54 protein-coding genes (2 of these 54 only partly in view) are annotated in these 56,980 nt (G+C 59.0%); 19 read left to right on the forward strand and 35 right to left on the reverse strand.

Features of this window, described 5'->3' with window-relative positions:
* The 9 genes from AB1E34_RS10185 to AB1E34_RS10225 all read right to left on the reverse strand — a co-directional run.
* Positions 1-111, reverse strand: partial view of a S8 family serine peptidase gene (locus AB1E34_RS10185; protein ID WP_372572234.1) — the start only. 1,263 nt of this gene lie to the left of the window's left edge; the window shows 111 of its 1,374 coding nt (coding positions 1-111); its start codon is at positions 109-111; its stop codon lies beyond the left edge, outside the window.
* Positions 112-583: 472 nt separating this feature from the next.
* Positions 584-1,633 carry a TRAP transporter substrate-binding protein gene (locus AB1E34_RS10190; RefSeq protein ID WP_372572235.1) on the reverse strand — a complete coding sequence of 350 codons (1,050 nt, stop codon included), beginning with the start codon at positions 1,631-1,633 and terminating at the stop codon, positions 584-586.
* Between the two features lie 30 nt (positions 1,634-1,663).
* Entirely contained in the window at positions 1,664-2,962 is a 1,299-nt protein-coding gene (locus tag AB1E34_RS10195; RefSeq protein WP_372572236.1) for a TRAP transporter large permease, read from the reverse strand.
* 1 nt (position 2,963) lies between these two features.
* Positions 2,964-3,476: a TRAP transporter small permease subunit gene (locus AB1E34_RS10200; protein WP_372572237.1), complete on the reverse strand. Its 513-nt coding sequence runs from the start codon at positions 3,474-3,476 to the stop codon at positions 2,964-2,966.
* A complete protein-coding gene (locus tag AB1E34_RS10205; protein WP_372572238.1) occupies positions 3,476-4,504 on the reverse strand; it encodes a phosphotransferase family protein in 1,029 nt (342 codons plus the stop codon). The genes AB1E34_RS10200 and AB1E34_RS10205 overlap by 1 nt, the downstream gene beginning before the upstream one ends.
* Positions 4,491-6,074: an AMP-binding protein gene (locus AB1E34_RS10210; RefSeq protein ID WP_372572239.1), complete on the reverse strand. Its 1,584-nt coding sequence runs from the start codon at positions 6,072-6,074 to the stop codon at positions 4,491-4,493. The genes AB1E34_RS10205 and AB1E34_RS10210 overlap by 14 nt, the downstream gene beginning before the upstream one ends.
* A 30-nt stretch (positions 6,075-6,104) precedes the next feature.
* Positions 6,105-7,310: an acyl-CoA dehydrogenase family protein gene (locus AB1E34_RS10215; protein WP_372572240.1), complete on the reverse strand. Its 1,206-nt coding sequence runs from the start codon at positions 7,308-7,310 to the stop codon at positions 6,105-6,107.
* 12 nt (positions 7,311-7,322) lie between these two features.
* On the reverse strand, positions 7,323-8,102 hold the full coding sequence (locus AB1E34_RS10220) for an SDR family NAD(P)-dependent oxidoreductase (RefSeq protein WP_372572241.1): 780 nt from the start codon (positions 8,100-8,102) through the stop codon (positions 7,323-7,325).
* 489 nt (positions 8,103-8,591) lie between these two features.
* Entirely contained in the window at positions 8,592-8,837 is a 246-nt protein-coding gene (locus AB1E34_RS10225) for a hypothetical protein (RefSeq protein WP_372572242.1), read from the reverse strand.
* Between the two features lie 16 nt (positions 8,838-8,853).
* Here AB1E34_RS10225 and AB1E34_RS10230 point away from each other — a divergent pair, with 16 nt between their 5' ends.
* The 3 genes from AB1E34_RS10230 to AB1E34_RS10240 all read left to right on the forward strand — a co-directional run bounded on the left by AB1E34_RS10230 (position 8,854) and on the right by AB1E34_RS10240 (position 12,053).
* Positions 8,854-9,777 carry a transporter substrate-binding domain-containing protein gene (locus AB1E34_RS10230; RefSeq protein ID WP_372572243.1) on the forward strand — a complete coding sequence of 308 codons (924 nt, stop codon included), beginning with the start codon at positions 8,854-8,856 and terminating at the stop codon, positions 9,775-9,777.
* Between the two features lie 73 nt (positions 9,778-9,850).
* A complete protein-coding gene (locus AB1E34_RS10235) occupies positions 9,851-10,984 on the forward strand; it encodes an ABC transporter permease subunit (RefSeq protein ID WP_372572244.1) in 1,134 nt (377 codons plus the stop codon).
* A 1-nt stretch (position 10,985) separates the two neighbouring features.
* Positions 10,986-12,053: an amino acid ABC transporter permease gene (locus tag AB1E34_RS10240; protein WP_372572245.1), complete on the forward strand. Its 1,068-nt coding sequence runs from the start codon at positions 10,986-10,988 to the stop codon at positions 12,051-12,053.
* A gap of 107 nt (positions 12,054-12,160) precedes the next feature.
* On the opposite strand, the gene AB1E34_RS10245 is transcribed toward AB1E34_RS10240, so the two are convergent.
* Genes AB1E34_RS10245 through metC form a run of 3 tightly spaced genes read right to left on the reverse strand, consistent with a single transcriptional unit; the run spans position 12,161 to position 14,906 of the window.
* Entirely contained in the window at positions 12,161-13,045 is an 885-nt protein-coding gene (locus tag AB1E34_RS10245; RefSeq protein WP_372572246.1) for an MBL fold metallo-hydrolase, read from the reverse strand.
* A 16-nt stretch (positions 13,046-13,061) separates the two neighbouring features.
* Positions 13,062-13,697 carry a VOC family protein gene (locus AB1E34_RS10250; RefSeq protein WP_372572247.1) on the reverse strand — a complete coding sequence of 212 codons (636 nt, stop codon included), beginning with the start codon at positions 13,695-13,697 and terminating at the stop codon, positions 13,062-13,064.
* A 9-nt stretch (positions 13,698-13,706) separates the two neighbouring features.
* On the reverse strand, positions 13,707-14,906 hold the full coding sequence (gene metC, locus AB1E34_RS10255; RefSeq protein WP_372572248.1) for a cystathionine beta-lyase: 1,200 nt from the start codon (positions 14,904-14,906) through the stop codon (positions 13,707-13,709).
* A gap of 68 nt (positions 14,907-14,974) precedes the next feature.
* Here metC and AB1E34_RS10260 point away from each other — a divergent pair, with 68 nt between their 5' ends.
* Both AB1E34_RS10260 and AB1E34_RS10265 read left to right on the forward strand, forming a co-directional pair.
* Positions 14,975-17,263 carry a molybdopterin-dependent oxidoreductase gene (locus tag AB1E34_RS10260; protein WP_372572249.1) on the forward strand — a complete coding sequence of 763 codons (2,289 nt, stop codon included), beginning with the start codon at positions 14,975-14,977 and terminating at the stop codon, positions 17,261-17,263.
* Positions 17,264-17,304: 41 nt separating this feature from the next.
* Positions 17,305-18,072 carry an IclR family transcriptional regulator gene (locus AB1E34_RS10265; protein WP_372572250.1) on the forward strand — a complete coding sequence of 256 codons (768 nt, stop codon included), beginning with the start codon at positions 17,305-17,307 and terminating at the stop codon, positions 18,070-18,072.
* 24 nt (positions 18,073-18,096) lie between these two features.
* Here AB1E34_RS10265 and AB1E34_RS10270 read toward each other — a convergent pair whose 3' ends face one another.
* The gene (locus AB1E34_RS10270; RefSeq protein ID WP_372572251.1) at positions 18,097-18,501 is read right to left on the reverse strand and encodes a rhodanese-like domain-containing protein; all 405 of its coding nucleotides are present in this window, start codon (positions 18,499-18,501) and stop codon (positions 18,097-18,099) included.
* A 193-nt stretch (positions 18,502-18,694) separates the two neighbouring features.
* On the opposite strand from AB1E34_RS10270, the gene AB1E34_RS10275 reads away from it, so the two are divergent.
* Genes AB1E34_RS10275 through AB1E34_RS10305 form a run of 7 tightly spaced genes read left to right on the forward strand, consistent with a single transcriptional unit; the run spans position 18,695 to position 27,375 of the window.
* Positions 18,695-19,903, forward strand: coding sequence for an NAD(P)/FAD-dependent oxidoreductase (locus AB1E34_RS10275; protein ID WP_372572252.1), 1,209 nt, complete (start codon positions 18,695-18,697; stop codon positions 19,901-19,903).
* A gap of 6 nt (positions 19,904-19,909) precedes the next feature.
* Positions 19,910-21,976 carry a hydantoinase/oxoprolinase family protein gene (locus tag AB1E34_RS10280; protein WP_372572253.1) on the forward strand — a complete coding sequence of 689 codons (2,067 nt, stop codon included), beginning with the start codon at positions 19,910-19,912 and terminating at the stop codon, positions 21,974-21,976.
* Between the two features lie 3 nt (positions 21,977-21,979).
* The gene (locus AB1E34_RS10285; protein ID WP_372572254.1) at positions 21,980-23,626 is read left to right on the forward strand and encodes a hydantoinase B/oxoprolinase family protein; all 1,647 of its coding nucleotides are present in this window, start codon (positions 21,980-21,982) and stop codon (positions 23,624-23,626) included.
* 6 nt (positions 23,627-23,632) lie between these two features.
* Positions 23,633-24,379, forward strand: coding sequence for an SDR family NAD(P)-dependent oxidoreductase (locus AB1E34_RS10290; RefSeq protein ID WP_372572255.1), 747 nt, complete (start codon positions 23,633-23,635; stop codon positions 24,377-24,379).
* On the forward strand, positions 24,376-26,277 hold the full coding sequence (locus AB1E34_RS10295) for a propionyl-CoA synthetase (protein WP_372572256.1): 1,902 nt from the start codon (positions 24,376-24,378) through the stop codon (positions 26,275-26,277). Before AB1E34_RS10290 ends, AB1E34_RS10295 begins: the two co-directional genes overlap by 4 nt.
* The gene (locus tag AB1E34_RS10300; protein WP_372572257.1) at positions 26,274-26,618 is read left to right on the forward strand and encodes a RidA family protein; all 345 of its coding nucleotides are present in this window, start codon (positions 26,274-26,276) and stop codon (positions 26,616-26,618) included. Before AB1E34_RS10295 ends, AB1E34_RS10300 begins: the two co-directional genes overlap by 4 nt.
* Positions 26,619-26,631: 13 nt before the next feature.
* On the forward strand, positions 26,632-27,375 hold the full coding sequence (locus AB1E34_RS10305; protein ID WP_372572258.1) for an amino acid ABC transporter ATP-binding protein: 744 nt from the start codon (positions 26,632-26,634) through the stop codon (positions 27,373-27,375).
* Between the two features lie 79 nt (positions 27,376-27,454).
* Here AB1E34_RS10305 and AB1E34_RS10310 read toward each other — a convergent pair whose 3' ends face one another.
* From AB1E34_RS10310 to AB1E34_RS10335, 6 genes are all read right to left on the reverse strand, one after another.
* Positions 27,455-28,879, reverse strand: a complete 1,425-nt coding sequence (locus AB1E34_RS10310; protein ID WP_372572259.1) for a sulfatase-like hydrolase/transferase — start codon at positions 28,877-28,879, stop codon at positions 27,455-27,457.
* A gap of 108 nt (positions 28,880-28,987) precedes the next feature.
* Positions 28,988-30,064, reverse strand: a complete 1,077-nt coding sequence (locus AB1E34_RS10315) for an ABC transporter ATP-binding protein (protein ID WP_372572260.1) — start codon at positions 30,062-30,064, stop codon at positions 28,988-28,990.
* Positions 30,065-30,093: 29 nt separating this feature from the next.
* Entirely contained in the window at positions 30,094-30,990 is an 897-nt protein-coding gene (locus AB1E34_RS10320) for a carbohydrate ABC transporter permease (protein ID WP_372572261.1), read from the reverse strand.
* Between the two features lie 7 nt (positions 30,991-30,997).
* Complete coding sequence (locus AB1E34_RS10325; protein WP_372572262.1) at positions 30,998-31,870, reverse strand: carbohydrate ABC transporter permease; 873 nt, start codon at positions 31,868-31,870, stop codon at positions 30,998-31,000.
* A gap of 161 nt (positions 31,871-32,031) precedes the next feature.
* Entirely contained in the window at positions 32,032-32,841 is an 810-nt protein-coding gene (locus tag AB1E34_RS10330) for an ABC transporter substrate-binding protein (RefSeq protein WP_372572383.1), read from the reverse strand.
* 9 nt (positions 32,842-32,850) lie between these two features.
* A complete protein-coding gene (locus AB1E34_RS10335; protein WP_372572263.1) occupies positions 32,851-33,027 on the reverse strand; it encodes a hypothetical protein in 177 nt (58 codons plus the stop codon).
* Positions 33,028-33,564: 537 nt separating this feature from the next.
* Between AB1E34_RS10335 and AB1E34_RS10340 the strand changes: the two genes are divergently transcribed.
* Together AB1E34_RS10340 and AB1E34_RS10345 are read left to right on the forward strand one after the other, a co-directional pair.
* On the forward strand, positions 33,565-34,230 hold the full coding sequence (locus AB1E34_RS10340) for a beta-L-arabinofuranosidase domain-containing protein (RefSeq protein ID WP_372572264.1): 666 nt from the start codon (positions 33,565-33,567) through the stop codon (positions 34,228-34,230).
* Positions 34,231-34,234: 4 nt separating this feature from the next.
* On the forward strand, positions 34,235-35,242 hold the full coding sequence (locus AB1E34_RS10345; RefSeq protein WP_372572265.1) for a glycoside hydrolase family 127 protein: 1,008 nt from the start codon (positions 34,235-34,237) through the stop codon (positions 35,240-35,242).
* Between the two features lie 60 nt (positions 35,243-35,302).
* Here the strand turns inward: AB1E34_RS10345 and AB1E34_RS10350 are convergent, their stop codons facing one another.
* The 11 genes from AB1E34_RS10350 to AB1E34_RS10400 form a co-directional block, all read right to left on the reverse strand.
* Positions 35,303-36,736, reverse strand: coding sequence for a sulfatase family protein (locus AB1E34_RS10350; protein ID WP_372572266.1), 1,434 nt, complete (start codon positions 36,734-36,736; stop codon positions 35,303-35,305).
* Positions 36,737-36,749: 13 nt separating this feature from the next.
* Positions 36,750-37,469 carry a FadR/GntR family transcriptional regulator gene (locus AB1E34_RS10355; RefSeq protein ID WP_372572267.1) on the reverse strand — a complete coding sequence of 240 codons (720 nt, stop codon included), beginning with the start codon at positions 37,467-37,469 and terminating at the stop codon, positions 36,750-36,752.
* 181 nt (positions 37,470-37,650) lie between these two features.
* Entirely contained in the window at positions 37,651-38,601 is a 951-nt protein-coding gene (locus tag AB1E34_RS10360; RefSeq protein WP_372572268.1) for a 2-dehydro-3-deoxygalactonokinase, read from the reverse strand.
* 38 nt (positions 38,602-38,639) lie between these two features.
* Positions 38,640-39,809 carry a mandelate racemase/muconate lactonizing enzyme family protein gene (locus AB1E34_RS10365; protein ID WP_372572269.1) on the reverse strand — a complete coding sequence of 390 codons (1,170 nt, stop codon included), beginning with the start codon at positions 39,807-39,809 and terminating at the stop codon, positions 38,640-38,642.
* The gene (locus tag AB1E34_RS10370; RefSeq protein ID WP_372572270.1) at positions 39,806-41,266 is read right to left on the reverse strand and encodes an aldehyde dehydrogenase family protein; all 1,461 of its coding nucleotides are present in this window, start codon (positions 41,264-41,266) and stop codon (positions 39,806-39,808) included. The genes AB1E34_RS10365 and AB1E34_RS10370 overlap by 4 nt, the downstream gene beginning before the upstream one ends.
* A gap of 8 nt (positions 41,267-41,274) precedes the next feature.
* Positions 41,275-42,894 carry a GMC family oxidoreductase gene (locus tag AB1E34_RS10375; protein WP_372572271.1) on the reverse strand — a complete coding sequence of 540 codons (1,620 nt, stop codon included), beginning with the start codon at positions 42,892-42,894 and terminating at the stop codon, positions 41,275-41,277.
* Positions 42,884-43,354, reverse strand: a complete 471-nt coding sequence (locus AB1E34_RS10380) for a gluconate 2-dehydrogenase subunit 3 family protein (RefSeq protein WP_372572272.1) — start codon at positions 43,352-43,354, stop codon at positions 42,884-42,886. The genes AB1E34_RS10375 and AB1E34_RS10380 overlap by 11 nt, the downstream gene beginning before the upstream one ends.
* 12 nt (positions 43,355-43,366) lie before the next feature.
* Complete coding sequence (locus tag AB1E34_RS10385; RefSeq protein WP_372572273.1) at positions 43,367-44,584, reverse strand: sugar ABC transporter permease; 1,218 nt, start codon at positions 44,582-44,584, stop codon at positions 43,367-43,369.
* The gene (locus tag AB1E34_RS10390) at positions 44,574-45,389 is read right to left on the reverse strand and encodes an ATP-binding cassette domain-containing protein (protein ID WP_372572274.1); all 816 of its coding nucleotides are present in this window, start codon (positions 45,387-45,389) and stop codon (positions 44,574-44,576) included. Before AB1E34_RS10390 ends, AB1E34_RS10385 begins: the two co-directional genes overlap by 11 nt.
* Positions 45,390-45,400: 11 nt before the next feature.
* Positions 45,401-46,453 (reverse strand): ABC transporter substrate-binding protein, encoded by a 1,053-nt coding sequence (locus tag AB1E34_RS10395; protein ID WP_372572275.1) that lies wholly within the window; start codon positions 46,451-46,453, stop codon positions 45,401-45,403.
* Positions 46,454-46,612: 159 nt separating this feature from the next.
* A complete protein-coding gene (locus AB1E34_RS10400; protein ID WP_372572276.1) occupies positions 46,613-47,377 on the reverse strand; it encodes a FadR/GntR family transcriptional regulator in 765 nt (254 codons plus the stop codon).
* A 455-nt stretch (positions 47,378-47,832) separates the two neighbouring features.
* On the opposite strand from AB1E34_RS10400, the gene AB1E34_RS10405 reads away from it, so the two are divergent.
* A complete protein-coding gene (locus AB1E34_RS10405) occupies positions 47,833-48,678 on the forward strand; it encodes a formylglycine-generating enzyme family protein (RefSeq protein WP_372572277.1) in 846 nt (281 codons plus the stop codon).
* A gap of 66 nt (positions 48,679-48,744) precedes the next feature.
* Here AB1E34_RS10405 and AB1E34_RS10410 read toward each other — a convergent pair whose 3' ends face one another.
* Positions 48,745-49,209 (reverse strand): winged helix-turn-helix transcriptional regulator, encoded by a 465-nt coding sequence (locus tag AB1E34_RS10410; protein WP_372572278.1) that lies wholly within the window; start codon positions 49,207-49,209, stop codon positions 48,745-48,747.
* Between the two features lie 130 nt (positions 49,210-49,339).
* Between AB1E34_RS10410 and AB1E34_RS10415 the strand changes: the two genes are divergently transcribed.
* The 3 genes from AB1E34_RS10415 (at position 49,340) to AB1E34_RS10425 (ending at position 51,508) form a co-directional block, all read left to right on the forward strand.
* Positions 49,340-50,491 (forward strand): MBL fold metallo-hydrolase, encoded by a 1,152-nt coding sequence (locus AB1E34_RS10415; protein ID WP_372572279.1) that lies wholly within the window; start codon positions 49,340-49,342, stop codon positions 50,489-50,491.
* A 75-nt stretch (positions 50,492-50,566) separates the two neighbouring features.
* A complete protein-coding gene (locus tag AB1E34_RS10420; protein WP_372572280.1) occupies positions 50,567-51,010 on the forward strand; it encodes a hypothetical protein in 444 nt (147 codons plus the stop codon).
* A gap of 108 nt (positions 51,011-51,118) precedes the next feature.
* Positions 51,119-51,508 (forward strand): hypothetical protein, encoded by a 390-nt coding sequence (locus AB1E34_RS10425; protein ID WP_372572281.1) that lies wholly within the window; start codon positions 51,119-51,121, stop codon positions 51,506-51,508.
* A gap of 22 nt (positions 51,509-51,530) precedes the next feature.
* On the opposite strand, the gene AB1E34_RS10430 is transcribed toward AB1E34_RS10425, so the two are convergent.
* From AB1E34_RS10430 to AB1E34_RS10445, 4 genes are all read right to left on the reverse strand, one after another.
* Positions 51,531-52,484 carry a 2-dehydro-3-deoxygalactonokinase gene (locus tag AB1E34_RS10430; RefSeq protein ID WP_372572282.1) on the reverse strand — a complete coding sequence of 318 codons (954 nt, stop codon included), beginning with the start codon at positions 52,482-52,484 and terminating at the stop codon, positions 51,531-51,533.
* A complete protein-coding gene (locus AB1E34_RS10435) occupies positions 52,471-53,421 on the reverse strand; it encodes a 3-hydroxyacyl-CoA dehydrogenase family protein (protein ID WP_372572283.1) in 951 nt (316 codons plus the stop codon). Before AB1E34_RS10435 ends, AB1E34_RS10430 begins: the two co-directional genes overlap by 14 nt.
* Before the next feature lies 1 nt (position 53,422).
* Positions 53,423-55,090: a thiamine pyrophosphate-binding protein gene (locus AB1E34_RS10440; protein ID WP_372572284.1), complete on the reverse strand. Its 1,668-nt coding sequence runs from the start codon at positions 55,088-55,090 to the stop codon at positions 53,423-53,425.
* A 138-nt stretch (positions 55,091-55,228) separates the two neighbouring features.
* Complete coding sequence (locus AB1E34_RS10445) at positions 55,229-55,906, reverse strand: FadR/GntR family transcriptional regulator (RefSeq protein WP_372572285.1); 678 nt, start codon at positions 55,904-55,906, stop codon at positions 55,229-55,231.
* A 158-nt stretch (positions 55,907-56,064) separates the two neighbouring features.
* Between AB1E34_RS10445 and AB1E34_RS10450 the strand changes: the two genes are divergently transcribed.
* Positions 56,065-56,980: the 5' portion of a sulfatase family protein gene (locus AB1E34_RS10450; protein ID WP_372572286.1), read on the forward strand. 515 nt of this gene lie beyond the right edge of the window; 916 of the gene's 1,431 nt are visible here — the first part of the coding sequence; the start codon lies at positions 56,065-56,067; its stop codon lies beyond the right edge, outside the window.

A 56,980-nucleotide genomic window follows, 5' to 3' on the forward strand; every position in this document is an offset into this window, starting at 1 on the left:
GCGATCATTATCCCGGTCATCGCCACCGCCGTTGTCGCCACCGTCGTCACCGCCATCGTCATCATCCGCCCAGGCCGCTGAGATGGTCGAACCCTGCCATTCGACTGGCATCGCCAATTGAACCGGTAACCAGAGGCCGAGGAGCAGAAGGACTCTCAGCGTGAATTTCTTTGGCTTTTGCATTTTGATATCTACCCAAGGTTAGTGTGGTCTGAAACGACAACGTGTCGGGCGGCGTTTTATTCCAAGCTAGGTTTCAAGGGGGGGATTGCCAAGTTGCTCACGTGAGCTTGCGCGGCGTTGGAAATGGCAGGATCAAGCCTCCATTTCAGCGGTGTCATCGTTCCAGAAGTTGAACGCTTCGGAACGCGAGCATGCGGCAGGACAGGCGCGACCTTTCAGTCGCGCTGTTCGGACCTTTGTGGGTAAGATGGTTTGCGCCCTGTATCAGGGTCATCCCGGAACCGTCGTTGAGGTTCTCATATTCCCCCTTTGGCTAAGAAATGAGGGAAGTCTTGCAGTGCTAAATTGAGCATCAAATGCGCCCAGGGCAAAAAACACCCTGGGCGCATTGCTAAAGGCTTTAGGCTCCGCGCAGGCGCTGGAACTCGTGCAGCATTTCACCGACGCGACCGCTGTATTTCGGGTCTTTGGCGGAGAAATCATCCACAACTTCGAGGGAATAGCGCTGCAAGTCTGCGATGGTGTTGTCGTCTAGTTGTGTCAACTCACCCCCCATTTCTTCCACGAACTTCTTCTTGAAGAGCATGTCGCGGTAGACGAAATGCGCGCTGGCATCCGCAGATGTCGCGCGGACGATTTCGCTGACGGTGGCCTTAAGATCGTCGCCAAGCGCATCCCATGCCTTCATGCCTGCGAAGACCTCACCATTCATGTGGCCCAGCAGATCCGGCTCGGCGATGTATTTGTTCACCTCCTGCAGGTTCATGCCCCAGCCGGTAGAGGTCGAGCCCCAATGCGCGCCCTCGGCGACGCCTGTCTGCAGCGCCTGATAAAGCTCGCCACCAGGGATTGAGACGGGCGCAGCGCCCATTTTCGTGAGCACAAGTGCCGCCGGACCCGTGGAACGCACACGCCAGCCCGAGAAATCCTCGGTCGTGCGCAGCGCCCGGTTGGAATAGAGCGTCAGGCCAGAGTAGGACACGGGTCCAATCTGGAAGATTCCCTGTTCGGCATAGGCCTCGCGGATCACGTCAAGCGCGCCCATTTCGTACATGAAGGCAGCCATCTCCTCATGGCTGGACCACGCCCCGATATGGCCGTTCAGATGGCCGGCAACGGGAATACGTCCGATCCAGTAGGCGGGGTAAATAAACGCGCTTTCCAGCAGGCCGCGGCGCACGGCGTTCAGCACTTCGCCGGTGGGCACGATGCCGTTGCTCTGAACCGGTGTGATGGTCAGTTCGCCATTGGTCGCAGCGGTGATGCGATCACAGAACTTCACGAAGACATCTTCATAATACCAGTTGCCAGTCGGCCAGTGCGTTTGCATCCGCCAGGTGACGTTCCCGGCGGCAATGGCGGGAGGGGCAGCCAGAACGGTCCCGGTCGCTGCAATGGCGGATGTGCTCAGAAAGCCGCGGCGCGAGAGTTTTTTGGTCGTATCAGTCATGTTTTCCTCCTCTGAAAACGTGGGCAAGAATCAACGAGCGTTGGTGAAATGAGTGATGATTTCGGGAAACAGGAAGATCAGTGCCCCAGCGGTGAGCATCAGTCCAAGGAAAGGCACGACCGACGCGTAGATCTGGGTGATTGGTGTCGTGGGGCTCAGCGTCTTGAGGTAGAACAGGTTATAGCCGAAGGGCGGTGAAATGTAGCCGATGCACAGGTTCAGCTGGAACAGCACGCAGAACCAGATGGGATCAACGCCGAGGCCCGCCACAATCGGGTAGAAAATTGGCAACACCAGCAGGATGATCCCGACCGGATCAAGGAACATGCCCAAAACCAGCGTGACAGCCTGCATCAGCAGGATCATGACCCAAGGGCTGACATCCATGGAGAGCAGGACGCCTTGCAGAAAGGCTGTGCCACCACCACTGCCATAGATCGCAGTAAAAGCCGAGGCGCCGAAAACGATCCAAAGCACCATGCCGGTCACGGTGGCGGAGCCATAGCTGACCTCTTTGATATAGTTCCAGGTCAGTTCGCCGCGTATCGCAACCGACAGGGTCACGGCTGCGGCCCCTACGGCGGCGGCCTCGGTCGGCGTGGCGATCCCGGCAAAGATCGACACCAGAACCGACAGGATAACGACCAAAGGCAGGATCACGGATTTCAATGAGATCAGGCGTTCCTGCAAAGGGGCCTTTTCTGTCGCGGCTGGTGCAAGATTTGTGTTCATCATGCTGCGGATGACGACATAGAGCAGGAAACACCCCAGCAGGATCAGGCCTGCGACCATGCCGCCTAGAAACAGCTTGCCCACCGATTGACCGGTTTGCATGCCGATCAGGATCAGGGTGATCGAGGGCGGGATCAGAATCCCCAAGGTGCCGGAGGCTCCGATCGTGCCTAGAACGAAGTTTCGGTCATAGCCCCGCTGATCCATCGCGGGGATGCCCACCATGCCGGTGGTGATGGTGGAGGCCGCACAGCTGCCCGTCATCGCAGAAAGCGTCGCCGCAAAGCCCGAGGTGCCCAGCAATAGCCCGCCTGGCATGCGGCCGGACCACAGATAGAAAGCGTGATAGAGATCTTCGGCGATTTTGGATTTTGCCAGTGCCACACCGATGAAGACGAAAAACGGAATCGAGGACAGCAAGATTGACCACATGCCCCCGAACATCGTGGAAACGATGGAATACATACCGTTGGGGCCAAACATCAGATAGCCGAAGATGACAGCAGTGCCGCCCATCGCGAAAGAGAGGGAGACCCCCAGGATGATGGCCAAAAGCACCATCCCGAACATTCCCAGGGTCAAGAGTTCCGGGCTCATTTCAGATATCCCCTTCAACGGTAATATGTGGGTTGATGATCGTGATGAAGGAGCGGAGCGCCTCGACGATGCCTTGCACTGTGATCATCAGGGAGCCGACAAACAGCGCCAGTTTCGGCGGCCACATCGGGTGAGCCAATGCGCTGTCGTCCAGCTCGTTGAACTGCCAGGCATCGAGAAAGAACAACCAGCCTTCGCGGGTGAGGACCAGACCCCAGAGTACCAAAAACAGGTAATTGAGCAGATCCAGAGCGGCAGTGGAACGGGGGCCGCGATTATTGAGAAGAATGTCCACCCGCACGTGGTCACGTTGGATCAGAGTGTAGGCGCCGATCAGAACAAAGTACGAGCCGAAGATGCGCTGCGTATAGCCATGCGCCCATAGTGTCGGTTGGCCAAAGCCGTATCGCGCGACCACCTCGTAGCACAGCACGACAATACCAGCCCAAATCAGGAAACTGACGGCTTTGCCGATCATCGCGTTGATGGCAGTGATGAAATCCAGGATTTTCATCACGAGTCACCGGGGCTTGCATTACCACGCTCTATTGCTTGTTGGGCCCGGATTGCGAAACGTTCTGCGAGCGGTGCGAGGCGAGCGGCTTCTGCGGAGGCAGCGTTGCCGGCGCGCGCCCGGTCGGCGATGCCGACGAAGATCACCGCAAAGCGGAAAAAGGCGAAAGCGACATGGAAGGGCTTCAGCGCGGCGGTTGGGATTGCGTGGGCGAAGTATTCCGCCACAAACTCATCCATCGTTGGAATGCCGCCGTCTTCCCAGTCTGTTCCCAGAATGCCGCCATATTCCTCGGGGGTTGTCAGCCAGGGCATGATGCAGAAGCCCAGATCGGCCAGCGGTTGTCCAAGCGTCGACAGTTCCCAATCCAGCACGGCGATGACGCGTGGTTCGGTCGGGTGGAACATCATGTTGCCCAGGCGGAAATCCCCATGGGCGATTGAGATGGCACCGTCATCCTCGGGCATGTTTGCAGGCAGCCACTCGACCAGCATATCCAGTTCCGCGATACGCGGGCCGGTCGAGTCCTGATATTGCCGGGTCCAGCGGTTGATCTGGCGTTCAAAGTAGTTTCCGGGCCGCCCATAATCACCCAGACCAACCTGATCGGGGCGCACCGCATGCATTCGCGCCATTGTACGGGCCATATCCAGATACATTTCGCGGCGATGTTCAGGCGAGATATCCGGCAAGGTACAATCCGAAATCACCCGACCATCTAGCCTGTCCATCAGGTAGAAGGGCGTTCCAACAATGCTGGGGTCTTCCTCAAGCCATAAGGCGTTCGGGACCGGGACGTCGGTCTCCGCCAGCGCGTGCAGGACGCGAAACTCGCGCTCGACCGCATGCGCACCCTTCAGAATGGGCCCGTCCGGTTTCTTGCGCAGCACCAGTTCGCGGGTGCCCCAGGTGACGAACCATGTCGGGTTGGATTGGCCGCCGCTGATCGGTTCGGCCGTCAGCCCGGACTGATCGGGCAGCTTCGCCGCCAGCCAAGTTTCGAGGGGTGCAAGATCAAGAGTCGTCATCGTTTGCCATCTCTTTCGCTGTTTCGCGCAACAGGAATTTCTGGATTTTCCCGGTCGCCGTCTTGGGCAGTTGACCGGAAATGAACCGCCGCGGGCGTTTGAACCCGGCGAGGTTTTCCCGGCAGAATAGCTCGATACCGTCCAGATCGACGTCGCGCCCGTCGCGCGTTTCGATAAAGGCCCAGCCGGTTTCGCCCCATTTCGGATGAGGCGCGGCGACGACGGCGGCCAGAAGAACATCAGGGTGCCGCTGCAGGACCGCCTCGACCTCAAGGCTCGAGAAGTTCTCGCCGCCGGAAATGATGATGTCCTTGGATCGGTCCTTGATTTCGATCTGGCCATCAGGGTGCATCACCGCCAGATCGCCGGTATGAAACACACCGCCTGCAAAGGCCTTTTCGGTCGCCTCCGCATCTCGGTAATACCCGGCCATCAAAGTGTTGCCCCGCAAGACGATCTCTCCAACCGTTTGCCCGTCCTCTGGCACGTCATTGCCTTTGTCATCGACAACGCGGGCCTTGCCTGCGGTTTTGTGGCGGCGACCCTGCCGGGCCAGCATCTCGGCGCGTTCGTGCAGCTCCTGCGAGGCATCCGGGTCCGGATCGTTGATCGTCGCGGGCCCATAGCTTTCGGTCAGGCCATACAGGTGCATCAGGTCAAACCCCAGCGCCTCGAGCCCGGCCAGCAGTGTCGGTGTGGGCGCGGCCCCGCCGGTTCCGACGCGGACGCGGGTCTGTGTCGGTGCGTCCATGTGATCCAGCAGCATATACAACACCACAGGTGCACAGCACATATGGGTCACATTTTCCTGCGTGATGGTCTGCACCACCAGCGCCGGATCGACCTTGTCGAGGCACACATGCAAACCCCCCGCCGCAGTCACCGCCCAGGTATGTGTCCAGCCGTTGCAGTGGAACATCGGCAGCGTCCACAGATAGCGGGTCCGTTGGTCGAAGCCCAGGCCGGCCGCATTGCTGATTGCGTTCAGATACGCGCCGCGATGGGTGTAGACGACACCTTTGGGTCGGCCCGTTGTGCCCGACGTATAGTTCAGCGCCAGAGGCTGAAACTCATCGTCGACGCTACCCAGCAAATCAAGCTCTTCCACCGCACCAGCAAAGAAGTCCAGACCGTCCTCAGCGCCCGGCTCGGGGCAGAGCCGGTGGAAGGGTACCGGGCAGTCGGGCAGGGTGATCCGCGTGGCGTCTTCGCACAGAACCAGCGTGCTGCCTGCATGATCGAGTATGTAGGCGACCTCGTCGTCATCCAGCCGTGTGTTGATCGTGTTGAGCACGGCCCCAAGGGCGGGCACGGCGAAATGTGCGGCCAGAAGCTCGGGCCGGTTGGTCAGGATCAGTGAGACGACATCCCCCCGACCAACACCCTGCCTACGCAGCCATCCGGCCATTCGGGCGACCAGTTCACCGAACTCAACATAGTTCCAGGTTTGTCCGCGCCACGCGACGGCGGGGCGCGTCGTGTGAACTTCCAAAGCGCGTTCCAGAAAACTCAGCGGCGTAAGCGGGCCAAAGTTTGTCGGGCGCGGTGCCAGATGTGGCTCGCGAAACATGTCCTCTCCTCCCAATGTCAGGTCGCTGGATCAGTCAGCGGACTCCCATTTCCAGAAATCCCGTTTTTGATCGGTCAAATGACGGTTCAGAACCATCTGATGCACTTCATCCGCGCCATCGACCAACCGGGCCTGACGGGCATAGCGGTAGATCCATTCCAGAACGGTATCCTGGCTGTATCCGCGTGCACCGTTGATCTGGATCGCCACATCGGCGGCCTTGTGCAGCAGGTTCGCGACGTGGATTTTGGCCATCGAGACCTCTTTGCGCGCAAAGCTGCCCTGATCGAGCGCCCAAGCTGCCTTTATCACCAGCAAGCGCCCCATTTCGATGCCCATGGCCAGATCGCCCAACTTGATCTGAATGCTCTCGCGATCTGAAAGCCGTATCCCAAAGCCGTGGCGGTTGGCGGCGTATTCCGTTGCGATCTCGGTGCAACGTTTGGCAAGGCCCAGCCAACGCATGCAATGGGTCAATCGTGCCGGGCCAAGCCGCATTTGCGTGACCTTCAGACCCAGCCCCTCGCCCAGCAAAACGCGGTCGGCGGGCAGTTCCATGTCTTCATAGACAATCTCGCAATGCCCGCCATGTTCTTCGGGGCCCATGATCGGAATGCGGCGTTCAATGCGCCAGCCAGGCTCATCCTTGTGGTGCAGGAACGCGGTCAGGCCACGGCGGGGGTCGTCCGAGGTGCGTGCCATTGTGATGAAATGGCTGGCATCGGCAGCACCTGTGATGAACCATTTGCGCCCGCGCAGAACGTAGCCGTTGTCGGTTTTGGTGGCCGTCGTCAGCATCATTCCCGGATCGGACCCGCCGCCCGGATGCGGTTCGGTCATCGCAAAGGCAGAGCTGACCTCGCCTGATACGATCGGGTTCAGCCAGCGCTCTTTCTGGGTATCGGTGGCAGCCTTTTCCAGCACCATCATGTTGCCGTCATCAGGTGCGGCCGAGTTGAAGACGACCGGGCCAAAGATTGACCGGTTCATTTCCTCATAGCAAACCGCCATGCCAACCTTATCAAGACCCTGGCCACCAGTTTCTTCTTTGAGCTGAAGGCACCACAGACCTTCGGCCTTGGCTTTTTCCCGCAGCGCCTCCAGCCAATCCTTGGCGATGTTGCCATGCTCATCCCAGCTGTCGCGGTTTTCCTCGACGGGAAGGATTTCGTTGGACACAAAGGCGGCGATGCGCGCGCGGTAATCCTCGACCTTGGGCGAAATGGTAAAGTCCATGATGACTATCCTTTATAGAGATGACACGAGATGGCCGCCGTCGACGGCGATGTCCGCACCGGTCATGTAACGACCCAGATCCGACGCCAGCAGAAGGATGGCGCCGTCCAGATCCTGCGGTTGACCCAGGCGTCGCTGCGGCACGCGCCGGATCAAAGCCTTGCCTGGTTCAGAGTCAAAGAACGCGCGGTTCAGTTCCGTCTCGATATAGCCGGGGCACAGGGCGTTGACGCGAATACCGTACCGTGCCCATTCCAGCGCCAATGCTCGGGTCAGTTGCAGGACACCGCCCTTTGAGGCCGCATAGGCCGCGACATGGCCAGCCACGCGTTTGCTCAAAATTGAGGCAACATTGACGATGCTGCCTCCTTGGCCTGTTTCCTTCATTTGCCGTGCGGCGGCTTGGGCGACGTGGAAGACGCCCTTGAGATTCGTGTCAATGATGTTGTCGATATCATCCTGCGTGTGATCCAGCGCCGAGGCTGACACGGTCGTCCCGGCGTTGTTGATGACGATGTCAAAGCCTTGTCCCTCAAATCCCGCCTGCACAGAAGCCGGATCGGAAACATCAAGCTGGAGCGCCTGCGCCTGCCCGCCGGAGGCAACGATCTCTGCGCACAGATCTTCGACCTTACCAACCCGGCGCGCGGCGGCGGTGACATGGGCACCGTGCTTTGCAAACAAACGGGCAAAATGTACACCAAGACCTGACGACGCCCCCGTCACTAGAACGCGTTTTCCGGAAATTCCGGGCACGGCAGCAGCCGTATCTGATCGGGTATTGGGTGCCACTTCGAATCTCCTCCAAAAATCGAGCGTTCGTTCGTTTATGCAGATTTATTTGCCGGTTGTCAATCGAGCGTTCGTTCGGAAATAAAATATGGCGGTTATTCTTGAAGGAAATCCCAAGATGGCGCTGACCAAATTAGGATCATTGGATGCGGGCCTTTCAAGGAATTGTTGTTGTCTGCGTGGTGCTGTTGTTCCGACGCGGTTTAATCGGCGGGCTTCTAGCGCTACGGAAACATTGAACGGGCGCATTTGATCGCGGGCAGAGCTATTTGGAAAAGGGAATCGCAGGTCGGCTGCTAGCTTCACCGACCATTTCGGGATCCCCGAAACCTATCAGGTGTCAGATCGGAGGAGGCCCTGGCCGTCACGGCAATGACAATCCACTTCCGCATGTTCCTATCAACCGGTTCTCGATTCAAGAATTTGCCGAGAACATTCGCACTACCTAATGCCAAATGCTGGAAAGGGCGCCGCGCCCGGGGTTTCAGCTCAATAACAACGTCTCCCACTTCCATCTGAGATGCTGGCGAGTAGCTTGGTGATAACGTTTTGCAGAATGTATTGACTCGTGGTGTCGTATTGATCATTCTCTATATTGACACAAAAGTGCCAATATACAGAACAACAGATGGAGAGAACGATGTTTGCTAAAGGAGTGATGGCAGGGCTTGCCATGACCGCCGGTTTGGCATTGCCAACCGCATCAATGGCAGAAAGTCCTACAATAAAAGCCATTGAAGAGCGGGGAACAATGCTCTGTTCTGGCCACAATGGCAGCTACTTCGGGTTTGTCGAAGTAAACGACAAGAACGAGTGGAAGGGTCTCGACATCGACCTCTGCCGCGCGATGACGACGGCCCTTTTGGGCGACCCGGAAAAGGCGCAGATCGTGCCGTTGAGCTGGGCACAGCGGTTCCCGGCGCTTCAATCCGGCGATGTTGACATCATCATCAAAGCCACCGGCTGGACTATGGGTCGCGACACCGAGTTGGGTCTTCAGTTCTCGATCCCCTACTTCTTTGGCGGTGCGCAGTTCATGGCGCATGGCGATCTAGGTGTTACCGAAGCCAAAGACCTTGAAGGCGGTACAATCTGCGTCGAGGCTGGCACCACGATCGAACGGATTGCGGCAAACTATCTGCAAAGCCTGGGTGTCGAGCACACGATGGTCAGCTATGAGAAAGCGTCGGAACTGCGGGCGGCTTATCTGGCCAATCGATGCGACAGTTTCGTCGCCTGGGGGCCGTTCCTGGCGGTTTTGCGCGCGACCGAACTGGACAACCCGGATGCACATGTGATCCTCACCGATCAATTGTCCAACGAGCCGATCTCGGCCGCGATGCGTCAGGGCGATGAGGAGTTTGTGGACTTCACCAACTGGATGCTGGCGGCCCTTCTGATCGCAGAAGAAGAGGGCATCACCTCGGAAAATGTCGAAGAGATGGCAGCCAACCCGCCGAACCCGAAGATCGCGCGCCTTCTGGGCACGGAGCCCGGCATGGGCGAGCGCCTTGGCATCCGCGATACATGGGCCCGCGAGATGATTGCCGCAGTCGGCAACTACGGCGAAATCTATCATCGCAACCTGGGTGACGACAGCCCCTACAAGCTGGAGCGTGGCCTGAACAACCTGTGGAGCCATGGTGGCGTGCTTTACGCGCCGCAGCTCGACTAAGGTAAGAAATGTCTGAGGGCTGTCAGATGTTGGCGGCCCTCGCCTCAATTTCCCGAACAAGAGATCTCGAGATATGGACGTTGCCGAACTCAAGGCGCGCGCCCAACGGCGCAAGCTGATCATCCAAGGGCTTATTATAGCCGTTACTGTCTTGGCAGTTTACGGCGCCATTCAAAGTGCGAAGGTCAACCTGAGCGCGCTTGGGCTTACCAGCGGTTTCGGATTTCTGGAGCGATCCACAGGCTGGTCATATTCGTTTTCCCTGATCGATCGGGACATAAGTGACAGTTATGCGAGAACGTTGACAATCGGATTTCTCAATACCTTGTTTGTTGGCGCTCTGACGATCGTCCTCTCAACGGTCATCGGGTTTTTGATTGGAACGTTCCGCGACTCGCGAAATCCGGCGCTGAAAACCGCGGCGACGGTCTACACTCAGATTTTCAGAAACATTCCGCTCATTCTTCAGGGTATCTTCTGGTACGCCATTATGATCCATCTGCCCGGCCCTCGGCAGGCGATGTCGCTTTCAGACGGCGTATTCCTGTCAAATCGCGGCCTGATGGTTCCCGTATTGAACCTGCCCCTGATCGTGGCGCTGGTCTTGGTTCTGATCATGATTGGGGCCGTGTTCTTGCTGCGAAAGGCGCGGATCGGGATCTTTCAGTCGGCGATCGCCTGGGTCGGCCTGCTGGTGCTTCTGCTGCTGGTCGCGTCGGGTCTCTTTGTGCCAACCGGCGAGAGCGTGTTCTCCTGGCCCGAGTTGAAAGGACTGCGGTTTGTCGGGGGGCTGACGATCTCGCCAGAGCTCTTGGTGATGATCATCGCGATCGTTCTGTATGGTTCCGCATATATCGCTGAAGTTGTTCGCGGCGGTCTGGCAGAGGTTCCAAAAGGGCTGATCGAAGCCGGTGAGGCGTTGGGCCTCAGCCAACGTGCCATCTGGTCTCGTATCAAGATGCCGATGGCGCTGCGCACGATAATCCCGCCCCTCGGCAATCAGTGGATCTTTATCATGAAGGCCACAACGATTGGCGTCGCCATCGGGTTCTCTGATCTCTTCTACATCGTTTCGACGTCGATCACCCAGTCGGGTCAGACGCTGGAACTCATCGCGATCCTGATGGGATGTTTCCTGCTGGTGAACTTCTCGATTGCCCAGTTTGTCAACTGGCTCAACGACAAACTCAAGCTCAAGGCGCACTGATATGGCAACTGTAGCAATGTTTGGGAATTTCGACTGGAAACAGTTCAAGCGGCGGGCATTCTCCACGCCCACCAATTCGGCGATCACCATCATCGTTTATGCGGTTCTTTTGTGGCTGGTCTGGACGGCGATCAACTGGGCGCTCATCAACGCGGTCTGGAGCGCCGACAATGTCGAGCAATGCAACAAGGAAGGCGCGTGCTGGTCAGTCATTGACGCACGGTACCGGCTGATCCTGTTCGGTCTGTATCCGTTTGACGAACATTGGCGGTCAACGCTGGCGTGTCTGGCAATCGTGGGCACCATCGTGCTGTCCTGCTTTCCATGGACCTGGAGTGCCAAGCGTTTGTCGGTGATCTGGATCGTGGGATTTGCGGCATATTACCTGCTGATGGAGGGCGGCCTTCTGGGTCTTCCGCAGGTCACCACGGATCAGTGGGGCGGATTGGCCCTGACCCTGTTCCTGTTCTCCAGCGTTGTCCTGATCGGGATGCCGATGGGGCTTGGCCTGGCTTTGGCGCGTCGATCCGAGATGCCGGTTTTGCGCACATTCGCATCACTGGTGATCGACCTGATACGGTCGCTTCCGTTGTTGACCACGCTGTTCACGGCTGCTGTCGTGATGCCGATCCTGCTTCCAAGCTGGCTGGAAGGGGACAAGATCTGGCGCGTGATCATCGCGTTTGGCCTGTTCTTTGCCTGTTATCAGGCCGAGGTGCTGCGTGGTGGCTTTCAGGCGATCCCGAAGGGGCAGTTTGAGGCCGGCAAGGCACTGGGTCTCACCTATTGGCAAATCCTGGGTCGCATCGTTCTTCCGCAAGTGTTCCGCCACGCTTTGCCCGCGACCATCAACAATGTTGTTGTGACGTTCAAGGAAACGGCCATCGTCATCATCATCGGCTTCTTTGACATTCTCGCCTCTGCAAATGCCGCGTTCGGTACGCCTGAATGGGCACCGTATTATCTAGAAGTGCTGATCTTCGTTGCGCTTATCTACTGGGTCTTCCTGTTTGGCCTGGGCCAGTATGGCGAATACCTGAAGCGCAGGATGAAAGTGGCAGAGCGGTAGTATCAGATCATAGCTATCGCAAAGAAAGCCGCCCGTTTTCTCCCGACGGGCGGTTTTTTTGTTGCTGGATGGCTAATGTGAGAGGCGAGCCCAATGGTGGATAGGCGTCAAAGCTTGTTGACGGGGGTTTTGAGCACCATGTTGCCGTCGTCGTCCTTGGGCACTTCGCCGCCGCGCATGTTCACCTGAAGCGAGGGCAGGATGAGCTTTGGCACGGCAAGCTGCGCGTCGCGTTCTGTACGGAACTTGATGAAGTCTTCGCGTGACTTGCCGCCGCCGACATGAATGTTGTTGGCGCGCTGTTCGCCAATCGTGGTTTCCCAGGATATCGCGCGCCCGCCCGGTCCGTAGTCGTGGCAGATGAAAAGCCGTACCTCATCGGGCATCGACAGCACCCGCTGGATCGAGTCATAAAGCTGCCCTGCATCGCCGCCGGGGAAGTCGGCGCGCGCTGAGCCGCCATCGGGCATGAATAGCGTGTCGCCCGCAAAAGCGGCATCGCCCATCACATGCACCATGCAGGCTGGGGTGTGGCCGGGCGTATGCAATGCAAAGCAAGGCAGACCGCCCACTTGATAGGTGTCATTGTCGGAGAAGAGCTTGTCGAACTGCGAGCCATCGCGCTGAAACTCGGTCCCCTCGTTGAATATCTTGCCGAAGGTATCCTGAACGGTCAGCACGTGCTCGCCGATACCTATTTTGCCACCCAACTCTTGCTGGATGTAAGGCGCGCCGGACAGGTGATCGGCATGGACATGGGTCTCGATGATCCATTCCAGCGTCAGGCCCTGTTCGCGGATAAAGGCGATCATCCGGTCTGCGCAATCGAAGGTCAGACGCCCCGCAGCCGGATCGAATTCCATGACCGGATCGATGACGGCGCAGGCGTTACTGTTCGGGTCGCGCACAATATAGCTGATCGTGTTTGATTGCTCGTCAAAGAACCCGGTGACATCGGGTTTCGCATTGAGATCGATGGGCGGGGTCGTCATGTTCGGCCTCCTGGGTTTAGTCGATTATAACCTCTCCGTTGGGGCTGCGAAGCGCAAACGAGAGCGCGGAGGGGCCTTCGGATATCTCGGCAAGATGCGAGATGTTCAGAGTATCAAAAATGCCTTGCAGGCGGGATGCATCAGGTGTGCTGATCCGCACTGTTTCCAGTTTCACGTCCAGGTCCTGTTGTCCGGTCGAGGGGTGCGGCCCCGGCGACCATTCGATGAAAGCAGGCAGCAGGCCGCCTTCGGGCAGATGACCATCCTTGGGGACGGTCAGGCGCCAGGTGCGGTCGCCGCGCTGGAAATCGACGATCTCGCCCAGATCGACCGGGCTTGCCGCGATTACGGCATCCAGATCGCTGGTGTTCACCACCCAGCACAGCGCACGCGGCCGTTCCTTGATGCGTGCTTGCGTGGCGGGGTCGTCAAGCGTGAACCAGCGAGTGCGCCCCGGATCGGGGGCGTCCGGGTCAACGGCGATCAGCTCAAAGAAGCTCTCATTGCCTGCCTGCATGACGCAATTATGCGTGCTCATCGCATCGTGTTTGGAGCCTTGCGGCACCTCTACACCGAGGGCGTCCTTCATGGCGGAAACACCCTGCGCGAGGGTATCGGCTCCGACGGCAAAATGGTCGATTTTATTGAGCATTCTGTATCCTTATGGGTCAAGGAGGGGAAGGGCCGCGAGGAGGTCAGCCTTCAGGCTTTCAAGGTCCTCCAGCCCGATATTGAAGCGGACGAGCTGGCCGGGTTCAGACCAGCCCGTTGCAGTGCGTACCGGTGTCACCGGAAGAACCAGGCTTTCAAAGCCGCCCCAACTGACACCGATGCCGAAATGATGCAGTGCGTCGACGAAGGCGCGCACAGCGCTTTCGTTGGTGGTGTGAAAGATCACGCCAAACAGGCCCGCTGCTCCGGTGAAGTCGCGAGCCCAGTTCTCGTGCCCGGGGCAGGAGGGCAGCGCGGGGTGCAGAACCGTCTTCACCTGCGATTGTGTGGCAAACCAGTTCGCCATTTCACGGCCCGCACGATCGATATGATCCAGGCGGAGCTTCAGGGTTCTCAAACCGCGCAGGGCCAAGAGAATCTCCTGCCCGCCGGTCTTGTCGCCAATCTGCATGACCGTCTTGCGGATGACCTTGGCATAGGCAGCGTTGCTGGCGGTAATACCAAGCATACAGTCGGAATGCCCGGAGATGTATTTGCTGCCCGAATAGACCACAATATCAACACCCCAGGCGAGGGGCTGGCTGAAGACCGGCGTACCCCAGGTGTTGTCAAGCACGGTGGCGACATCTGCCTTTTGCGCAGCACCCGCGATGGCACGGATATCGGGCATCTCGAACGTGCCCGAGCCGGGGCTTTCGAACATGATCGCAGCAGTGGTTTCGCGTATCAGCTCTGCAATGCCTGCCCCGATCATCGGATCGAAATATTCGACCTCGACGCCCTGTTGGGTCAGCAATCCATCACAAAACGCACGCGTGTTGCCATAGACATTGTCGGCGACCAACAGATGAGCGCCCGGGCGGGTCAGCGCCATCAGTGTTGTGGAGACCGCCGCCACACCGGAAGACGTAAGCGTGACCGCTTCGGCACCTTCCAGTTTTGCCAGCATCGTTTCCAGCTTATACGTCGCGGCGTTGCCGTAGCGCCCGTAATAGAGCGTGCCACTTTCATAGCGGGCATCGCGCGCGCGCTCGAACTCCGCTAATGTGTCGAAGACCATGGTCGAGCCCAGTTCGATAGGCATGTTCACATGCCGACCCTCAACGCGATCCGGTCGTCCGTCCTGCACCAGGCAGTCGGATAAATTTACAGGGGTATCCCGCACTTTTGTGCCCTCTAATTCGATCATTAGGATGACAGTCCCTTTCTGATGTGTCAATATTCGGAAAATCAGTTTTTTATACCGGAACAATGAGAGTGACTGAAAAACCTGCCCGGACTCTGACTGGAAGCCATTGGGGTGCCGGAATTGCCGAGACTGTCGAAGGCCGGTTGGTGGCCGTACATCCGCATCCTGCCGATCCGAACCCGTCCGAGATCAATGCCAACATCGCCTCCAGCCTGAACGGGCGCGCACGCGTGCGTCGGCCTGCCGTGCGGCGCGGCTGGCTGACGGGGGAAGGCGTGCGCGGGCGCGACAGCTTTGTCGAAGTAAGTTGGGACGACGTGCTCAATCTGCTTGCGAAGGAATTGAAACGGGTCAGGCAGGACCATGGCAACGAGGCGATCTTTGCGGGATCTTACGGCTGGTCGAGCGCGGGGCGGTTTCATCATGCGCAAAGCCAGCTGAAGCGATTCCTGAGTGGGCAGGGCGGTTTTGTCCGCTCTGAAGGGAATTACAGCTACAACGCGGCCCTGGTGCTGATGCCGCATATCGTCGGGCCATTCAGAATGCAGGTCGCGCAAGCCACGCGCTGGCAAGTGATCGCCAAACACACCGATCTGGTGGTGATGTTTGGCGGCATGGCCAAGCGGAACACGCAAGTCAGCGATGGCGGTGTGGCCAAACACCGGATGGTCGACAATCTGAAAGCCTGCGCTGAGTCCGGCGTTCGGTTTGTGAATCTCAGCCCGCTGAAAACAGATGCGGCAGAAGAGATAGCGGCGGAATGGCTGCCGCCAAAACCCGGCACCGACACCGCCGTGATGATGGGGCTGGCGCATACGCTGTTGATCGAGGGGCTGCATGACCCGGATTTTCTGGAGCGTTATACAGTCGGGTTTGACAAGGTGGCCGCCTATCTGCGCGGCGAGGTTGACGGTGTTGTGAAGTCAGCCGAGTGGGCCGCCGGAGTTTCCGGGGTGCCCAAAGATCGCATCTTAGCGCTGGCGCGTGAGATGGCGGCAGGGCGCACAATGGTCACCTGCGCCGCCGCGCTGCAACGGGCCGACTATGGTGAGCAGCCTTTGTGGATGACCGTCACTCTGGCCGCGATGCTGGGTCAGATCGGATTGCCGGGCGGTGGCTACACTGTCGGGTTCGGCGTGAATGCCAATATCGGGAACATCGAGCGTCCGTTTCGCTGGGGTGCCTTGCCACAAGGCAAGAACCGGGTGAGCGATTTCATTCCCGTGGCCATGATCTCGGAGATGCTACTGAACCCCGGTGCATCGTACAAATACAATGGAGAGACCCGGACCTTCCCTGATATTCGCATGGTCTGGTGGGCGGGCGGCAATCCGTTCCACCACCACCAGGATTTGCGGCGCCTTCACACCGCGTTTCAACGCCCCGAAACCGTAATTGTGAATGAGCTGAACTGGACAGCGACGGCGCGACACGCGGATATCGTGCTGCCGGTCGCCGCAGCGCAGGAACGCACGGATTTTGGTGGCGGCAAATCAGACAATGCCCTGGTGCCAATGCCTGCAAGTTCCGCGCCGGTGGGTGAGGCACGGGTTGAGTTTGACATCTTCGCCGACCTTGCCGATCGGATGGGCGACGCAGAGACCTTTACTGAAGGTTTGAGCAAGGACATGTGGCTGAAGCGTATCTGGAGCGAGACGCAGCAGGCGGCTAAAGCGGCGGGGGAAAGCCTGCCGGATTGGGAGAGCTTCATTCAGGGCGATATCGTCGAGTTGCATGACCCGTCGCCGGATCAGGTCTTCATGGCGGAGTTTCGCAAGGACCCAGTGGTCAACCCACTGCAGACCCCGAGCGGGAGAATTGAACTCTATTCGCAGCGGATAGCAAGTTTTGGGCTTGAGGATTGTGCGGGCCACGCGACCTGGTTCGCCCCCAGGGATGTGGTGGCGGGTTTGCATCCGCTGTATCTCATATCGGGTCAGCCAGGGACACGGCTGCATTCTCAGCTCGACAATGGGGATTTCAGTCGCAGCCATAAGGTTCAAGGCCGGGAGCCGATCCTGATCCACCCTGAAGATGCTGCCGAAAGGGGCATTGCCGAGGGCGATGTGGTTGAACTGTTCAACGAGAGGGGGCGCTGTCTGGCGGGCGCGCGCATTACGGATGACATCAGAAAAGGCTGCGTTTTTCTGTGGACCGGCGCGTGGTATGATCCCGATTTCAATGCGCCGCAAGAGCGTGATCGCCACGGCAATCCAAACGCCCTGACCCACGATTTTCGCACCTCAAGCCTGACGCAAAGCCCGGCGTCGCATTCTGCGATGGTCGAAATACAACGCTTTGACGGAACGGTGCCGCCGATCACGGTACACGAGCCGCCGGAGTTTGACGCTGTTTAGCGTTCTGATACGCAGAACAAGTCGGGAGGAGACTTAAACACGTGACCGAAAAATCAAAAGCGCCAAAGGTGGATTCGACCCTATCCAAAGGATTGGCCATATTGGAGAACCTTGCCGCGTCACAACGCAGCAAGGGTGTCACTGAGCTGTCGCGCGAGTTGGAGCTGACCAAATCAAACACATTTCGGCTTTTGCAAACGCTGACGACGCTTGGCTATGTGAAACATCTGGATGACAAGAGTTATGCCGCGACGCTCAAGACCTGGCAGGTTGGGCGCAGTTCGGTCGAGAATCTGAATCTGCGCGCTGTGGCGGCGCCCGAGATGGCGCATCTGAGCCAAAAGACCGGCGAGGCGATCTATCTGGCGGTGCCGGAAGGCCTCACGGTGGTCTATATCGACAAGATCGACAGTCTGAAGCCGATCCGGTCATGGAACCCGGTTGGCGGGAGCGCGCCGATCCATTGCGTGGGCACAGGCAAGGCGATAATGGCCAGCAACTTTGAACAGATGCGAGACAAGTTGGCCGACAAGCTGGCGCGCTACACGGACAACACGCTTACCACATTGGACGCGTTGCAGCAGGATGTGGCCGAAACGCGCAGGCGGGGCTACGCGTTTGACCGTGGTGAATTTCGCGATCGCATCCTGAGTTTCGGCGCACCGATCCTGTTGCCGGATGGCGAGGCGGTTGCAGCGCTGGGTATCTCTCTGCCCGACATCAACCTCGTCGAGGGCGACGAAGACCGGTTGGGAACGCTCGTTCGGCACGCCGCCGCAGGCGTGTCACAGAAACTGCGCCGGCTATGAGGTGAGCATCACCCATCGCTTGCGTCAGTCTTTTTTGGCGACTTTTTCAACCTGGCCGCCTGATTTTTCCCAGGACCCGAAACCCTCTTTGAGATGTGCGGCGTCAAAGCCCATATCCTGCAATGTGGCAACGGTGATCGCCGAGCGCCATCCGGACGCACAGTGAAAGACGTACTTCTTGCCCTCCTGCGCAAAGATGTCCTTGTGGTACGGGCTGTCGGGATCGACCCAGAACTCGATCATGCCGCGCGGGGCATGAAAGCTGCCCGGAATGAAGCCCGTCCGCTGGCGTTCTCTGACATCGCGAATGTCAACGATCACGACATTCGGGTCGTCGACCATCGCGATGAGATCAGCGGTTTCGATCTCTTCAATGCGGTCGCGAGACTCCTGCACCATCTGTGCGGCGGATTTTTTAAGAGTGGGCATGATATTGTTCCGGTATATATAACATGGTTTTCGTATATTGACACAATAGCAAGTTCATTGCAACCTGCTCAAAATGAATCGTGCGCCCCTTGGCGTGCGTTCACACTTGTGAGGGATAGGCCAACCTATGAGAACAGACAGTCCGATTTCTCTTTGGGACACCTCAGCCAAAGAACCGGATCTCCAAAACCCGATGGCTGGCGATGTAGAGACGGATGTCGCCATCGTGGGCGGTGGGTTCACCGGGCTTTCGACGGCGCTCTACTGTGCTGAACGCGGTCTGAGCACCCAGGTGCTTGAAGCCAAGCACATTGGCTATGGTGGATCGGGCCGGAACGTGGGTCTTGTAAATGCCGGCGTCTGGCATCCACCTGCTGCCGTGCGCAAGAAGCTGGGGGATACCTATGGGCCACGTTTCATAAAACGCTTCGGCGAAGGCCCTGCGCAAGTCTTTGACTTGATCGAAAAGCATCAGATCCGTTGCGAGGTTACCAAGACCGGAACCATTCACGCAGCCCATGCGCCGTCGGGTTTCAAGGACCTGCAAGCGCGCCACGCGGAGTGGGAGCGTTTGGGCGAACCGGTCGATTTGTTGTCGGCCGAAGACATGGTCGAGAAAACCGGCACGCGCGCGTTTTATGGCGGTCTGCTGGATCATCGGGCGGGTACTATAAACCCGATGGGCTATTGTCGGGGTCTGGCGCGCGCCGCAAAGGGCGCCGGAGCCGGGATCAGCACGGGTGTCCGAGCGACCAAGCTGCGCCGCGATGGCGGGATGTGGGTGGTTGAAACCGATCAAGGCACCGTTCGCGCCAAATATGTCGTGTTGGGCACAAACGCCTATAGCGACGATTTGTGGCCGGATTTGAAGCGTGTTTTCACGATGATCCACTATTTCCAACTGGCGACCAAACCGCTGAATGCCGATATGTCCCACATTCTGCCGGGTCGTCAGGGCATCTGGGACACCGGTCAAATCATGTTCAGCATTCGCCGTGACGCGTATGACCGGATCGTTATCGGCTCGATGGGGACGGTTGTGGGCAAGGTTGGTCGCGGCTTGTCGCATCGCTGGGCAAAAAAACAGCTGGCACGCCTTTATCCCGAACTGGGCCCGGTCGAGTTTGAAGAGGCCTGGCATGGCCAGATCGCAATGACCCCGGACCACCTGCCACGCATCTACCAACTGGCCCCGAACCTGCTGACTCCTATTGGCTATAACGGTCGCGGGATCACCACAGGCACGATCTTTGGGCAGTGCATGGCTGATCTGATCTCGGGCATGGACCCGGCCGAGTTGCCGCTGCCGATGACCGAACTATCAACCGTCCCGTCGGCCCCGATCATGTCCCGCCTGTACCAGACGGCGTTCACGGCCAACCAAGTCATCAAGAGCCTATAGAGACCCATGAGCAAGATTGATATTCGCGTCGGCGTCGACATTGGTGGAACCTTTACGGATGTCGCGTTGCAACATCCGGGCGGCCTGTCCACCTGCAAAGTTCTGACCAATTATACCCAACCGGAACAGGCGATTCTGGACGGGATCGTCAAAGCAGCAGATCAGGCCGGAATCCCTCTGGGTGACATCGGGCAGGTCATTCACGGCACCACTTTGGTGACCAACTCGCTGATCGAACGGCGCGGGGCCAAGACCGCTTTCATCACCACCGAAGGGTTCCGGGATGTGATCGAGATGCGCTCGGAAAATCGGTTCGAACAGTATGACCTGAACCTCAACTTACCCAAGCCGCTGGTGCCGCGTCAGGCCCGGTTCACCCTGAACGAACGCATGGGTCCGGACGGAGAGGTGCTGCTGGCGCTTGATCTGGCCGAGGTCAACGCAATGGTCGACACGATCAAAGCGGGCGGGTTCGAGGCGGTCGCTATCGGCCTGATGCACGCCTATGCCAATGACGCGCATGAGGTTGCGATGGGCGAAGCGCTGCGCAAGGCGCTGCCGGACCTGTCGATCTCGCTGTCCTCGGTCATTTCACCGCAGATGCGGGAATTGCCCCGGTTCAACACGGTAATTGCCAACGCCTATGTTCAGCCGCAGGTCGCCGACTATCTGGGCCGTCTGGTGGCGCGTTTGCGCGAGACGGGCGTGGATGCTCCGGTCTTCATGCTGCATTCCGGTGGCGGTCTGATCGCGGTTGAAACCGCCGCCGAACAACCTGTTCGCCTGTTGGAATCCGGCCCTGCCGGTGGTGCGATCTTTGCGGCTGACTTTGCGCGGGCGCATGGGCTGGACAAGGTGCTCAGCTTCGACATGGGCGGGACCACGGCCAAGATCTGCCTGATCGAGGACGGCGCGCCGAAAACGGCCAATACGTTCGAAGTCGCCCGGACCTACCGGTTCAAAAAGGGCTCAGGGATGACCGTATCGACACCTGTTGTTGAGATGGTCGAGATCGGCGCCGGGGGCGGCTCGATCGCCTCGGTCGATAGCATGGGGCGGCTTCAGGTCGGGCCACGCTCGGCCGCGTCGGAACCCGGGCCGGCCTGCTACGGGCGCGGCGGGACCGAGCCGACGGTGACCGATGCCAACCTGTTGCTGGGTCGTCTCGACCCGGACAATTTTGCCGGTGGGGCGATCCCGCTGCATACGGCGGAATCCGAGAAAGCTGCTGCCAAACTGAATCTCTCTGCCGGGGATGCCGCGTTTGGCATTACCGAACTGGTGGATGAGAACATGGCCAACGCCGCGCGGGTTCACACGGTTGAGAACGGGCGCGACATCGAACATTTCACCATGATCGCCTTTGGTGGCGGCGCGCCCCTGCATGCCTGCCGTCAATGCGAGAAACTGGGGATCAAGGCACTGATCATCCCGCCGGGCGCGGGCGTGGGTTCGGCCATCGGGTTCCTGAAAGCGCCGTTCAGCTTCGAGGCCACGCGGGGTCTGTTCCAGCGTCTGGACAGCTTTGACGCCGGTGCCGTGAACGCCGCCCTGATCGAGATGGAAGCCGAAGCGCGCGCCTTTGTCGACGAAGGCGCCAAAGGGGCCGACACTGAAATCCGCCTGACCGCGCAGATGCGCTATTCCGGTCAGGGCTGGGAAATTCCGGTCGTGTTGCCGCACAAACAGTTTGAAGACAGCGATGTATCGCTGATCCAAGAGGCGTTCGAAGACGCTTATCGCACGCTTTTTGGCCGTGTCATCGACGGGCTGGCGGTTGAGATTACCAATTGGCTTCTAACCGTCTCGACGGTCCTTCCCGATGCCGACCCGGTTGTCGGGCACAACAGCGGCTCGGATGCCGATGTGGCGCGGACGCGGGAATTCTTCGACGCCGCCCTGCGCAAATCGGTCGCGGCGCGCGAGGTTGAACGGTCGAGCATGACACCGGGAAAGGCTGTTGAAGGCCCCGCGATCATCGTTGAATCCGAAACCTCCACCGTCGTCACATCGGGCTATCGCGCGGTGGGACAGGGCGATGGAAGTTTGCTATTGCTGGCGAAGGAGGCTTAAGCCATGGGCGCGTCAGATATCGATCATCAGATCATGTGGAACCGCCTGATCGCGGTTGTGGAAGAACAGGCCACTACGCTGATCCGCACGGCCTTTTCAACCTCGGTTCGCGAGGCGGGCGACCTGTCGGCGGGTCTGTTCGACCGCGAGGGTCGGATGATCGCGCAGGCTGTCACAGGCACGCCGGGCCACGTGAATGCGATGGCCGAAAGCGTTACACATTTTGCCGCCCAGATCGGGCCGCAGAACACGTTTGACGGCGACGTCTTCATCACCAACGATCCGTGGCTTGGCACCGGGCACTTGCATGACATCACCGTGGTAACCCCGGTGTTCCGCAAGGGCGCGCATATCGGCTACTTCGCCTGCACGGCTCATGTGGTCGACATCGGCGGGCGCGGTTTTGGCCCGGACGGTAACGAGGTGTTCGAAGAAGGTCTGCTGATCCCGATCACTAAGTTCGCCGAACGCGGTCAGGTGCAGCCCCTGCTGATCGAGATGATCCGCGCCAATGTACGCACCCCGGATCAGACCGTGGGCGATATGTACTCACTGGCCGCCTGCAACGAAGCGGGCGACCGCCGCCTTCAGGCGATGATGGACGAGTTCGATATCGATAATCTGCAATCCCTGTCGGAATTCGTGATCGAGACCAGCCGGAAGGCAACGCTGGAGGCCATCGCCAAGGTGCCCTCGGGCACTTATCACGAGACGATGCAGGTCGATGGCTATGACGCGCCGGTCCATATGGAAGTGACCCTCAGCGTCGATGGCGATCAGCTGCTGGCGGATTTCGCGGGCACATCGGGCATGAGTCGGTTTGGCGTGAACTGCCCCGAGGTCTATACCCGCGCCTATGCCTGTTATGCCCTGAAATGCGCGATTGCGCCTGAGGTACCGAACAATACCGGCTCGTTGGAGCCATTCCGCATTACTGCGCCCGAGGGCTGCATTCTGGCGGCCAAACGCCCCGCGCCGGTCTCGGTGCGTCACGTGATGGGCCATCTGGTGCCCGATGTGGTTCTGGGTGCGCTGCATAAGGCGATGCCGGACACGGTACCTGCCGAAGGTGCAAGCGCACTGTGGAACATTCAGATTTCGGCGCGGGCATCGGACCCCGACAGCGGGTTGCCGAACCGCGAAGTGCTGATGTTCAACTCGGGCGGAACTGGCGCGCGTCCGGGTTTTGACGGTCTGAGCGCAACGGCCTTCCCATCCGGCGTGTCGACCATGAGCGTTGAGGCGACCGAGCATGTCGGGCCGATCACCGTCTGGCGCAAGGACCTGCGCGAAGGCTCCGGCGGTGCCGGTGCCCTGCGCGGTGGTCTGGGCCAGACCATCGAGATCGAACCCCGCGAAGGCTATGATTTCTATTTCAATGCCATGTTCGACCGGGTGGAGAACCCGGCCCGCGGGCGCAATGGTGGGCTGGCCGGTGGCGCTGGCGCTGTTGAGCTGGCAGATGGCACCAAGCTGCGCTCCAAGGGGCGGCAACTGGTCAAGAACGGCCAGCGGCTGAAACTCAGCCTGCCCGGCGGCGGTGGTTATGGCGCGCCGGAACAAAGGGATCGTGACGCGGTAGCAGGCGATGTGGCTGCCGGGTTCATCACGGCCGAACAGGCAAAACAAGATTACGGATTCGAAGGATAAACGCAGATGGCTGACACTCCTATTGCAGTTGTAACAGGTGCCGCGCAAGGCATCGGACTGGCATGCGCCGAGGCGCTGAACGAGGATGGCTACAAGGTCATTCTGGTCGACATTCAAGACAGCGTCAAAGACGCCGCAGCCAATATGGGTGGCGTTGGCATGGTGTGCGACATGGGTGATGCCGATGCCATCAGCGCCATGTTCGACACCATCGAGGCTGAACACGGACCGGTTTCGGCGCTGGTGAACAATGCTGGCGTGGCGATGCCCGGTAATTTCCTCGACTACGACCTGGCCACATACGACCGGGTAATGGACATCAACCTGCGTGGTGTGTTTGTGGCGATGCAGCGGGTTGCGAACACGATGGTCGACAAGGGCATCGAGGGCGCGATTGTGAATATGTCGTCGATCAACGCTCAGGTCGCGATTCCGGCGATCCCGGCCTATTGCGCCTCGAAAGGTGGTATCATGCAGCTGACCAAGGTTGCAGCACTGGCGCTTGCCCCGAAAAACATTCGCGTGAACGCGGTGGGCCCCGGCTCGATCGACACCGAGATGATGGCGGGCGTGAACGCCAACCCCGAGGCTTTCAAGATGGCGATGTCGCGCACCCCGCTGGGCCGTGCGGGTACGGCCCGCGAAATCGGGGACGTTGTGGCGTTTCTTTGTTCAAAGAAGGCCAGCTATGTCACGGGTGAGACGATTTATGTTGATGGTGGCCGCCTTGGCCTCAACTATGTGATGTCATGAGCTACGCGGACGCATATGCAAGCTGGCAGGCCGACCCCGAAGCGTTCTGGGGTCAGGCCGCCGAGCAGATCGATTGGTTCACGCCAGCCGAGAAGGTCTTTGACCCCGATATGGGTGTCTATGGGCGCTGGTTTGCCGGGGCGACCTGCAACACCTGCTGGAACTGCGTCGACCGCCATGTCGAGGCGGGGCATGGCGAGCGCAAGGCGCTGGTCTATGACAGCCCGGTCACGGACACGGTTCAGACCTTCAGCTTTGCCGAATTGCAGACCGAGGTCGGCGCGTTGGCCTCGGTCATGCGCGATCATGGCGTTGGCAAGGGCGACCGTGTTGTCATCTACATGCCGATGGTGCCGCAGGCGGTGATTGCGATGTTGGCTTGTGCCCGTCTGGGTGCGATCCATTCGGTAGTCTTCGGCGGCTTTGCGCCCCACGAATTGGCCACCCGGATTGACGACGCGGAACCGAAGATGATTATCTCGGCCTCTTGCGGGATCGAGCCGGGGCGGATCATACATTACAAACCGCTTCTGGATGCAGCGATTGACGAGGCTGCCAGCAAGCCTGACCATTGCCTGATCCTTCAACGCGACATGGAACTGGCAGAGATGATCCCGGGCCGCGATCTGGACTATGCCGCACTGGTTGGTGCTGCGAAAGATGCCGGGACAATGACGGAATGTGTGCCGGTTGAGGCGACCGACCCACTTTACATCCTGTACACGTCGGGCACGACCGGCCAACCCAAAGGCGTCGTGCGGGATAATGGAGGCCATATGGTCGCCCTGAAATGGACGATGGAACACCATTATGGGGTCAATCCCGGCGAGGTGTTCTGGGCGGCCTCAGACGTGGGTTGGGTCGTTGGTCATTCCTATATCTGCTACGGGCCGCTGCTGCACGGATGTGCCACGGTGGTTTACGAAGGCAAGCCGGTCGGCACGCCGGACGCTGGTGCTTTCTGGCGGGTTATTCAGGATCATGAGGTTACGGCGCTGTTTACCGCGCCAACGGCTTTCCGCGCGATCAAGAAAGAGGACCCGAAGGGTCAGTTGATCGGCCAGTATGACCTGTCCAAATTCCGCACGCTGTTTCTGGCTGGCGAACGCTCGGACCCAGCGACGATCCAGTGGGCCGAAGAGAAACTGCAACGCCCGGTGATCGACCACTGGTGGCAGACGGAAACCGGCTGGGCCATGTCGGGCAACCCGGTGGGTCTGGGGCAGTTCCCGGTCAAATACGGCTCGCCCGGTAAGCCGATGCCGGGTTATGATATTCAGGTTCTGGATGATGAAGGCCATGAGGTCGCGCCCGGCACGTTGGGCAATATCGTCTGCAAACTGCCGCTGCCGCCCTCGGGCTTTCCGACACTGTGGCGCGCGCCGGAACGGTTCCTGTCCTCGTATATGGAGGAGTTCCCCGGCAACTACGCCACCTCGGATGCCGGGATCATCGATGAGGACGGTTACGTCTTCATCATGGCCCGCACCGACGACATCATCAACGTGGCGGGCCACCGCCTGTCAACAGGCGCGATGGAAGAGGTGATCGGGGCGCACCCGGACATCGCCGAATGCGCCGTTGTCGGTGCCGCGGATGCGTTGAAGGGTCAGATGCCGCTTGGGTTCTATGTGACCAATGACGGCGTGGATCGGGATGCGGGCGAGCTGGAAAAGGAACTGATCGCGCTGATGCGGGAACAGATCGGGGCTGTTGCTGCGTTCAAAACCGCCATTCCTGTCGAGCGTCTTCCAAAGACACGCTCGGGCAAGGTGTTGCGCGGCACGATGCAAAAGATTGCGGATCGGGCAGAGTTCAAGATGCCTGCCGCCATCGACGATCCCGCCATTCTGGACGAGATTGCCGATGCTCTGAAGGGCCGGGGGCTGCTGTCATGATCGAGCGCATTCACACCGGTACGCGGATGTCGAAGATCGTCAAGCACAATGGTGTGGCCTATCTGTGTGGTCAGGTCGGTGCTGGTGATACCGTCGCTGAGCAGACCGAGGATTGCCTGTCGCGCGTTGACGCCTTGCTGGCCGAGGCGGGCTCGGATCGCGAACATATCCTGCAGGCCATCGTCTGGCTGCGCGATATGGCGGATTTTGCCGAAATGAATGCCGTCTGGGATGCCTGGGTGCCCGAGGGCCACGCCCCCGCCCGCGCCTGCGGCGAAGCCCGGCTGGCCCGGGACATACTGAAAGTCGAGATCATCGTAACAGCCGCTATAAAAAACTGAAGGGAGATCGCCCATGTCCGAAACACCGGCCGTCAGACTAAGCAAGGTGGAAAAGTATTACGGGACTTTCCACGCCCTCAAGAACGTCAATCTGACCGTAAGCAAGGGTGAGAAAATCGTTGTCTGCGGACCCTCCGGGTCTGGCAAGTCGACGATGATCCGCACGATCAACCAGCTTGAAGAGCACCAGTCGGGTTTGATTGAGATCAACGGCCACGCGATCAGCGCCGAAGATCCCAATATCGACAAGCTGCGGCAGGATGTTGGCATGGTGTTTCAGCACTTCAACCTGTTTCCGCATATGACGATCTTGGAAAACTGCACCCTTGCTCCGATGCTGGCGCGCAAGATCTCGCAGTCCGAGGCGGAAGAGACAGCGATGATGTATCTGGAAAAAGTCCAGATCGCCAATCAGGCCCCCAAGTATCCGGGCCAGCTGTCGGGCGGCCAGCAGCAGCGCGTGGCTATCGCTCGGGCGCTCTGCATGAAACCCGACATTTTGCTGTTCGATGAACCAACCTCGGCCCTGGACCCCGAAATGATTGGGGAAGTTCTGGATGTCATGGTGCGCCTGGCTGACGAAGGCATGACCATGATCTGCGTCACCCACGAGATGGGGTTTGCCCGAAAAGTGGCGGATCGGGTCATCTTCATGGATGCGGGTGAGATCATCGAAGAGGATGACCCCGAGAGTTTCTTCAATAATCCGAAGAGCGAGCGGACAAAGAACTTCCTCGAACAGGTTCTGACACATTGACGTAAAGTCGCTGCGAGCCGCACTGGAGAGTGCGTCTCGCACGGGTGGGCGATCTGCGCCCACGCCATTACGCAATTGTTCAGGTCTGCGCTTGATGGGTTACGGAATGATCGTGCTGCTCGGATATGTCCCGCCCGTCGACATAGCTGCCAACAGGCAACCAATACCCACCATGGGCCACGGCGTCGTCCTCGGACCTCATCCAGTCGAACAGCTGCGAATTGAGCACTTGACGCAGATTCTGATGATCGGGGCTTGTGGCCAGATTGATGCGCTCCTGCGGGTCTGAGGCCAGATCGTACAACTCTTCAATGTCATGTGGGGACCAGGAATATTTGTAGCGCTCATTCCGGATACCGCGGAATTTGAACTGCCTGCCCTGATAGGCGTCATAGCCATAGGTGATGTAAGAGGCATTTGTGGACCGGAACGACCGGCCCCGTTCGGCCGCATCCAGTGTGGTTTCGGCCTGTGCGCAATCGACAAGTGTCGGGAAAAGGTCGCGCAGCCCGGCAAAGCCGTCTTGTGTCGAAGGCGCTGAGCCCGGCGCTTTTATCATCATCGGGATGCGCATGACTTCATCATAGTAGAACGGCCTCTTGTCGAACCAGCCATGCGCGCCCAGCATCTCGCCGTGATCGGCGCTAAAGGCCGTCACGGTCCGCTTATCCAACCCAAGATCGCGCATTTTGGCCCGGAACTGCCCGAAAAGATCGTCGATATAGGAACAAAATCCCCAGTAATGCTGCACAGTTTTGCGCCAGTCATCCTGCGTCAGCCCGCGCGTGTCTTGGCACGGCCAATAGCTGGCAGACTGCGCATGAGGTTTTCCCGTTTCGGAAAACTGCGGGCAGTAATTGTCGGGCATGTAGTCTTCGGGAAGATCGCCGTAGAGATCGACATATTCCTGCGGGACATGATGGGGAAAATGCGGTCCATAAAGAGACACGATCAGGCAAAAGGGTTTGTTGTCTGCCGCCAGCTCCTCCAACCGTTCGATACCGGTTTGAACCCGTTGTCCGTCGATATGGGTTCCCTCGGAAATGGCGCCATAGAACGGGTCCTTGCGCGGACCGTCAAAGCTCAGGTCGTCGATATTGAGGTATTTCGGCGTCGCGCCGCCGTCTGACAGCGGGCAATCGGTGATCCCACGTTCAACAAGCGTGCCCGCGCCCAGATGCCATTTGCCGATGAAACAGACGTTGTAGCCGTCTGTTTGCAACCGCTCCATATAGGTCTTGTGCGAGGGGTGCAGCTTGCCATGCGGGTAATAGGACTGGCCGCCGACATTATCCATCGTCCCTGTCTGGTGCGGCCATTTCCCGGTAAAGAGCGAGGCGCGCGCCGGGGTGCAGAGCGGCACAGAGGTGAAGGCGTTGGTGAAATTGGCAGCCTCGTCCTGAAAGGCACGAAGATGCGGCAATCGCGCAGGGTGATCGGGCTGGTTCAACGTGTCCCAGCGCCATTGATCGGTCAGGAAAAGAACGATGTTATGACGTGTCATCCATGCCTCCACCGGGCCTTCGTGGTCGGTCGCAATATTCTGTCGCAATCAGATCGCCGGACCGGTAAATGACCGGCCCGGCGAGGTCCGGAGTGGCGGACTTGATTATCAGTTTTTGGCGGCAACCCGTGCCGCGCCCAGACGCAAGCCGGTGGTCTTGTCGAAGAAATGCAGCCGCCCGTTGGGCGTCACATGCAGCACTGTCCCGGGCTGGTCGCTGACCCGCTCGCGGAACAGACAAGTGACCTTGGTTGGCCCGATGACACCTTCGACCTGGGTTTCGGCACCGGTGGGCTCGGTCACGTTCAGGGTCAGTGGCAGCCCGGTTTCTGTCAGCGCAAAGGTATCGGGGCGGATGCCCACCACCACGTCGCGCCCGTCTTCCAGCGCAATCTCGGACGTCAGGGGCAGGTCGGGGCCGTTGCCGATCCGCACTGCGCCATTGTGAATGACCCCATCCAACAGGTTCATCGACGGCGAGCCGATAAAGGCGGCGACAAACAGGTTGCGGGGTTCGTCATAAAGCTCCAGCGGGGTGCCGACCTGTTCGATATTGCCTTCGCTCATCACCACGATCTTGTCGGCCATGGTCATGGCCTCGATCTGGTCATGGGTCACGTAGACGGCGGTGGTGTGCAGCTTGTGGTGCAACGACTTGATCTCGGCCCGCATCGACACGCGCAGTTTGGCGTCCAAGTTCGACAGCGGCTCGTCGAACAGGAACACCTTGGGATTGCGCACGATGGCCCGGCCCATGGCAACCCGCTGCCGCTGTCCACCGGACAGTTCGCGTGGATATCGGTCCAGGTAGTTTTCCAGGTTCAGCACCCGCGCGGCCTCATCGACCTTGGTCTTGATCTCGGATTTCGAGGCCCCGGCAAGTTGCATCGAGAACGACATGTTGTCGGCCACTTTCATATGCGGGTAAAGCGCGTAGTTCTGGAACACCATCGCGATGTCGCGCGCCTTGGGCTGCAGATCATTGACGATACGCCCGGCGATGTGGATCTCGCCCGAGGTGATATCCTCTAGCCCGGCAATCATCCGCAATAGCGTGGTCTTGCCACAGCCCGACGGGCCGACCAAAGCCACAAACTCTCCATCCTCGATTTCAATGTCGATGCCCTTGAGCGCCTGCACCTCGCCGTAGTTCTTGTAGACATCTCTTATTGCGACATAGCCCATATCTATTCTCCTCAAGCAGTCGCGGGCAATCAGCCCTTGACCGACCCCATCGTCATTCCGCGGATGAATTGTTTCTGGAAGATCAGGAAGACCGCCAGCGTCGGCAGGGCCGCAATCACGGCGCCCGAGGCGATCATGTTATAGGCGATTTCATACTCGCCCTCGAAGGCCAGGATGCCCACGGTGACCGGTTTCTTGCCCGCCCCTTGCGTCAGCACCAGACCCCAGAGCAGGTCATTCCAGATCCAGGTAAACTCCAGCACGATCAGCGCCGATATGGCAGGCCGCGCCACCGGCACATAGATCCGCCGGAAAATGGTCCATTCATTTGCGCCGTCGATCCGTGCGGCCTCGCGCAGCTCACCCGGCACCGTGTTAAAGAAGTTGGTCATGATCAGCACGGCAAAGGGGATATGGCGCATGATATGCACGATGATCTGCGCGGTGAACGTGTCATGCAGACCCAGATTGCTCATCAGTTTGAACACCGGGATCAGCTGCGTATGCACCGGCACAAAGCTCAGCGAGACAATCACCAGAAACATCCAGATCCGCCCCTGAAAGCGCATCCGGCTGAGCGCATAGCCAGACATGGTCGCAACCAGCAGCGTCCCAAAGACCGAGGGCAGGGTGATGATCAACGAAGCCTTGAGATAGGGCAGCATCTTGGTAAAGGCGATCCCCAGATTGCCCCATTCATAACTGCTGGGCAGAGCCCATGCGCCGTTGACGGTGATGTCTTCTACCGTGCGGATCGAGGTCAGCAGCGAACCTGCAATCGGCATGAAAAAGACAGCGGCCAGCACCAGAAGGAGCAAGGTCTGCGAGACACCCGCCGCCTTGGCCTCGTAGCGTTCGAACAGCGTTCCGCGATCAAAGCCCTGCGTCGGTTGGTGAACCAGTGTGTTTGCGTCGGATTGGGTCATTTCTGGCTCAGCTCCACTCACGTTCTTGCGCTTTGGCCATGCGGCGCACATAGGGCACGACCAGCACCGCAGTCATCATGGTGACAACCACCCCGATGGCGGCACCGTAGCCGAATTTGTAGTTCCAGAAGGTCTCCATATACATCCGGTAGCCAACCACTTCTGTGGTGCCGAACGGACCGCCGCGGGTCATGGTCAGTACGATCTCGGTCGCAAGCAAGGCATGGATCAGAGCCGAAGATACCGCGATGGTGCTGGCCGGCTTCAGCAGCGGCAGCGTGATGCGGAAGAACAGTTGCCGTCGCGTCGCGCCGTCTACCTTCGCGGCCTCGATCAACTCCTGCGGGATGGCAGAAAGGCCGGCGAGGAAGACCACTGTAGCAAAGGCGGTCTGACGCCAGGCGGCCGCGGCAATAACCGAGAAATTGCCTGCATATGGGCCAAGCCATTCGACGATCAGAAAGTCCAGCCCCATGGCGGTCAGAAGCTGATCTAACAAGCCTACACCCGGTTCATAGATCCAGGACCAGATCACACCAACAATGGCGAAGGACAGCGCCAGCGGCAGGAAAAACACTGTCTTGATCGCGCCAGAGGCCCAAAAGGTCCGTTTCACCAGGAGCGCGATGGTGATCGCCAGCGCGTTGGGCACAACCAGAAAGCAAGCGACCCAGATGCCGGTGTTTTTCAGCGAATTGATGAAATATTCATCCTGGGCCAGTTCGACATAGTTTTGGAGGCCGATGAAGTTGCCCGGCGGAATCCCGACCTGATCGGTCAGGCTGATCCAGAAGGTCTGGGCGATCGGAATGGCGCCGAAAAAGCCGTAGATGGCGATGGCCGGTAACAGGAACAGCCAGGATGTGGTTTTCGAATTCATATCACGCTCTGCTTCTTGGTGGGCATCAACGTCGATCGGGTGGCGCATCGGGCATGTCGCGAGCCGGGAGGATCAATCGGCGGCACCGAATCTGTGAGGCTTCGGTGCCGCTGGAAAACCAATGGGCGGGAGGTGTCCCAAAGGTATGGTGTGCCGGTGAACTATTGTTCGAACACTTTCAGGCGACGGTCTTCAAGCCGTTCCAGAACCGCCATGTATTGATCCGGGTAGGTCAGGAAGCGGGGGAACTCGCGCTTGGCGATTTCGGTTACGCCGGGATGTGTCGCCAGTTCCAGATTTTGGTGGAAAGGCGCATCCAGCATCCCGTAGAATTTCGAGACCGTATTGCGGGTCGGTTCCGAATAAACCTCGATCGGGATATCCTTGTTGGCGGTCGGGTTGTTGGTCATCACTGCGAAGTGCTCTTGCGCCTTGGCGCCGGAAACGCATTTCAGCATGGCCAGGGCATTTTCGGTATTTGCGCCCGCGCCACTGGCCGACCAACCCTCGACCGCACCTTCGACCGCCGGTTCCAGACCATCGGTGATGGTCGGGAAGTTGAACACGCCGAAATCCTCGTCCGGGGTCAGTCCGGCCTTCATCAGGTTTCGCGTGGTCCAGGCTCCCATCAGCTGAATCGCACCGTCTTCCTTGACGAAACGAGAGTTCATGGTTTGGAAATCCATGCTTGAGAACCCGTCAAGGAAGTAACCTTTGTCCAGCAGGTCGGCCCAAAGCTCCATCGCCTGCACGACTTTGGGGTCCAAGTAGCTTTCGGTGCCGTTCATCAGGCCGTTGCGGAAATCCGATCCGGCCACGCGCAGGATGAAATAGTCAAACCAGAACAGCGGCTCCCATCCGGCATTTGCCCCCAGAATGAACGGGGTCGTGCCCGAGTCCTTGATTTTGGCGGCCACACCCAGGAACTCATCCCAGGTTTGCGGTTCAGAAAGACCAAGGTTGTCGAAGATTTTCTTGTTTTACCAGAACACGTTCGGCTGGAACGTGGTCGGCATGATATAGACATTGCCATCAGGCTCGGTGCTGGTGGCCTGGATGCCTTCGGGGTAGTCGACCGAGGCTTCGCCCCAGATGTCATTGAGGTTCAGAACCTTGCCATTGGCGGCCTGAAACTGCGCGCGGCCACCGGCCCACATCGAGTAGATGTCGGGGGCGTGGTGCTGGACAGTTGTACCGGCAACTGGACTTCATACTGTTTGGACGGAACAAAGTTCTCGACGATGGTGATGTCCAGTTCGGTGGCGCATTCCTGCCACATCGCCATGCGTGAGTTGCGAGCGCCCTCATTCGCGTAGCGGTGGAAAATGCTGACCTCACCACCGGCATGAACAGCCGGTGCGACCGATGTAAGTGATGCGGCCAGGCATAGTGTTACGAGTGATGTCGACAGCTTCTGCACTGTGTCCTCCCTAAAAAGCCCTCTTCCTCACCGGACGCCACTTACTATGGCTTCGTTTCGGTCCGGCCTCCGAAAGAATCAATAACATAATATGTTTAATTAGGATAGACCAAATATACGAAGTACTAAAATAGGCTGGACCAAAAGCGAGTCAATCTGATAGAACGTTCTCAAACATAATATCTTAATCGCCGGATCGCTGCCGGATGACGTGATGCCATCGGGCGCACAGTCAGACCAATCAGTCGCCCCGGTCCTGTCAGGAGACCGCAAGATGAATTTTGTGAAACCCGAAACTGCCGATATCAGTGCATTTTCTCCGCTTAAGCGGATCAGCAATGAAGCCGTACGCTGGACGGATGGCTTCTGGCACGATCGTCGGCTGGCTGTGCGCGACCAAGGGGTTCAAAGCTTGCTTGAGGCGCTGGATGATCCCGAAAACGGGACGTATTTCCCAAACTTCCGCCATTCTGCCGAAGGCATCGGCACCCATTGCGGCAAGGAATGGAGCGACGGCGATTGCTATAAGGTCATCGAAACGATGATCCTGATCTATGATACCGATGGTGGTGATGATCTGGACGCCAAGATCGACGAGATGATCGGCGAAATCGCCTCGGCCCAGGAAGAAGACGGGTATATCTGCACGCAGATCACCATGACCGACAAAGAGCGGTGGACCGAGATTCACGATCACGAATTGTACAATTTCGGTCATCTGTTCACAGCGGCGGTGCTGCACCATCAGGTGACCGGAAAGACCAACTTCCTGAACATCGCAATCCGGGCGGCGGATTATCTGTACGAGACATTTATCACCCACGAACCCGCGCTGGCCAAGTTCTGCTTTAATCCCTCCCAGATCATGGGCTTGGTCGAGTTGTACCGCGAGACGCAGGACCAGAAATATCTGGAACTGGCGCAACCAGCCGGTCTATGAAAAGGTGGCCGAGGCTTATGGCCGCCCGTACCAGTTGCCCAGCGACTCGGCTTACAACGAATCCTGCGCCAATATCTCGAACGCGATGTGGAGCTGGCGCATGCTGCAGCTTACGGGCGATGCGCGCTATGCCGATGTGATGGAACGTGTTCTGCATAACGCGGCGCTTTCGGCGATTTCGCTGTCCGGCGAAAAGTTCACCTACACCAATCCGCTGCGGTTCAACGGCAAAGACCATTTTCGCATGACGACGGACCGGCAGGCGCGCTGGACTCGCCACACCTGCTATTGCTGTCCGCCGCAGATCAGCCGGACAATCGCTGGTCTGCATCGCTGGACATATTCGACCTCCGATACGGGGCTCTGGGTGCATCTGTACGGGTCGAACCGGATCGAAACCGAGGTGGGGGAAACCTCCATCACGCTCAGTCAGCAAAGTGACTATCCATGGTCGGGCGATATCCGGTTCGAGGTCGAAACCGCGCCATCAGGCGCCTTTACCCTGAACCTGCGCATTCCGGGCTGGTGCGAGGCGGCCACGCTGAGTGTCAATGGCGAGGCGGTCGATGTCGCTGGTGAGGGCGCGCGCTATGTGCCCGTCACACGGGATTGGGCAGCAGGCGATGTGGTCGAACTGTCGCTGGACATGACGCCGCGCATCGTTGCGGGGCATCCCAAGGTCGAAGAGATCCGCAACCAATGCGCCGTGATCTGCGGCCCGGTTGTCTATTGCCTTGAAGGGGCGGATTTGCCGGAGGGAATGTCGCTGAACGAAGTGGGATTGTCAGCAGATGCCGTGTTGACGAAAAAACCCGGTGCCGGTCTTTTTGAGGGCATGACGGTGCTGGAAACCAATCTGCGCAGACGCCCGAAATGGAGCGATGATGCGCTTTATGCCCCGCTGTCTGAAATCAACGCCGAAACTGTCACCGTTTCTCTGATCCCGTATTTTGCGTGGAACAATCGAAACGACAACACGATGATGGTCTGGTTGCCGCTGCAATGGTCGTGACACAAGCCTGAGAGTACCTGAGCAAATCAAAACGGGCGCTGCCAATTGCAGTGCCCGTTTTCAGGTGTGACCAATCCGGCTCGGATAGGGGCGCGGCCAGTTCCGCCTGTGAAAGGCGTTTGGACCAAACCCGGCCTTTCGGGGCACGATCTTGTCGGCATGACCATGTCGTTGCCCGGCGATCAAATCCCTGACGATGGCCGCGTCGAGACGCGCCCGGACCTTTGGGTTGGCGTCCAGCACGTTTTGCTGTTCACCGGGATCTGCTGTCAGATCGAACAGGGCCTCGGTCCCGTTGTCATAGCGCACCAGTTTCCAACGGCGATCGCGCGCCATGACACCCAGGGCGGACACGCCGATTATACACCGATCAGGATGCGGGGCATCCAGGGTCATCGCCCAGTTGGTATCGAGCGGGGGCAACCCTGCCCACGCGCCGAAACTGTGATAAAGATCGATCAGCGAGACCGGGTCATCACATACGCGCGCTGCGGGTGCGCGAAAATCGCAGACGATCAGCGGGACGCGGATAGAGGGCTCGTGAAACCAGCTCTTTCCGACAAATCCGAAATCGCCCAGATAGTCGCCGTGATCCGATCCAAACACGACAATGGTGTTTTTGAGTTCATTGGTGTCCTTGAGGGCCTGGATCACGGTTCCGACATCGTGGTCCAGCTGCTCAACCAGCGCGGCATAGTGATGGCGGATTCGGCGGATCGCCTCACTGGACAACGTGGCATAATCCACCTGTGCCCAGGGCGCCTTGTAGGCTTCAACAAAACCTTCGTGATGGGTCTTGCTTTCGGGGGATGGGGGCAGAGGGTCTGGCATGTCATCGGGATCGATCTCCGCCAACGCCTCGACCATTGGATCATAGGGGCAATGCGGGCCCGGAAACCCGACCATGGCGGCAAAGGGCTGCGACCGGTCGCGGGCCCGCAGATAGTGGGCGGCCTGATCGGCGACCCAGCGATCAGGCTGCAAATGGGCGGGCAGCTCATTGATCGAGGCCCCTTGCTGATCCACATATCCCGGTTGCTCGGTTCCGTGCAGTTTGCGAAACCCGGTTTCCTTCAAGGCCGCGTCATAATCATCCTCGATGAACACATGCCGCTTATCCTCGGAGATGATCCGATCCTGAAACCCTTCGAATATATCCCGGGGATAGAAATGCATCTTGCCGATGGCGGCGGTCTGATAGCCCGCTGCGCTCAGCCTCTCTGGCCAGCTTTCGATGCCCATATCGCGGCGGTCGGGGCGCAGCCACGCTGTATTGTCAAACACGCCTGTTGCGTGTGCGGGCAGGCCGGTCAGCATCGACGCACGTGCGGGGACGCAAAGGGGGACCGGCGAAATGGCCTGGGCATACCGCGTGCCCTGTGCGGCCAGGGCGTCGATATTCGGGGTCTTGATAAAACCCGCACCGTAGCAGCCCAGAAAATCCGGGCGCAATTGGTCGGGCATGAGAAACAGGATATTAGGCCGATCTGTCATTGGGTGAAGATCATCAAATGACCGCGCTCAACCGGCGAGAGGCATCTTCAAGATGTACCTTCATTGCGTCCGAGGCGGCTTGGCCATCTCCTCTGCGGATGGCGTCTCCGATTTTTTGATGAAACGGAATCGACAGCAGGTTTTGGCTACTGTCCGGGTTGGTGACGCGGATCGACAACAGCAACCCCGTAAAAATAGCATTCTCCAGAGCATCCAGATAGGGATTGTGGGCAGCCCGCAAGACTGCAACGTGAAATTCTGCATCTGCCAGCACGTAGCGCTCGTTTTCGACCGCATGTTCTGCCATCGCGTCTATCGCGCCAAATATCTCTTGCAGGTCTTCATCTGTGCGCCGTTCAGCTGCATAGCAGGCTGCATCTGGTTCAATCGACAGGCGCAATTCCATCAGCCGCAGCAACCGGTCGCTTTCAAGACCGATAGATTGATGCCAAGATAGCACGTCACGGTCCAGCAATTGCCAGCTGCGCACGCTTTGCACCCTGGTTCCGATCCGCTGACGTACTTCCAGCATGCCTTTGGCGACCAGCATCTTTACCGCTTCGCGCACAGCGGTCCGGCTTACTCCAAACTCATCGCAGAGCGCCTGTTCGTCCGGCAGCAACTGCCCAGGCACCAGTGCCCCTGACAAGATTTGCTCTCCGAGTTGCTGCGCGATTTGCTCGGAGAGTGAACGGGCCAAAGTGCTGTTACCGGCGAGAAGGCTGGAAGACATCATATACGTGACCCCGTTAGCAGACCTGTTTTGTCTAACATAATATGTTTTGCGAGATTTCTCCAGATACACTTACGGCAAAGTCAAAAAGACCTTGTGGCTGATTTGGCCTCTATATTGGACGAGCTGCGAGAGCGTACGACAATAAAGTACTTATCGCCGGGCCGGGGCTCTATCTGGTCTATCCCAGACGCTGCTTGCTCTGCGGTGTTTGGACCGCTTGTTCGGTGCTGATGGCTTTTGCAAAATGCAGCAGCCCGGCCTGTACGAACTCTTCGGCCTGCAATGTATCGCTGGTCAAGCCTGCCACATCCAGCGCAACCCGATAGGCCTCACCAATCTGCCCGGATGTGATCAGCGTGACGTGACTTTTGGCAGGTTGATTCATGCCCGCGATCTCCAGCCCGATCAGCAGACCGGACAGACGGGCGGGGATGGCCCTTGCAAGATCGTCCTCGAAAAGCAAAGCGTGGGCGCGGGTCGAGAACAGCATTTGCAGGATTTTCTGCGGAGCGGCCAACGCTTCAGAGACTGCCGCCGAAAAGGCGGGGCTCCCGGCAATATCAGGGCGGGCCTCATCGAAAAAGCTCGACAGAGTCGACCGGGTGGAGAGCAGCGCATAGAGCTCGCCGGTCAGGGCGGTTTCGAAGCGCGTTACAACACCGTTGGTCATCTCGGCCCATTTGCAATGGGTCCCGGGAAGGCAGAACAGCCCATCGCCGCCGCGCATCATCTGCGCGCCCAGTAAAATGGTCTCTTCGCCCCGCATGACATCCGGGGTCCGGGCATCGCGTTGGGCCAGGCCCGGGATGATCCAGACATTTCGGTCAATGTCCTGCGGTCGCGCGGCCTGTAGATGCAATGCATCCAGCCGCGCCGGCAGGTCAACGTAAGGCGCTTCGGTCCAGCCTTGCTTTGCACCGGCCATGCCGCACACCACGACATCGACGGATTTCGGAACCGAAAGCTCGGTCAGACAGCGGTCAAGGGCAGGGGCGAATTCAGACCTCTTCAGGCTCAGCATGCCCTGATCGGTCTTGGCCGAAGCAAGCACTGTGCCGGACGCGTCCAGCGCCCAGGCCCGAAAGCTTGAGGTTCCCCAGTCAACGATGGCGTATTTCACTTGGGTCATGATCGCTCCCGGCGTGAGAAGCAGATGTTGGGCATGGCTCAATCACAGACCTCGTAACGTTTGATGAAGTCGCGATCCGGCTCGATGCCCAGACCGGGCCCGGTGGGAATCTGGACATGCCCGTCATTTGCACGCACCTGAGCCTGAATGTTCAACGGTTCGTGCAACAGCTCATCCCGGAACTTGTTGTCGGTGGTGTCAAACTCCAGCATCGGCTCCCACGGGAACAGACCGCCGGGCAGGGGGGGCATCGCCGCCAGCAATTGCAGGTTGGTGGCAACGGACACGGCCGAGCCCCAGACATGGTTGATCACCGGCGTGAAATGCGCATGACACAGCGCCAGAACACGCAGATATTCGGTAATGCCGCCCAAAGCGCAGACTTCGGGCTGGGCGATATCCAGCCCCCGGTTTTCCAGAATCTGACGCCAGCCCCAGCGGGCAAATTCGACCTCGCCGCCAGAAATGTTGACTGACAGGCCTCGACGCAATTCCCGGTAGCCATCCAGATCTTCGGGTGCGACGGGTTCTTCGAACCAGTAGGGCTCCAGCTCTTCCAATGCGCGCCCGACATAGAATGCGTCTGAGGTCGTGTAGCAGTGGTTTGCGTCCACCATGAACGGATAACCTTCGCCGACGCCGCGCCGCACCGCTTCGCACAGCTTCACGTCGTCTTTGGGTCCCAGCCCGACTTTCATCTTGGTGGCGACAAAACCCATATCGCGGATCGCAGCGGCTTCGTCGGCAAAGCGCGCGATGTGGTCATCCACGCTTTCGCGTTTCAGCATCATGCCATAGCCATAGGTCTTGACCTGCGTGCGGTGTGTGCCGCCGATCAGCTTGTGGATCGGCAGGCCGGCCACTTTACCAGCAATATCCCACAATGCGATATCGACGCCCGAAAGGGACTGGATCGGCATCCCCTTCTGGCCGTGGTCACGCAGCAGGTTATAGACCTTGTGCCAAATCACGTCGCGATCCAGCGGATCATCACCAAGGATCATCGGCTGGATCACCTTTTCGACGATGCCTTTATTGGCAATCGCCACGTTTCCGGGTCCAAAGCACTCACCCCAACCGGTGATGCCCTCATCGGTCTGCACCTCGACCAGATGGGCCGTGCGCCTTGTGTAATATTGCTGCGAATAGCCCAACTCGCCCGGCAAATCATAGGCAAGTACGTGGCTGATAACCTTGGTGATCTTCATGCGCCTGCCCCTGCCAACTCAGCAGGCGGGATCGCCCGGCTTACCCTTTTCAGAACCAGATAATCATGCAGCGCCAGATACGAGCAGTCGTGGCCGATGCCGGATTGACCAATGCCACCATGGGGCAGGTCGATATCATAGCGCACCCCGTTGATCTGTATCTCGCCATAGCGCAGCCCGGCGGCATAGCGTTCGGCTTTTGCCGTATCAGAGGTGAAGATATAGGCCGTCAGCCCGCCCTCGTCACAGTCATTGGCTTTGGCCAGCAGGTTTTCCTCGGTGTCGAAGGGGATCAGGCTGACGATCGGGCCAAAGGTCTCTTGCCGATAGACATCCATGGTATCGGTGACATTGCCCAGAACGGTTGGCGCCAGGTAGTATCCCCGGTTCAGGTCTGCGGGCCGATCGCCCCCTGCCAAAAGGTCCGCCCCTTCGGATACAGCGTGATCGACCAGCCCTTTGATCCGGTCGAACGCGCGTTCGCTAACCAATGGGCCGGTCGTGATATCCGCGTCGCGATCCCAGCCGACTTTGGCCGCTTTGGCGCGCGCCACGGCCAGTTCGGTGAATTTCTCCAAAACCGGCCGTTCCACGAAGACCCGATTGGGCGAGACACAAATTTGACCGGCGTTACTGAATTTCACGCCACAGACCACATCCGCAGCCTGTTCCAGATCCGCATCGGCAAAGACCAGAACCGGAGCATTGCCGCCCAGTTCCATCGAGTATTTCTTGATGGTGGTCGCCCCGGTTCGCATGATGTGCTTGCCCGTGGCGGTGGAGCCAATCAATGTCAGCACCGCCGGAATCGGTGAGGCGCTGAGCGCATCTGCCGCCTCATAACTTTCGGTTGCGATGATCTGCACGGCCCCTTTGGGCAGGCCGATCTTGGCGCAAAGCTCCCCCACCGCATAGGCCGAGATCGGCGTTTCATTCGACGGGCGGATGATAATCGGACAGCCCGCAGCCATTGCCGGGCCGATTTTGAAGGCCAGATTCAGCAGCGGGAAATTCCACGCCAGAAAGGCAACCGCCACGCCTGCGGGTTCATAGACCATCTTGTGGCTATGGGTGCCAGCCCGGTCGGGTAAGGCGAAGCTGTCGAACCGGTCGATCGCATCGGCGTAAAACTCAAGCGAGTTTCTGAGGCTTTCGAAATCTTCCTGCGTTGCGGCCCAGGCTTTGCCCAGCTCGTAATGGATACAGCTGCGCAGATACTCCTCGTTGGCGATCACCTCATCGCGCAGCTTGTGCATCCAGGCCTTGCGCTCGGCCAGCGGGGTTGACGACCAGACCGGGAAAGCATCGCGGGCGCATTCCAGTGCGCGCTGCACATCCGGCAGATCGGCGGCTGCGACGGTGGCTACGCGCTCTTCGGTGGCGGGGTTGCGAACCTCAAGGGACCCGTGACCATCGGTCAGCGCCCCGTTCAGATACATTTTCGTTGGAAACTTCATGAGCAGCCTTAGTCAAACAGGGTTGCGATATTGGTTTTGATGCAGTCGCCGACATAAAGCGCCAGCGCCTGAATCGTTGAGGTCGGGTTGACGGCCCCAGCCGTGACAAAGATCGAGCCATCCACGATGAACAGGTTCTTCACGTCATGGCAGCGGCCCCAGCCGTTCACCACCGAGGTTTCGGGATCGTCCCCCATGCGGCAGGTGCCCATCTGGTGCCAGCCTGCGCGCCACCAGACCGAGTCGTCGCCCTTGGTCAGCACGTCGCGCGCGCCAGCAGCCCGTAACAGCTCGGTCGCGCGGGCCTCGCCGTGCTTCAGCATCCTTTGGGTGTTTTCCCCCAAGCGGTAGGTGATCTTGGGGGCGGGGATGCCGTCGCTGTCGGTCAGCTCGGGGTCGAGCGTGACACGGTTATGCGCCTCGGGCAGGTCCTCGGTCACAACGGTCAGCCCGGCCAGATAGGGATAGATGTTGTCCATGACCTTGCGATGTTCGGCGCCCCACGGGATGGGGTTGTCGATGCCGTATCCACCAAGCGCATAGGTCATCGGTGTGGTCGAACGGCCCGAATGCAGCCCATAGCCCCGGACAAACCCGCGCGAGGGGTCGGATTCATAGAATTCCTGGCTGAGGATCGAACAGGCCATCGGGCCTTCATGCCCCAGCATCGGCTCGTCAAAGACACCGGCAACCCCGGTCAGGGGATGGAACATCAGGTTGCGCCCCACCATGTCGGAACGGTTTGCCAGCCCCTCTGGGAACAGCTTGGATGTCGAATTTAACAGCAGCCGGGGTGTGCCTACGCCATTGCAGGCCAGCACCACCAGTTCGGCTTTTTGCTCGTGCAACTGCCCGTCTGGTCCGTGATACAATACACCGGTGGCGAACCCGGTTTCGGGATCGACCAGAACCTCGCGCACCCGGCATTCGGTGCGCAGTTCAACGCCTGCGTTTTCCAGGATCGGCCAATAGGTAAAATTCGTGCCGCCCTTGGCCCCGGCGGCGCATCCCAGATCGCAGGTGCCTGCGTTGACGCATTTCTGCCGCCCGTCATAGTCGCGGCTGAGGATCGAGACGTCCGAGGGCCACCAGTGCCATTCCAACTCGTTGAACCCGCTCGCCAATGTCCGTCCCAGCTTGCCCATCGGGATCGGGGGCAGGGGAGGGGTATAATCGGGATAGGCCGGATTCCCCGCAAGCCCGGACACCCCGGTATTGGCATCGTTCATATCATAGAACGGGGCCAGCGTTTCGTAGTCGACCGGCCAGTCATCCCCGACGCCATCCAGCGTCTTGGTCCGGAAATCCGAAGGCCGCATGCGTGGCCAGTGGCCCAGGAAGTTGATGGTCGAGCCGCCCACGCCGTTCCAGTTCACCGGGGTGATACAACTGTCCGTCGAATTGATCGGATAGTCCTGTTTCAGCTTCCGGACATTGGGATCGCAGGAAAACGTATCGTACCGGGCCAGTTCATAATCTTCGCGGCGCGACGGGAAATCCTTGTCATGCAGGTGCGGGCCCTGTTCGAGGCACAGAATACGCATCCGTGTTTCCAGCAGCGACCAGGCGATGGCCGCGCCCGAGGCACCGGCTCCGACAATCAGGACATCGACGGGATCATGGGGCATCGCTTTGCCCTCCTCCGCGGTTCGGCGTTCTGCGATAGAGCGGTCCGCGCGCGCGCACCGGGGCTGTCAGCGCTGCCAGGTCCTCGGCGCTTTCAGGAGCTACATCATACCCAAGCGGGTGAACCGGATGAGCCCCGACACCAACAAGGGGGCGGATCTCGGCTCGGCTGTAATAGCCCTTGTAGGTTTCGACCAGAAGCGCGCGAAACGCCTCTGGTTGTTCTGATTCAAGCTGACGGACAACATTGGGAGTGATGTTGCCCGCCAGCTCACCAGCCCGGTCCAGCAGTGCCGCGATCGCCGAAGCGAATGAAGCGATCTTGGCAGTCTGCATCAGTATGAACTCGGCTGTTCCGAATTCGCCTGCTCCGGGGATGTGTTTGTCAGGGTTGGCAGGGATGAGCACATCCAGAATCGCGTCCAGAGTGGCGCGTTGCTGTACTGTCCAATTGATGCTCATCACCGCACCCCTCTAGTCGCTGTCTGTGCCAGAACGCGACACCGCGTCGATGGCAACGGCCAGCAAAAGGATTGCGCCGGACACCATCAGCTTGTCGGCAGCGCTTGCGCCGGTCAGGTCCAGCCCATTGCCCAGAGAGCCGATCACCAGCGCGCCCAGAATGGCGTTCCAGACCGACCCACGGCCCCCGAACAGCGAGGTGCCCCCGATCACGGCCGCGCCAATGGCCTCAAGCAACAGCGAGCCGCCAGCAAAGGCAGTGTAGGAGACCGAGCCGAAACGCGACGCACCAAAGATGCCCCCGATGGCGGCCATCAACCCCACTATGCCAAAGGCGGCCACGCGGATGCGTTTGACATTCATGCCAACCCGGCGGGCGCTTTCCTGATTGCCACCAACCGCAAACAGAGACCGGCCAAACGGTGTCGAGGTGGTGACCCAGCCCAGCAAAGCGGTGATCCCGATCAGCAGCACCAGCAACAACGGCAGTGAGCGATAGGCGTTCAACGTCAGAACCACCGCGATCACGATCACCGAAAAGGCGATAACCTGTCCCCAAAGCGCGGCGGGCGGGTCCAGTTCCAGCCCTTTGGCCTTGCGTTGCGATTGCTTGCGCAGGCTGGCAAAGGCAAAGAGCGCGACGCAGATCAATCCGAGCACCAGCCCCCAGAGGTCGGGGATCAGCACCCGTGCGATGCCACGTACAAAGCCGTCTCCGATATTCAGGTTTCCGGTTGGCAGGATTTTCTGCATCAGACCCTGATAACCAAGCAGCCCGGCCAGGGTCACAACAAAGGACGGGATGCCCACATAGGCCACCAGCATGCCCTGCACCGATCCCATGACGATGCCGACACCCATGACGATCAGGCAGGCAATCCAGCCCGGAACCCCGGACAGGGTCAAGACCCCCAACAAGGCGGCGCAGACGCCAGCAGTGGCCGCTGCAGACAGGTCGATATCACCCAGAAGCAGCACGGTCGTAATGCCCACGGCCAAGGTCGCGATCACCGCCGATTGCATGAACAGATTGTAGATGTTGCGCGGGCTCAGAAAGACGGACCAAAAGGTCTCGGCATCGCCGAAGGCCATGTCGTATAGCGGCAGGACCAGCCCGAAATAGGTCCAGATCGCCGCCAGCGCCAGCAGCACCGGAACGAAGGCGCCAAAGCGCGTCTCGCGCATCGCGCGAAAGCGGTCGAGGAATGAGAGGCGGACATCAGGCTGCATTGTTCGCCCCGCTGTCCAGGCCACGGGTCATCGCCACGACGATCTCGTCGGCGTCGGTGTCCGCAGTAGTGTAAGTGGCCACGTTTCCACCGTGACGCAGCACGCAGATCCGGTCGGACACTTCGAAAATGTCGCGCATGTTGTGCGAGATATAGACCACCGCGTGATTGGTCTCGCGCAGACGTTTGACCACCTCAAGCACCTGTCGGGTTTGCGCGACGCCCAATGCGGCGGTTGGTTCGTCCAGCATGACAACCGAGCTTTCCGCGCCAACAGCGCGGGCAATGGCAATGGCCTGCCTTTGGCCACCGGACAGACCACCCACCTTATTTCGAACCGATTGCAGCGTTTTGACCTGAAGTCGATCGATGGCGCGTTTGGCTTTGACTTCCATCTCAAGGTCGTCCAGCGGGCGCAAGATACGGGGCAGGAATCCCCAACCGGGTTTGACCGGTTCGGCACCCAGCGACAGGTTGGCCGCCACGTCCAGATTTTCGCACAAGGCCAGATCCTGATAAACGATCTGGATGCCCAGTGCGGTGGCATCATGCGGGCTGGCCACCGTCACCGGTTTTTCGTCGATGAAGAACGAGCCCTCATCGGCCACATGCGCGCCGGCCAGCACCTTCATCAGGGTGGATTTGCCCGCGCCGTTATCGCCCACCAGGGCCATCACTTCGCCGCGCGCCACTTCGAAATCAACGCCGCGCAGGGCATGGACACCCCCAAAGCGTTTCTGAATGCCTTGTACCCGCAAATGGGGCGGTGGGGCAGACTGCCCCACCGGTTTTTGGTCAGAAGACATGAACGTCCCGATCAGCTGCAGAAATCAGTCGCCGCGGCTTCGCCCTGGCAGACCATGTCTTTGGTGATCGAGGGATCATTTTCGATGACATAGCCGACGCCCTCGGCACCAACTGCCGAGTAGCTGTCAACCGGAACAAAGGCGACATCTGCGCCAACGCCGTTCTGCACAACTTCGGTCGCCAGATCATCATAGGCTTCGCCATTCAACAGACGCAAAGACACATTGGCCGCTGCCGCCGCCATTTCATGCAGAGGACGCCAACCGCACTGGGTCTGTTTGCCCAGAAGCATCAGCTGCTGCGCTTGCACCGTGCAGTCCAGCCCCGATACCGGAACGGTGCCCGCCATGCCCTGTTCTTCCATTGCTGCAATCGCTGCACCGGCATTGCCGTCATTGGACGAAACCACGCCCTGAACATTGTTGTTCAGCTGGGTCAGCGCCTGATCCATCGACCGGCGGGCAATGGCCGGGTCCCAACCAGGGGTCCAGTTCTCATAACCCATCACCCGTTCACCGGAGTCAAAGAGCGGTTGCAGAACCGAAACCTGACCAGCGGCAATCACGCCTGCGTTCGGATCGGTGGGTGAGCCTTTCAGCAGCACCAGCGTGTCGCCCGCTTTGGTATTATCGACCACGTGTTGCGCTTGCGCTGCACCGGTGGCGAACATGTCGGCCTGCACCCAGAACTTGGTGTTGGGCGAGTTGATCATCCGGTCATAGGCAATCGTGGGCACGCCTTCTTCGGCCGCCGTGTCGGCGATGATGGCCGAGCTTTCGCCATCGATGGGAATAACCACCAGCACTTTGGCGCCTCGGGTCAGGGCCTGTTCGGCCTGCCGTTGCTGAACAGATGTGTCGTTGTTGGCATTGAACACCTCGACTTTGATGTCCGGGGCAATTTCTCCCATAGTTGCAACAAACGCGGCTGCATCCTGCTGCTCCCAGCGCGGGTTCACGTTCTCGGGCAGAAGCAGGGCAACCATATCGGCCGAGGCCGCACCAGCAGTGACCACAGTAACGGCCGTTGTTGCCAGCAAACCTTTCTTAAGGTTGGAAAACATCATATCCTCCTCGTTGATGTTCCGTGCGCTTTCGCGCGGATGTCTGGTGGTTGTCTCCCTTGACCAGGGTTTGAATGCGTCGCGAGTTGGTTTCAGCTCTGGCTCGCGACGCCGCCACTAAATCCGCCACCATACGAATTCGTGGAAATGGGCCCGGGATCAGTCCGGGTGTTGTGGGTTGACCTGTGCAGGGGTGCCAATGGCATCAGCCAGCCGCGTATCGGTGTCACCAAGCAGTTCGCGCATCTTGGTTTCCGCAAGGTCTGCGTTTCGACTGACGATTGCTTCGGCAACCTCGCGGTGGAACGGGATCGAGCCTTCGTTTTCGCGCGGATCGGTATTGGTCAGGCGGATCGAAGTCAGCAACGCGGAAAAGATCACACCTTCCATCGATAACAGCAGTTCGTTTTGCGCAGCCCGCAGGACCGAGCGGTGAAACAAGGCGTCGGCGACGACGAACTCCTCGACCGAACGGGCCTCTTCCTCCATCTTCTCTTGGGCTTTCATGATCTGAGCATGATCTTCCTCGGACCCCGACGCAGCAGCCCAGGCGGCAGCCTTAGGTTCGATAATCTTCCGTATGTCCATCAACTGGCGCAGGAATGCAGGGCGGGGTTCGGCGGACAGATGCCAGGCCAGAACGTCGTCATCCAACAGGTTCCAACTGGCTCGACGCCGGACGCGCGTTCCGCTGCCGCGGCGCACCTCAAGCAATCCCTTGCCAACCAGCAGCTTCACGGCTTCGCGGATGACCGACTTGCTGACCCCGAACCGTTCACCCAGTTTGGTTTCGTCATCGACCAGATCACCTTCGCGGATGACCCCACCCACGATGCGCCTGCCAAGCTCTCGGCAAACATGGGTCGCGAGGCTGGGCGCGACGCCGGTGGTTTCTTTCAAATCGTAGTACAGCAGTTCAGACATGAGATAAGCTTAAACATCAGATGTTTGATGTGTCCAGATGTTTTTCGACTATGCACCAGTGGTCGCGAATGACCAAAGAAATAGACTAAAGATCTAATTTATAATGTATTATTTGCCTCACTCTGCACTAACAGATTGCCCGAGGGTCGATGGAATTGCCTAAAATATTGGTCCAACCTGCTTTATTGTTTTAATATTTGGTATATATTTTGCGCCAACACCAAAGCGTTGCCTTGCCCCGGATCGGGAGGTCGGATGCACATGTTTTATGCAAACATCAGGAAAGTTCCCCAGGGATCGACTGGGACAATTAGGCAGACCCGCGCGGACCAAACGGAGAGTGCGGCAGCGGAGATATTCGCCCTGTGACCAATGTTGCCGCCTCGCCCTGCTGTGCGCCATCTCTGACCCGCCCGTCGCCCCCGACCAAAAAGGACATCTGGCCGTGTCCGGACATGTCCTGGACCAATCGCTTGCGCGAGATACCTGGCGGGCAAACCCATGTGGGGACAAATGCCCCTTTCATCCGACCGGATTGCGAAGGACCGCGCCGTAAAGCCCGGCTTGAACCCTATCGAATGGACCCGTTTGCCGTGACGAACGCCTGGTTCGCCGAGTTTGTTGCCGATACCGGCTACCGCACTGAGGCAGAGCAATTTGGCTGGTCATTGGTTTTTTTCTCGTTCACCAAACAGGACGGGGCGTATCAGCGCGTTGCCGCAACGCCGTGGTGGTGCCGCGTCGACGGTGCTGACTGGGCACACCCGTTTGGGCCGCATTCGGATCTGGATGGGTTTGCAGACCACCCGGTGACGCAGGTGTCGTGGCACGACGCGATGGCTTTTGCGACATGGGCTGGTGGACGCCTTCCGTCCGAAGTCGAGTGGGAGCACGCTGCACGTGGCGGGGATGCGGATGCGACTTACCCCTGGGGCGAGACTGAGCCCTCGGACACTGAGCCGCTCTGCAATATCTGGCAGGGCAATTTCCCGCAGGAAAACACTTGCGTCGATGGCTTCGCAGGCACTGCGCCCGTCGACAGTTTTGGGGTCAATCCGTTTGGTCTTTATAACATGGCCGGAAATGTCTGGGAGTGGTCCAAGGATATCTTCCGCGTCGCCTCGGTCTCAAAGTCCGCCAGGCTTCGTAATGCAGACTCGGTCCGGCAGGATATCCGCCTACTCAAAGGCGGGTCGTTTCTGTGCCATAAATCCTATTGCTATCGTTACCGCATTGCGGCCCGTACTGGTGTGACATCGAACAGCGCCACGTCCCATATGGGATTTCGGCTCGCGATGTGACCGCGACCCGATTGCGGGCGCAGTTCCAAAACCTCTGATCGCGCACGCGTTGTGACACAGCTGCGATTAGTCGCGTGCCAAAACCTGTTCGTCGTTGCGGAGCAAAGTTACGTCCGACGAGGTCAATGGACCACGACCCTCTGAGGTGATCACGACCTCATCCAGTGGCTGGCGTGTTCTGCGATCTACCGGAATCATGGGTTGGTTTCCGTCACCATACACCCACCGATCCGCCCATTGCCCCAACGCGACCATGACAGGAAACAGGGCCAGACCCTTGTCCGTCAGCTGGTAGGTCATGCGGGAACTGCCCGCTTCGGTCGGCTCTTTTGCCAAAAGGCCAGAGGAGTGCAGGTGATCGAGACGTTGTGACAGAACCTTTTTCGATACGCCGATGCCTTTTGCGAATCCAGAGAAGGTATTCACACCTCGGAGCGCATCCCTGAGGATCAGGATCGTCCACTTGTCCCCGATTGCCTCTGCGCCTTGGGCCCAACTGCAATTGGTGTCCTTTAGCGACGTGCGTGTCATTGATTTCGCTCACTTTCTTCGATCGCAAAAATTTGTGTTGCCAAGCTTCATTTAGTTTCCTAAAGGTACCAAAAAGGTATCTTAAAGATACTTATACTCAAATATCCTGTGCCCTACAAGGTTGAGATCTATGAGAAAAGTAGTGTTCATCTTTGGTGCCGTGGTTTTTGCCATTGGCCTCTATTTCCTGTCACCTATCGCTCTGGGCATCGTCGTTGCCCTTCTTGCTGGGTTGGTTTTGCTTGCCGTGTGGGTCAAGGGTGGGGGCCAGAAGGCCGAAGGGTCCATCCCCGAAACCCTTGAGGGCCCCGCGTTCCGCACCTATGAGGCTGCTTTTCCCGACAGCCCTCTCAAGCTGTTGCACTTCATTTCGCAGGCAAACGAAATCAACGTGTCGTCCAGTCTGATCATGGGCGATGAAGAGGTGATCAGTGTTACCGCGCAGGCGACCAAATATGCCGCTGAACGGCTGGCGGACGAGATCGAAAAAACCGGGCGCAAACTGACCTATATCTATCTCGATCACGCGCATCTTGATCACTCGCAGGGCGCAACCATCCTCAAACAGCGCTTCCCCGATGCAAAATGTGTCGGCGCCCCCCGCGTCGTGGCCTTGCAGCATCTGCGGATGGCGGCTGATGACGAGATGGCCCGCAAGCGCTATGGCGACAACGCTGCGGTTCCTTCGCTGCCTTTCGAAGCACTGGATACAGACAAGATCATGCTGGAAGGCCGCGAGATTCAGCTCTGGCACGATCAGTATGGGGATGTCGGTATCGGCGAAGAGGATGAGCCGCATACGGTCATCTATATCCCCGACCTCAAGGCGCTGCTGCCGACCGATATCTGCTATTTCGGTGCGCATATGATGCTGGGCGGCACCACGGCGAATGGGCGTGCAAAATGGAAAGAGCAGATCCGCAGCTATATGGATATGGACCTGAACGTGGTCATTCCCGGTCACGTCGTTCGGACGTGGTCAGATAAGCTGACGCCCAAGGCCACGCTGGAATACAGCCTCGGCTATATCGAAGACTACGAAGCGGCGCTCGCGTCGAGCAAGACATCGGATGAAGTCATCGAAAAGATGCTCAAGACGTATCCCGAGCAGGAACACACCTCGGCGCTCTATATGGGGACCCTGATCAATTTCGGTGAAACCCATCGGCTGTTGTTCAACCCGCGGATCGAAAAAGTGGCGTCCTGCCTACCCAAGGGTTTCGTGAAATGGGCCGATAAAAAGCTGTTCCAAAGCAAAAAGGCCGCTGCCAACCCGGCATGACCAAACTGCGCGCCCCGGTTTAGGCATTTACGACACCCGGGCGCGTCCACTCATCCTTGTTTTCGGAGTATTCAAATGAAATCCGCTCTTCTTCTTGCGCTGCGCCTGAGCACTGGACTGCTTTTGGTGATCTGGGGTCTCATAAAAGCCATCGCCGGTGAGACGGCAATCGAGGTCTCGGACAAGTTTTATGGTGGCGCGCTCAGCGCACAAAACCTGCAAGCCATCCTGGGATGGGCCGAAGTCGTGCTTGGGCTGCTGATCATCCTGGGTCTTTTCCGCAAGATTACCTATTCGATCCAGGCGATCATTCTGGTGGGGGGTGCGCTTGCCATCTGGAAGTACATTCTTGACCCCTTTGGTATGTACCTTGTGGACGAAGCGTCTCGGCAGGTCCTGTTTTTCCCGTCCTTCACCGTCGCTGTTGGTTCGCTGATCCTGTTGGCCTTCATGAGCGAAGATCGCATCGCGCTGGACCGCATCCTATTCGCTTCAAAGGCGGCCTCAAAGGCGGACTAGCTCGCTTGTCATGCGCAAGGTTAGCAAGAAATACACGACCAGAACCTAGCGCATTGCAAACAAAAACGAAAAAGGGCAAAGCACAGGGCGCATGCGGGCAGGCGATTTATGCCAATCTGGATTTGGATTGTCGTAATTGTTGAGATTATCACCCCGATTCTGTTCGGTGTGATGGCTTATCTGGACATCACAATCATGTTTCCGGACCAGACCGGGCTGAGCTATCTGGCGACGCTATATATCTCGCGCAACATCCTCATTGGGCTGGGTCTTGCCGCCATGGCCTTTATCTTCCGCAGCTATATTGGCGTCTTTGTCTTCGTCCTGGTAAGAATGGGGATGGAAACCTCGGACTTCACTTACTCCGTCATCTTCGCACGGGATATTCCGCTGCAAGTGATCATACCCGGTGGCATCCTGATCTACCTTGTCATTCCGGCCATTGCCTTGCGCGCCATCTGGCCGCAGGTCCGCGCGGAATTGGCGCTTTTGCGTTAAAACCAAGCTGACGCTTCCGGTCTTACCTGACTAGGCCCTGCCGGGCGTGGATGTCGCCCAGCCAGTGATGATGGATCAATGCGGCCCCACGGCTGACCGCAGTCGCTCCGTCCATCGTTTTGGCCTTTATGTCCAGAATGACGCAGGCCCTTGCATAGGCGCGTGTGAGCGCGGGCGCGCCGATTATGGTCAATGCGGAGCCCTTCTGATGCGCCTGCATCGTTTGCAGCTCCGCCCCGATCAGAATGCCGGACAGATAGCTCCGGGCGCTGGCTGCGCCTGATTTGTCCGCGACCAGCGCGCGCGGGCGCACAGAAAAGGCAAGCTGAGCCGCGCCAAGGCCCGTCAGCGCGGTTTGGACGCCCTCGTCGAAAGCGGTCAGGTCATCCTCGGTGTCGTCAGAACCGGTCTGCGCCCTCAGAACGCTGTGCCGGGTCAGCAGGTCGAACAACTCGCCGGTCATGGCGGTTGTGATCCGGGTGATCCGGCCATCGTCGCACTGTACCCACTTGCAATGTGTGCCGGGCAGGCAGAACAGCCCGCTTGTCTGCCCAGTTTCAGCCAGGGCACCCAGAACCTGCGTTTCTTCTCCGCGCATCATATCCGGCAGGCCAGCGACCGAAAGGGCCGAGACGCCCGGAATGACGCGGCAGGGATGGCCGGGCACCGGGTTCAGATGGTGCGCCAGGTCAGATAGCGAGGCCGGGGCAGGGCGCATCGGCGTTTCGCGCCAGCCCAACTCGCTGCCGACCATGCCAACCAGCAGGGCGTGGCGGATGGGAGCAGGAGGGGCCAGATCGGCGAGCAACTGCTGTACCAGAACGGGGTACCCCGCCTCGGGCATCGTCTTTACACCCGCGTCGCGTGAGACCTGTCCCAGAATTGTCCCAGCCTCGTCCACGCAATAGGCGCGCAGGTTCGACGTGCCCCAGTCGAGCACCGCCAACGGCCAGTGAGTGGGCTCAGAGCGGCTCATCATCGTCGGCCAGTGCCTGTTTCAGCCGGACCAGTTTGCGGTCGCGGCGGTTGAGGAAGGTCTCAGCCGATTGTTCGCCATAGTCATAAAAGCCGCACCCGGATAACAGGCCGGTCGCATCTTCTGTCAGCAACTCGTCCAGTTTGGGTGTGCCGGTCGGCATGGAAGGCGGCTCATAAAGGCCCGCCGCGTGAATGTCGCGGACCACCTGCAAGCCGGTATAGTCGATCTTTTTGAACTGCCCCATCAGACACAGCCGCTGCGCCAGCCCAAAGCGGATGGCGTCGTCGATCTCGGCTACCTCGGCCACGCCCGCGTCAAGTAGACGAAACACTTCGGCCTCGATCGCCATCTGCACGTTGTTGGCGATGTAGCCGGGAACGAACTTTTTCAGCAGAACGGGTTTTTTACCCAATGCCGTCAAAAAATCGACCATCGTTCTGGCCATTTCGGGAGCAAGCCCGGGGGCCGGAACCACATCGACAAGATCGATCAGGTAGGGCGGTGTGTACCAGTGTACGATCAGCGCCCGCCGCCGCAATGCCTCGGGCATTAGCGGGAAGACGTCCAGAAACGAGGTGTTGCTGGCCACGACAGCAGCTTCCGGCAACACCGGAAGCAGCGTTTCATAAAAAGCGCGCTTGATGTCGGCATCTTCTATGATCGCCTCGACCACCAAATTCGTGTCACGGACCGCCTCGGCAAGGTCGGTGACGTAGCGAATGCGATCTGCCGCCGCGGCGAGATCAACGGGATCGGCAATTCCAAGCGCGGCCAGGTCCTCGGACAATGCGGTGATCCGGCCCTTCGCCCAGTCCAGACGATCGGATGAGCGATCATTCAGACGGACCTTGCAACCGCCAAGCGCATGAACCAGCGCAAGCGCATGGCCCATCACGCCTGCGCCTATGACGGCGACGGTATCATAGGCGGGCATGTCAGAGTCTCCAGGCCGGTTCGGGGTTGCTGTCGGGGTCGGTGACAACATCGATGATCACGGGTTCGCGCAGGGCGATGGCCTCTTTGATCGCGGGCTGGATATCCTCGGCTTTTTCCACGCGGATGCCCTTGATGCCAAAGGCGCCAGCCAATTCGGCAAAGTTCACTTTCTCGAACTCTACCAGATCACCCAGATTACCGGGGCGATTTTCATAGAGTTTCTTGACCGATCTCAGGCCCTGACCCAGTGCGGCGTTGTTGTTGACCACTGTGACCAGCGGCACGTTCCAGCGGCGCATCGTTTCCAGCTCACCAATGTGATAATAAAGCGCGCCGTCACCGGTGAAGCAGACAACGGGGCGGTCTTTTGCACCCAACTGCGCGCCTATTGCAGCCGGGAAGGCCCATCCCAGAGACCCTGCCGCGCGCAGATATGTCTGACCGGGTTTGTCAAAGGCGGTATATTGCGCCGTCCAGGTTGCCGAGAAACCGGTATCTGCCACCACGATGCCGTTATCAGGCAGGGCCTCACCCAGCTCATGCGCAAGCCGGGGTGCCGGGATCAGATCGCTGGGCGCGTAGACGTTTTGCAACGACGCGGCCAGCCAGTCATCGGCGGCCGTTCGGCAACGTTCGAGCCAGCCATTTGCCGGGCGGCCGGGGCATTTGTCAGCAATCGAGATACATGCATCGCCCAGCGGTCCGGCCAAGCCCAGGACGTTGGGATATCCGCGCCCCAACTCCAGCGGATCTGTGTCAATCTGGATGATGCGGGTGCCAGGTGTCGGAATTGTCCAGTCACAGCTGATCTGGTCGCCCATATGGCATCCGACATAGATTACCAGATCAGCCTGCGCCAGCAACGCGTTGGCGTAAGGCGCAGAATAGGTTCCGACCACACCGAAATGGTTGGGATGTGATGTTTCGATGACCGAGCGTGCGCCGACCGATGTGGCGACAGGGATGCCCATCTTTTCGGCCAGCGCCTTCAGGCCCGCGCCCGCCTCAGTATAGAGCGCGGTAACACCGGCAACGATCATCGGGCGTTTGGCGGCGGCGATTTCGTCGGCTGCGGCCTGAAGATCAGCCGCTGCGGGCTGAATGGTCTGCCCCTGACCCGAGCCAGGGAACATCAGATCCGCCGGATCACCCGTAAAGGTGACTTCTTCGACCTGATCGCCTTTCAACCCGTCCAGGTCCAGATGTACGGGCCGACAGGTGCCGGTTTTCGCGGCACGCAGGGCATTTGCCAGCATACGGGGCAGGTGGTTCACATCGCGCACTTCGGCGGTAAAGTCCGTGACCGCTTGGTAAAGAGGGCGGTGTGACACTTCCTGATAGGCGTTGCGGTGCTGGTGACTGTCGGCTTTGCGCCCGGTCATCGCCAGCATCGGGACCCGGTCCAGATAGGCGTCTTGCAACCCGGCGGCGAGGTTGGCCGCCCCGACGGCCTGCGCCATGCAGAAACCGGTCTTGCCCGAAGCTCGCGCATACCCATCGGCCATATAGGCCGCGGCCTTTTCGCTGTGCGCCAAGATGCGGGTAATCCCGCGGTCTTCCAGTTGCAGGAGCGTGTGCCGCAGCACAGCATCCACGAAGAACACGTGATCCACCTGTTCTGTATGTTCGATCACATCGGCGATGATGTGCGCGCCGGTAACTTCCATGATTGTTGATCCTATTGGCTTTGGGGCGGGCCGCAGAGCCACAGGGGATTCTACGACGGGTTTCGCGGACCCTAGACCAAAAAGTTAAATTGGTCCAGCCAAATCTTAAAGATCAATTTTTGGACTATCCAGAGCGCTTCAATAGCTCAAGAATCGGCTGACCATCCCGTCGATATGGCGCTCCATCGCCGTACGCGCCGCTTGTGGACGTCGGGCGACGATGACCTCGGTGATTTCGCGGTTATTGGCGATCGTGGTTTGCCGATGATGGCGCGACCGGGTGCCCATGTACCAATTCTCCCAGAGCGGCCCGCTCTTCTGTTCCCACAGATAGTCCATCAATTCCACGAACAGGCTGTTGCCCGCGCCTTTCATGATCGTCATGTGATAATGCCGCACCGATTGGTGAAATTCGGGTGTGTCATCAGGGGGGACCGCTGCGTTTGCTTCATATGCTGCAACAATATCTGCAATAATGGCGTCCGAACCGGACATGGCCACCTGAAAGCAGGCCTCGGGTTCGATCAAACGCCGAAGTTGCAGCACCTCATGCGGTCCCGGTGTGGATTCAACGCGCGCCAGCAATGTGCTTTCTTCATCGCTGATTGGCAGGACATAAGCCCCGGACCGGTCTTTGATCGTGATGATGCGCGCGGCCTCAAGCGCCAGCAGCGCCTCGCGCACGGTGGTCCGGCTGACTTCGAAGTCCGAGGCCAGTTCGCGCTCGGGGGGCAGGCGGCTCATGGGTTTGAACTTGCCTGATCGGATGTCACTTTCCAGCGAATTGGCAACGCGCTGATAGGTTTTTGTCGCCACGTGCGTCTCCTTGGTCTTAAGCCTTTCTTTTGGTCTAACCAATTTAATCCTGCGCGTACAGGGGCTTTTGACCGGTCCAAATCTTTTGGGTTGATAAACTGGACCAACCAAAATACGGTGGCCGCAAATTGGTCTGAATCGAAAAGGAGCTGTCGCGCATGTCCGACACGCGGCCCAATATCGTGCTGATTATTACCGATCAGCAAAGGTTTGATACGATCGCGGCGCATGGCCACGGGCATATGAACACACCCAACCTCGACCGTCTGGCGCGCGAAGGTGTCTCATTCGACCAATGCCACATCACGGCAGCCAGCTGTGTGCCCAGCCGGGCCAGCCTGTTCACCGGGTATTACCCGCATGTCACCGGCATTCTGGAAAATGAGCAGGTCTGGTCGAACACCTGGGTGAAGGACCTGAACGAGGCGGGATATACCTGCGTCAATGTCGGCAAGATGCACACCAACCCGTTCACGGCTGATGCCGGGTTCGATGAGCGTTTCAATGTCGAAAACAAGGACCGTTACCTTCAGGGGCGGTGGTATTTCGACGAATGGGACAAGGCGCTGGCGGCCAATGGTCTGGTCAAGCAACAGCGCGAACACTATCGCAAGCGCGACGATTACGGTCAGCGGCTTGGCGCGTTCGAATGGGAGCTGCCCGAAGAGCTGCATTCCGACGTGTTTGTCGGCAACTTCTCGAAGTGGTGGCTGGATACCAAGCCGAAAACGACACCTTTGTTCATGCAGATCGGCTTTCCGGGGCCGCACCCGCCATATGATCCGACGCAGAAATATGCCGACATGTATATGGGGCGCGACGATATCCCCATGCCCAAGGTCAGCCAGCAGGATCTGGACGGCCAGCCCTCGTATCTCGAAGCCAAGCGGGTGCATGACGCCGAGGTCGATCACGATTCGATCCTCTGGAATCCGGACCGGACACCCGAGGATGAGCACCGGATGCGGGCCTATTACTATGCCAATGTCTCGATGATCGATACCTGCGTGGGTGAGATCATGGAGGCGCTGGACAGCAACGACTATGACGACACCGTGGTGATCTTCACCTCGG

The sequence above is a fragment of the Ruegeria jejuensis genome (genome assembly GCF_041537905.1).
Taxonomy (GTDB): Bacteria; Pseudomonadota; Alphaproteobacteria; order Rhodobacterales; family Rhodobacteraceae; genus Ruegeria_C.

Excerpts from the sequence above, each read along its gene's own strand:
- AB1E34_RS10190 (WP_372572235.1), bottom strand. The coding sequence starts at position 1,633 with ATGACTGATACGACCAAAAAACTCTCGCGCCGCGGCTTTCTGAGCACA.
- AB1E34_RS10195 (WP_372572236.1), bottom strand. The coding sequence starts at position 2,962 with ATGAGCCCGGAACTCTTGACCCTGGGAATGTTCGGGATGGTGCTTTTG.
- AB1E34_RS10200 (WP_372572237.1), bottom strand. The coding sequence starts at position 3,476 with ATGAAAATCCTGGATTTCATCACTGCCATCAACGCGATGATCGGCAAA.
- AB1E34_RS10205 (WP_372572238.1), bottom strand. The coding sequence starts at position 4,504 with ATGACGACTCTTGATCTTGCACCCCTCGAAACTTGGCTGGCGGCGAAG.
- AB1E34_RS10210 (WP_372572239.1), bottom strand. The coding sequence starts at position 6,074 with ATGTTTCGCGAGCCACATCTGGCACCGCGCCCGACAAACTTTGGCCCG.
- AB1E34_RS10215 (WP_372572240.1), bottom strand. The coding sequence starts at position 7,310 with ATGGACTTTACCATTTCGCCCAAGGTCGAGGATTACCGCGCGCGCATC.
- AB1E34_RS10225 (WP_372572242.1), bottom strand. The coding sequence starts at position 8,837 with ATGGCTTTTATTGTAGGACTTTCTGCCATTGATGCGGTTGGCAATGCC.
- AB1E34_RS10230 (WP_372572243.1), top strand. The coding sequence starts at position 8,854 with ATGCTCTGTTCTGGCCACAATGGCAGCTACTTCGGGTTTGTCGAAGTA.
- AB1E34_RS10235 (WP_372572244.1), top strand. The coding sequence starts at position 9,851 with ATGGACGTTGCCGAACTCAAGGCGCGCGCCCAACGGCGCAAGCTGATC.
- AB1E34_RS10240 (WP_372572245.1), top strand. The coding sequence starts at position 10,986 with ATGGCAACTGTAGCAATGTTTGGGAATTTCGACTGGAAACAGTTCAAG.
- AB1E34_RS10245 (WP_372572246.1), bottom strand. The coding sequence starts at position 13,045 with ATGACGACCCCGCCCATCGATCTCAATGCGAAACCCGATGTCACCGGG.
- AB1E34_RS10250 (WP_372572247.1), bottom strand. The coding sequence starts at position 13,697 with ATGCTCAATAAAATCGACCATTTTGCCGTCGGAGCCGATACCCTCGCG.
- metC (WP_372572248.1), bottom strand. The coding sequence starts at position 14,906 with ATGATCGAATTAGAGGGCACAAAAGTGCGGGATACCCCTGTAAATTTA.
- AB1E34_RS10270 (WP_372572251.1), bottom strand. The coding sequence starts at position 18,501 with ATGCCCACTCTTAAAAAATCCGCCGCACAGATGGTGCAGGAGTCTCGC.
- AB1E34_RS10275 (WP_372572252.1), top strand. The coding sequence starts at position 18,695 with ATGGCTGGCGATGTAGAGACGGATGTCGCCATCGTGGGCGGTGGGTTC.
- AB1E34_RS10280 (WP_372572253.1), top strand. The coding sequence starts at position 19,910 with ATGAGCAAGATTGATATTCGCGTCGGCGTCGACATTGGTGGAACCTTT.
- AB1E34_RS10285 (WP_372572254.1), top strand. The coding sequence starts at position 21,980 with ATGGGCGCGTCAGATATCGATCATCAGATCATGTGGAACCGCCTGATC.
- AB1E34_RS10290 (WP_372572255.1), top strand. The coding sequence starts at position 23,633 with ATGGCTGACACTCCTATTGCAGTTGTAACAGGTGCCGCGCAAGGCATC.
- AB1E34_RS10295 (WP_372572256.1), top strand. The coding sequence starts at position 24,376 with ATGAGCTACGCGGACGCATATGCAAGCTGGCAGGCCGACCCCGAAGCG.
- AB1E34_RS10300 (WP_372572257.1), top strand. The coding sequence starts at position 26,274 with ATGATCGAGCGCATTCACACCGGTACGCGGATGTCGAAGATCGTCAAG.
- AB1E34_RS10305 (WP_372572258.1), top strand. The coding sequence starts at position 26,632 with ATGTCCGAAACACCGGCCGTCAGACTAAGCAAGGTGGAAAAGTATTAC.
- AB1E34_RS10310 (WP_372572259.1), bottom strand. The coding sequence starts at position 28,879 with ATGACACGTCATAACATCGTTCTTTTCCTGACCGATCAATGGCGCTGG.
- AB1E34_RS10315 (WP_372572260.1), bottom strand. The coding sequence starts at position 30,064 with ATGGGCTATGTCGCAATAAGAGATGTCTACAAGAACTACGGCGAGGTG.
- AB1E34_RS10320 (WP_372572261.1), bottom strand. The coding sequence starts at position 30,990 with ATGACCCAATCCGACGCAAACACACTGGTTCACCAACCGACGCAGGGC.
- AB1E34_RS10325 (WP_372572262.1), bottom strand. The coding sequence starts at position 31,870 with ATGAATTCGAAAACCACATCCTGGCTGTTCCTGTTACCGGCCATCGCC.
- AB1E34_RS10335 (WP_372572263.1), bottom strand. The coding sequence starts at position 33,027 with ATGTGGGCCGGTGGCCGCGCGCAGTTTCAGGCCGCCAATGGCAAGGTT.
- AB1E34_RS10340 (WP_372572264.1), top strand. The coding sequence starts at position 33,565 with ATGAATTTTGTGAAACCCGAAACTGCCGATATCAGTGCATTTTCTCCG.
- AB1E34_RS10350 (WP_372572266.1), bottom strand. The coding sequence starts at position 36,736 with ATGACAGATCGGCCTAATATCCTGTTTCTCATGCCCGACCAATTGCGC.
- AB1E34_RS10355 (WP_372572267.1), bottom strand. The coding sequence starts at position 37,469 with ATGTCTTCCAGCCTTCTCGCCGGTAACAGCACTTTGGCCCGTTCACTC.
- AB1E34_RS10360 (WP_372572268.1), bottom strand. The coding sequence starts at position 38,601 with ATGACCCAAGTGAAATACGCCATCGTTGACTGGGGAACCTCAAGCTTT.
- AB1E34_RS10365 (WP_372572269.1), bottom strand. The coding sequence starts at position 39,809 with ATGAAGATCACCAAGGTTATCAGCCACGTACTTGCCTATGATTTGCCG.
- AB1E34_RS10370 (WP_372572270.1), bottom strand. The coding sequence starts at position 41,266 with ATGAAGTTTCCAACGAAAATGTATCTGAACGGGGCGCTGACCGATGGT.
- AB1E34_RS10375 (WP_372572271.1), bottom strand. The coding sequence starts at position 42,894 with ATGCCCCATGATCCCGTCGATGTCCTGATTGTCGGAGCCGGTGCCTCG.
- AB1E34_RS10380 (WP_372572272.1), bottom strand. The coding sequence starts at position 43,354 with ATGAGCATCAATTGGACAGTACAGCAACGCGCCACTCTGGACGCGATT.
- AB1E34_RS10385 (WP_372572273.1), bottom strand. The coding sequence starts at position 44,584 with ATGCAGCCTGATGTCCGCCTCTCATTCCTCGACCGCTTTCGCGCGATG.
- AB1E34_RS10390 (WP_372572274.1), bottom strand. The coding sequence starts at position 45,389 with ATGTCTTCTGACCAAAAACCGGTGGGGCAGTCTGCCCCACCGCCCCAT.
- AB1E34_RS10395 (WP_372572275.1), bottom strand. The coding sequence starts at position 46,453 with ATGTTTTCCAACCTTAAGAAAGGTTTGCTGGCAACAACGGCCGTTACT.
- AB1E34_RS10400 (WP_372572276.1), bottom strand. The coding sequence starts at position 47,377 with ATGTCTGAACTGCTGTACTACGATTTGAAAGAAACCACCGGCGTCGCG.
- AB1E34_RS10405 (WP_372572277.1), top strand. The coding sequence starts at position 47,833 with ATGTCCTGGACCAATCGCTTGCGCGAGATACCTGGCGGGCAAACCCAT.
- AB1E34_RS10410 (WP_372572278.1), bottom strand. The coding sequence starts at position 49,209 with ATGACACGCACGTCGCTAAAGGACACCAATTGCAGTTGGGCCCAAGGC.
- AB1E34_RS10415 (WP_372572279.1), top strand. The coding sequence starts at position 49,340 with ATGAGAAAAGTAGTGTTCATCTTTGGTGCCGTGGTTTTTGCCATTGGC.
- AB1E34_RS10420 (WP_372572280.1), top strand. The coding sequence starts at position 50,567 with ATGAAATCCGCTCTTCTTCTTGCGCTGCGCCTGAGCACTGGACTGCTT.
- AB1E34_RS10425 (WP_372572281.1), top strand. The coding sequence starts at position 51,119 with ATGCCAATCTGGATTTGGATTGTCGTAATTGTTGAGATTATCACCCCG.
- AB1E34_RS10430 (WP_372572282.1), bottom strand. The coding sequence starts at position 52,484 with ATGAGCCGCTCTGAGCCCACTCACTGGCCGTTGGCGGTGCTCGACTGG.
- AB1E34_RS10435 (WP_372572283.1), bottom strand. The coding sequence starts at position 53,421 with ATGCCCGCCTATGATACCGTCGCCGTCATAGGCGCAGGCGTGATGGGC.
- AB1E34_RS10440 (WP_372572284.1), bottom strand. The coding sequence starts at position 55,090 with ATGGAAGTTACCGGCGCGCACATCATCGCCGATGTGATCGAACATACA.